The organism is Bacillus sp. SG-1 (assembly GCF_000181495.1).
Taxonomy (GTDB): Bacteria; Bacillota; Bacilli; order Bacillales; family Bacillaceae_B; genus Rossellomorea.
This window is the reverse complement of sequence record NZ_ABCF01000001.1, coordinates 519,044-576,714: the sequence shown is the minus strand read 5'-3', so window position 1 is coordinate 576,714 and position 57,671 is coordinate 519,044. Positions and strand designations below refer to the sequence as shown.

Below are 57,671 nucleotides of genomic sequence, written 5' to 3'. Positions count from 1 at the left end.
GTGCACTTTTAAGACTTGAAGCAGTATAAATACGCATGGCCAGATGAGGTAAACCTAAAGAACCTAATGTCATGGCCGGAATGAGGGCAAAATACCATTTTGCATCAAATTGATAATCAAAAAAGTCTGGAACCGCTTTCAACATTGCCGGCACCATATCCGAGTAAAACAGAGGCGGGAAGAACCAGCCGGAAGAGCCCATGGCCTTCATAATTGCACCAAGCGGTACAACAAACATGAGGGCAATAATAACCATTTGGACTGCGGCATTGTTCGTAGCCCCTCTCATTCCGCCAATAGTTACATATCCAGTAATCAAAAGCCCGCCTACAAATAAACCTGTCATATAAGGGATACCGAAAAGCATCTCAAATGTCTTTGCAATACCGATCATTTGCCCTAATGCATACATAATGGAAATCAAGATCATCCATAGAGCAACGATGACAGCTGCGGATTTCCCATAACGTTCTTTAACAAAGTGTGCTGGTGAAAAAGCACCCATTCTTCTCAAACTCGTACCGTAGATAATTGTGATTAATGGGATTGCCAATATTAATTGAATCCATAAAAATACGAATGGTGCTTTTAAATTAAGGATGAGTCCGGTTACACCCAGGAAAGTCGCCAAGCTCATATATGTAGCAGCCATTGCAAGGCCATTCGTGATAGCCCCCACTCCACCTCCGGCTGCATATAAATCTTCAACCGATTTACTTGTTCTATTTGAAAACCAGCTAATTCCGTAAAATAATACGAAGGTGATCGCTACAACAATAAGTCCAATGATTGGATTCTCTAATTGCCAGTTCTGCTCCATTTACACAGCCTCCTTATCCACATTACCTTTTAGCTGCTGGTTCCGCTTATCCTCAGCTTCAATAGCAGCATCAATTTTATTGCCGAGTCTGCCAGCAACAATTGTTAACAGCACGACTCCAAACCAGCCTACAACCACCGGAACGATATACATTATCGGGAAACCAAACCAATATCCCTCTACAGGAAAAATGGTAAAGATCAGCCCCATGTTCCCAGCAACTAAAAATAGTACAGTCATTCCGATCGTAAACCATACTTCTTTTTTATAAGCTCCCATACTAGTCCTCCTAGCTTTTTAATTTTGTGAGCGAACGCTCAATCGTTTTATGTTAGAAAACAACCTCCTATCCAATTGGTGTGTTATGTATAACAAAGCTGTCTTATGTGACTATTATACAACAAACTTATTAGAAAATTGCAAATTTTTTTATTTTATTAGAGAATCCTGAAGTTTGTATTTTCATTGCCGATAGTTAAATAGAACTCTCTATCCCTTAATTATTATTATTGAAATATAATTATTTAAAGCTCAGCCCATATAAAAAAGCTTATCCAGTCCAGGACAAGCTTTATCAGCACCACTACTTGCTAGTGCGTGTGAATTTTTGAGTGAAATAGAATGCTAAGGTTGCAACGATTAATGACAACAGGAATCCAATAGTTGTAACTTGTCCAAACTCTACTTCCTGTGGTAATCCACTGGTGCTGGCAGGGAAAGTAGGAGCATAAAGTGCTGTCAAAACCCAGCCCGCTAAAACTTGTACAATTACATACATCAAAATAAAACTAATAATAAATATTACATATTTTTTCACCTATTTTCACCTGCCCTTTTCCTATTTACGTACCACTATGTAAAAAGTGTCTTCTGAAAGACTCTTTTCTTAAGCTTTGTTGCTGCTTACTATGAGTCTAATAATGCATCTATAGAAGATCCTGCTAAGAAATACAGCCTTCCCATGAAGTTATAACAAGTTTTCGAATAAAGCTTTTATCATTACCAACCCCATAATAACAGCGGTGCCTATAAGGAAATAACCTTGCCAAACCTGTCTATCCAGTACTTTTCCGATTCCTATCAGGAGAAAAAATACCGATAAAAAAACAGGCATCAAATTGGTGGGGATCTCAAAATCTTTAACAAAGAAGTGAATTAACATTAACCCAATTCCAATGATAATGAAAATATCTATAATTTTTTTAATCATGTTTAAGCTCTCTCCTTTTATTCCAGGAAACCACATTAAAATATATCTTCAGGGCAATGTGTTTCAGCAGAAAGAACTAAGCAATCCAGTATTGAACCACAATTATGAATGCCGTTAATACCAGAAGCATTTCGGCTATCGTTAATATCGCTTGTTTTGGAAATTCACTATATTTCAGCTCGAAAAATGCCCTTACACCATAGTCTAATGTGAATAGTATTATGACTGCGATTAAGTATAGATTGATTAAACCTTTATTGATTATCAGTAATGCCATAACCATTAGGGTAGGTGCAGTTACTATCCTCACCCATTTATCAACTTTACGATGAGAATCATTAATATAATTATAGGAAAATAAATTCTTTTTAACCTTCTCTATTTTGAAAGTTTTTCTTAATAGGAACTTAACAGCTGAGACTATGGCAAACACAATTAGTACAAACAATCCAAATTTTACCCAGAGCACATTTATCCCTCCTGAATTCAACGAGTTAATGTAAGAAAGTATTCTCTAATATCCTCAGGCAGCTCATCAACTCTAAGCACCTTTAATCGTTCAGTTCCCGGGGTAGTCATAATTAGATAAGATTTTTCTTCATATTGGAATAGGGTAAATTGATTTACACTGTTCGCGGACGTATCCTTCATAAACATATAATCCTTTTCTTTAAAATTCTCTCCGTACCCCTCTAACACCAAAGACTGCACATCTTTATAATCATCTGCAGTTGAAATGGTTTGATATAGCTCAAGTGAATCTTTAGGGGTGAAAAAAACTACATAATACAGAGCAATGCCTACAATTACCAATGCTGCCGCTAAGAAAACGGTCCAATCTTTTACTGTTCTTTCCTTGCTGAATTTGATATGTTTATCCCCCTCTATGAGCACCCTTTATTCCTTGGTTAATGTAAATGTTTCAGAAACATCATTCCATTCTACTGTGACTTCAATTTCAGTATCTTCAGGAATCTCCGCATTTCTTGTTCTGGATTCCGTGGTATCTCTGATAGTGCCATTACCCGCCAATGATTCTCCCTCTCTGCCAAAACCACTGCCTATGCTGTCAACGCTATAGGCAATCTCCCCAACAGACTCAACTTCATCGCCTTTATATTTCAGCAAGAAATCCTGACGTTCAAAAGTATCGCTATTTTGGATGAATTCCAATTCAGCCTTCCAGTTATCTGTTTATCCTGAAAAGGTAACTTCTCTAGAATTGCAGGCCGCTAACAATGATAAAGATACAATAAGAATCACCATTCTTCGAAACAATTTAATCCCTCTCCTTTAAAATAATATCACCTTTGAATTAGAAGAAATCAAAGGGTAATTAGTTTCATTTAAACATATTATAATGAATATTCAGGTTTATAATGGTATCATAATATAATTTTTTAACAGTTTTTAAGCAGACCAAAAATGAAGTTCTTCATCAGTAGTTTTAATTGAATTTATAGTAGAGGGATGTGCCCAAACGCTTTACACACTCCCTCCATATTTTTACGTTTTATCTATACGAACTTTAGGGTAAGTAATAGAGTAGTAGAGAATAATTCAATAGGAGGGTTACTGATGAAAAAAATGACTAAGAACGTTATTATTGGATCTGCCGTTTCCGCCGGAGGAGCTGCACTGGCCACTGCGGTTTACAAGAAAAAAAAGAAAGACAAATTCGAAGTAGACGAAGATGTTGACTTGATGAATAACACGAAATATGACGAAATGGAAAGTGTCGATGCCGACAAGTCAGACGCTGAGAAAGGACTGTCTGAACTGGACCATACCTACCGCGAAGAATGGCAGGCAAACGGTTTTCCGCAGACTCATATGGAAATAGAAAAGTTGAAAGAAGAAGAGAATGAAAATAACTGAGGCATTTTTAAACCCCAAAACGGTCAGTGCCGCTGACCGTTTTTTTGTTGTTCCCTGAACGTCCATTCCACCAGAAAAAATATCCATTTCAAACCTTATTCTCAACTTTTATAAGATATTGCAATTCTTCACCACTATCAAGCACAGCCGTCTATATTCCTAAACTTAAACCATGTGTTTGAAATCTTTAACCATCCCTATAAATTTCTCCTTTTCCTCCCTGCATTTTATAGAAGATTCTGTATTTATTTTACCATATATATTCCAGTTTGATGCTCCCTATTCAGCTGAAAAAATCTACCTGGACGAAAATAAAGAATGCCAAAATCATCGGCATTCTTCTTCCGTGTGCTATAACCCTCAGAACACCATTCTAACAATTAACTATTAGTCAAACATCCGAAGCATCATCGTAGTCATAACGAAAACCGTCCTGATTTGCCGATACTTCCATTTCACTGTTGCCTTGGAATTTCTGTAGCACCTTTTGATATTGAAAGACTGCGTGATGGTCCTTCGTATTGGCACATGCTGTTTTTAAGGCCTGCTCGATGATTGCCTGGTCTTCTTTGGTGAAATTCATCCTTTATACCTCCTGCCAATTTTCACTGATATTACCTTTTGTTGTTGTGAAGAAGATTATACCTGACTCCTGGCATTAAATAATGTTTTAGAGGACATTATTTAGGATAACAAAATAATAGAACACCAAAATATTACTAGGAGGAGTTAAGATGAATAACACAAAAAAACTTTCAACTATCGCTCTTACCGCAGGTGTAATGTTCGGTGGAAGTGCAACAGCCAGCGCGGATGAAGTTGTCATTAAAGAAGGTGACACAATCTGGGGAATTGCTTCAGAGTATAACGTCGATGTGAATGATTTGATGGAAGCGAATAATGATTTTGATCCACTCGCCCTTCCTATTGGAGAAATTCTTGATGTTGATACAAGTGAAGATGTTCACGTTGTTGGAAATGGAGACACATTAGAAACCATTGCGGCTGACAACGACACCACTGTTGATGACCTCATTACTATGAACCCTGGCATCGATCCTTATCTTCTTTTACCGGGTGATGGTATTGTCATCGGTAACGGCAATGATGAACTGGTCATTGCTCTCGAGGATGAAAACCAAACGGCGAATAATCCGCAAGATAGCAATGTTGATGTTAATACTTCAGAAGATAATAGTGCGGATCAAGATTCAGTAGAAGAAAATAATTCAAATGAAGATAGCACCAGCGAAAACAACGCTGATGAAACAGAGAATTCCACGAATGAAAATGACGCTATCCAAGAAAATGCTGATGTAAATACTAATGAAGAAAGTAATACTGAAGAGAATATTTCGGATGAAAATCAATCGGAAGAAGCAGAAACTTCTGTAGACCAAAATGATGTTGAAGAAGACGACGACATGATGAACCAATATCAAGGTAAGTAATTCTATTCCTAAGACAGAATGAGCTATGAATACTTTAATTTAAATGAAAGAACAGCAGGAATCGCCCTGCTGTTCTTTTTTATGATTTTTATGATAGGCATACAGGCGTCGCCCCCCATCCTCTAGCCTTCGATACGCTTATCCCTCTTCCTCATCAAAAAATAAGCAGTGATCCAGGCGGTGATTGGAATGGCAAGAGCCACGCCGATTCCGGCCGAACCGATGAAGATCATTTCCGAACTGAATACTTTGGAATTCACGATTTCACCAAGGGAATAAGAAAGATCTTTGAACCATATGAGAAGCGCCATGTACCCTCCGAAGAAGGCAAAGAACAGCGTGTTGGTGCTGGTGCCCAGTATATCTCTCCCCAGCGCTATTCCACTTCTGAATAAATCCTTCCGGCTGATGTCCGGATGGTGAAAGTGTATTTCCTTCATCGGTGATGAAATGGAAATGGATAAATCGATGATAGCGCCGATCGTACTCATCAGAATCATGGAAGCTCCGATTTTCACGAAATCAACTCCGACAAACAGAGAGAATGCACCGATTTCTTCAATCTCTTCCTCACTGAATCCCTGAATCATGGAGATCTCAGTCAGCATTAAAATAAAGAAAAGCAGCACGGCTGTCGTCACAATTGTTGAAATAAAAGCCGTTAAGGTTTTAATATTGTACTCACTGATATAAAACAGCGAAATGCAGCTGATCAGGATACATGCGATGAGCGTGAGAATAATAGGGTTGATATCTGGATCATTCATAAAAAGAAGCACGAACAGGAACACCCCGAAATTCAGAAATAAGGCAATGAATGATCTGGCCCCTTTTTTACCGCCGACAGAGACCATCAGAATCAGTAGGATAATAGCAAGAATCCATTGTACCGTCATATCTTGGCCCTCTTTCGATTAATAAAGAAAATGGAAGTGTAGATGCCGATTGGAATTGTCAGTACGATTCCGATGCCGCCCGTCAACGCCCTTGCCACCTCGAGTGACAAGTTCAAGGAGAGTGTGAACCCAAGCGGCGACGCATTTTTGAAAAACAATATGAGCATAGGGATCGCCCCGCTGATATAAACGAAGAACAAGATGTTCGTCATAGTCCCCATGATGTCTTTGCCTATATCAAAACCTGATTTTTTCAGTGCTTCAATCGAGATGGTATGATTTTTTTCATACAGTCCGAAAATCGACGATGATAATGTGATCGCGACATCCATCACAGCCCCGAGGCATCCAACCAAAATCCCAGCCATGAAAACGACTTTATACGGACGGGTTAGAAATTGCATCTCCTCGTAGTGCAGTCCTTTACCTGCACTCGCTTCCACTACAATATAACTGATGAGCAGCGTCGCGAATGTCACAATGAGGGTAGCCACCACCGCTGCGTATGTTTTTTCATTAAAACCGTTTACAAGTAAAAGGGATATCCCCGTAAATAAAATAACGGCAGCACTGCATACCACTATAAGACTGACATCCCCGGAACTCACGTAAATGTCCAAGGCATAGGATAATATCAACGCGTTGATTGCCAGACTGAAAAGGGAAAATAACCCCTGTTTCTTTCCCACGAACAGTAATAGCAGGATAAAGACCCATGCAATGATCATTAAGTACTGATCGCGCTTTACATCTTGAATCGTCCCGCGCAATTCCTCCCCTGTCTCTAAAGAATCCTTATCAAACGACACAAACAACTCGTTTCCTGTTTGATATTTCTGATCATAGGCTCCGGAAGAAGAAAATTCATTCGTCAACCTTATCTTCTTACCTTCAAACTCCCCATTCTTTATTTCGCCTGCGATTTCCTGTACAAACAAGGCATCTTTATTCCCGTTCATATCCTCTGCTTCCGTCTCCTGAACAATCGTGCTACTGACTACCTCGGCAATCGGTCGGTCATAAAATTCCTGATTGTGAAAGACAAAGAAGATAGATCCTATACAGCAGATGGCCAGAAAAGCAAAAGCCAAGAGCTGTTTAAAAGATAAGTTCTTTTTACTATTAATACTTTCATTCAACTATAATTCCTCCAGCAAAACAGATGGATATTTATGATGAATCTCAGTTCCATCTGCATCTCTACATTATTCCATAAAAGGAAAGGTTAAGCAAAATGAAAAGGGAAGTTCCAAACTCATTTGTTAGAGATATACTCATCCGGAAAAAAACATGCCACCACAAAAGGCAATATAAAACGCTCAGAAATTTGAGCGTTTTTGACCATATATTTTACATAACCTATTGTAAACTCTGGCAAAGCAATCAAATTCATTTCCAGCTATACTATGGGTGTATACATTGTCTATGCCAATAGTAAAAAATATTATGCTTGTACTCTTTCTTTAGCAGAAGGCTTTAGCACTTCATCCAGCCAAAAATGATATCCATAAATAACAATTGAAAGGACGACGAATAAACCAAAACGCCGCCAAGGAGTAATATCAACTAATTGATATATCCCTAATTTTTCTTGAAGCAAATAGTGCAATGGAAAAACAGCGAACATAAAATCCGCTACAATATTAGTTGCCAAGTAAATCCAGAACTTTCCGTATGTAAAGTAAAAAATCCATATGGTTACAACCAAAAAAGCTCCCAGTATACCTGACGCAAATGTAGGCTTTAACAGTGGTATTATTGCTACTTTAATTACCCAGTGATTTTGATTGTGAGCTATTAAGTTGTAAAGAATCATTAAAAAGGAAGCTAATATCCCAACAGGCATAAAGCGCTTAACATCTTCCCTCGTTAATAAAAATAATGTGAACCATGGAGCAATTAGGATTATCCAAAGTACTATTTTACTTATCAAACTAATCCCACCTTGTTTTACTAGGTAGTTTTACATGTGGGAAGTTATTTATACTCTATTTTAGTTCATAAGTACCTGCATGAACAATTTCAGGACCAATTAAAGGTAATCCTGAGATAGATAATGATATAATTGAGTAACTATATATATCGAAGCGAGTGATATCATGATAACATCCTACGAAAAAATTAATTTATCTGGAAACAAAACTGCGGAAGTATTTTTACATCTGACACCTGATAAGCGATTTATTGTTTCCATCCCTGCCATTCATTGGTCTGCGGAATTCAATCAGGAAGATGATCTAAGTATTCAGTTTGATAAACTGCGTGCTTCCCTTAACTTTCATTTATATGAAGGAAATACAGATGAATTGGTAAATGCCATCAAAGAATTAGCTAAAATCCATTTCTAGCTTAAAAATGCGGTTTCCAGTGCTTCTTTGGTTATAGAGAGTGAAATTTTAAAATGCCCTAGCTATTAGCATTCAAGGTGGAGAATCGATTGAAACAATACGCTGGAATGTTATCTATTATGGTTTTGCTGGCTGCCTATTTGTTTTTAGATTCCATCGATGGAAATGTCAGCGGCAACTTGTCTTTCTTGATTATGGGCTTAAGTTATGCACTTGCTGTATATTTCTCATGGAACAGTGTGAATGGTTTTTGGAGAAAGGCATCCGCCACTATTTTAATTTTATTGCCTGTTGGTTATGTAGCTGTAGTCCTGTTATTTATTATTGGCATGGCTAATTTTTAACATAGTAACTCACTTAAGGACTTTCATCAGTAGGATGAAGTCCTTTTTGTGATAGTAGTCATTTTTCCGAGGGACAAACCATAAGGTAAAGTAGAATACGAATGGGAGATGAAACCATTGAAACAATTTATACTATCAACCGCCATCATCATGTCAGTCGGAGCGGTCTTTATTCTTAACGGCTTGGGTGAACAGGTCGAAGAAGTTTCTTCAACTATATCCAGCTCTTCTGCAGAGGAAGCTGCTGATTCTGAGGAGTCACCCCTTTTGGTGCCTGCAGATCTAGGAGAGATGTTTAAGAATAATGACGCCCCTTCATCCAAACAGGCAGAGGTGTTACCAGCGGAGTTGGACTATTTTTTCGATGCAAAATTTGAGGACAATGGGTATATCGTTGAGATCTATCGTGAGTTTGAAATTTATCGGAACGCGAACGGAAATGTCATTAAAGAAGTCCCGACCGCTAATTTTGAGTTTATTAGATATAAAGAATAACGGCCAGGAGAAAAGTTTCCTTTTCCCTGGCCTTCATTCACTAAGCATGTGTATCAAGATCCACATACTAAATTATCTTATATATAACTAAAGAAGTAGCCTACTCCTTTTTTGAAAAGACTTGTCAGCCGCCTTCTACACAAGTTGCCCCAGAACTGCCCACAACAGCATTCAATTCATGCAGGATCTCAGATAAACGTTCACTTCCTACTAATGATTCAAGCTTTTCCTCAGTAATGGGCACACCATATTTAACAAATACAGGTTCTGTATCTTCCCAAGCATCCACAATGGCTGCTGGTGACATATTGGATTGAATAACCATTCTCCCGCCTCCTTTTTGCTTATTAATGATCATATCATATAATTACCAACACCCCTTATCGAGTAAACTAAAGAGGTTAATTTGTATGTGAAAAGGAGAAAATTAAAAACCCACCTGCCAAACACGACTTTTATTTACAGGTTAGTTGCACTCCCTATTCTCGTATAATAAACCCGTCCCCTTGTTCCTTTCCAATCCTCTTTTCCAAGAAGGCATTAAGTTTTTCATAGAACACAACATTGAGTATCATCACAAAAGCATAGAAGCCAATCGAATAAGCTAACTTCCAGCTTTTATAGGTGAATAAGTTGAAGAGGTGGACGGATACAGCTTCAAATACAGTTAACATCCCCACACATAATAGGATAAATAACAATTTACTGTTAAGTACCCTTTTATAAAGATGCATGAAATATAGAATTGTCCCAGGGTAAACGATATTTTGAAGGATGATATCAGCGAGTTCACCGCTATTTCTATCCACAGTGTCATAAAAATCATAAGGCGGCATGGCAAAGAAATAGTCCCCTACTGTTGTCAACTGCATATTTAACAGAGAAATACAGATTATTTGCGACCAGAGAAGCTTTCTGCTTTTGACCGTAATATAGTAAACAGAAGCAATAACAAGGATAGTAATAGCAATAGTAAACCATTCATTCTGATCAAAATGTTTCGGGAGCATGGGCTTGATGGCATCCTCATATATTTCCTTCATCCCGGATCACCTTCTCTTTCTTTAATATTGGAGGTAAAATCTCCATGAAGAAAATACTTGTAACGAGAACAATCATCGACAGGACCAGGTCTATAGAGGGATACCAGCTTTCACTTTTAGAGTCCAGTACACCTATGACTAATAATAATTTCTCTATCAAGACTCCACCTACCACCCATGAGAAACAAGTAAATAGTTTCCTTGATAATGTCATCTTGCCCCGCATGGCATACATCACCCACAATAACAAGACAGGAAAAATGATTCCATATTGCATTCTTGATATCCAAAATGGCAAGTGTTCTTTTACTACAGTTATCCTGTCATATGGGGAGGAAAGCAGATAAAAAAAGTTCTGGCAGTTGTATGAATTAAACATAAACAATATGAAGATTTCAAAAGGATCAAATCTTTTTTTTAAGTATTTCAAACTAAACAGCAGCAGAGTTGACACCATTAAAAACAAAATAAAAATAATTATCATTGTATTGTTATCCTTCTTAAATTGAATGTTCTTATGAGAATAGGTTTTGCTTATTCTGTGAATTTATTACATGTTTGATCTTATATGGGTGCCGCTCGCTCCAATTAAGTATGCGAAACGGAAGCCTTGAAACTGTAACCGTTTCAAATGAACGCACTTTGAATGAGATTCGGTAAATGAAAAATGATCAGCGGTGCTTCACCACTGACCAACACTATTGTTTGCTATATCACTAGGTATTCGAATAGTCAATTGCTTCCTGAGCTTTCTGCATCAATTCTTCTGGTACCAATAACTGATACGTGGCCGCGAAACCGTTTCCCCCACCCTGGCCGCTTCCAGAATCCAGTGTTTTTTTCTTGTACGGGATGCCTGCGCCTTCTAGTCTCCCTTTCATGGTTGTGTATTCAGCAAAGTCTTGTGTGAAATAGACCACCTCCCATTTTGCGAACAACTTTTTAATCAGTTTTATCAGCATGCACTTCCCCCCATTCTATAACTACACTATTCAGTTATATTTAGAGGTAGTCGTGTTACTTCATTTAATATGGGCGAATGCGAAGAATCCCCAGTTGGGCCAGGGGAAAATTTAAAAAAAGAACTAAATTAATAAAAGCGACGGATTACGAAGAATAGTTTACAGTGAGATTTAGAAAAAAAGCTTAGCGAGGAGCTAAGCTTTTAATTAAGTCTGGAGGTAATCCATTATTTTTTGATAGCCAAAAGGTAAAGTCGAAATAACTAGTAAACCTATTATAATAGAAGAAGCAGCAAGTACAATTAATTTGTGCAACGAAATTTCTTTCCTATTAAAGGCGATAATAAATACCTTAATTAGACTAAAGACAGTAATAAATATTAATATAGCTGAAAAAAGCTTGCTAAAATTACATTCATTGTACAGCTCCTTTTTCAAAATCACTGATTAATTTTCCTTGAACTATTCAGCCTCTTTATTGGAACAAATCCGGGAGCTCCTGCTAATTTTAGCGATACCCTGCTTTGAACAAAACAATCTCAATTGCTTACCCTAATCTTCTAAACATTTATCCCAGTTGAAAGGTTTTAACCGAAGCCGTTTCCCTTTCTTTTCCGATCCAGAAGTAACAACCCAAATCTTGCCTTCTTTATGTAATTCCTTTAAAACGTTATTCCCGTCGATCTTCTTATAAAGAAAATAACCCCTCTTTCCTTCTAAACCATTCTCTAAAAACAATCTCCTTGATCCAATACTACTTCCTCTAAATAAGTGCTGTAATGAAATTTTGTCAGAGTGGTCATTAAGATTATCACCGACTTTTAAATTTAAGTCGTCATGTGTATATTCTTGATAGCCCGATAAATCAAGTTTATAACTTTTAAGGATTTCGTTTAAAACTTCATTATTGAAGCTTTCGTATTCCTCCTTTGATTCCTCAATACAAACCATTTTAGAAGGCTTCTCAGCTGTTGAATGGGCAAAAACCGTTAATTCATTCGTTCCGCAAATGATAACAATGAACATAATGAATAAGCACATTAAAGTATTATTCATACAATAGCTCCTATACTACTTTTTAGGAGTATTCTGTCCAGCCCATTATATACTATCCTGTTTCAACTATAGCGCTTTCTGAAGAAGTAAAACGTTAGTAGAAGCAGCTGACCATTGGAGAATATTATTCTATTAACTTCAGCAACTGTTTCGTCGTAAGTATAGTCGCAAATTCCTCGTGCAGCGTAGCCAAAGACACATCATGTATAATATCCGGCTTATAATATTTTCCATTCTGATCTTCCATACCAAAGGCAGCTGTAGCATCAGAAATGAGGTAGGTTTCAAACCCTAGATTCCCGCTCATTCTTGTAGTTGTAGAGACACAATGAGGGGTTGTTAATCCTGTTATTACTACGGTTTCAATTTTGTTGATTTTAAGAAGTTCCTCTAAATTGGTACCAATAAAGCTGCTATTTACTTTCTTAGGAATTTCCACTTCTCCTTCAAGAGGGCTAACCAATTCCTTAATAGCGAAACCTTTGTTATTTGGATGAAACACAGAATCTGGATTATCTGATTTATGTTGAATATGTATGACTTTGCGTCCTTTTCCCCTCCACACTTTTAATATCTTCCTGATATTTTCTTCTGCTTCTAGATTATTTCGTTCACCCCATTTAGGGTCGTCAAATGCTTTTTGAACATCTACTATAATCAATGCGCTTTTTTCTTTCATTAATATTACCTCCTCAATTCGGTCACTAGTGTGTGTGTGCCCAAGAATTAATCACCTAATTTATATAAGTCTTACATACTACTAATAATTTTCAAATAATTAAAAAATAAAGACTCGTCTGGATATCAAGAAATGTTTGCTAGTTCGGCATCTGCAAAGTATCTAGATTTGCTTGGCCGTCGAACTAACTTTATTAGTAAAATACTGGTCACCAGAAGTAATGTAGAGGCAGCAATGATACTGTACCTTACAGGAATAATGTCTCCTGTAAAACCAATCAATAAAATGAAGATAACCTGCAGAAAGCTTTGAAAGATACCGTAAATGCTAGAAATTCTCCCCATCATCGCAACCGGAACGTTATTTTGGTAAAAAGTCATAAAACCAGTACCAGAAAATGAGTTAAAAAACCCTAGTACCAAAAACCCGAATGCTACGGACCAGAATGAAAAAGAGAAAGCATAGATCAAATAGCCAACCGATACCATAGAGTAACCTAGGGATATTAAAGCTCTTATTGACAACTTTTTAGCCACGAATGATACAGTGCTTGCTCCTAGAATTGACCCGACTCCTGTTAAGCTTATAAGCAAACCGAATTCTGTCTCAGATAAGTTTAATACCTTTTGAGTAAAGACAACTTCTTGGGCATCCATTCCAATTGAGACAATCATAAAAAATTGAGCTAAGAAATATACTTTTACAATAAAGAGGTTGCGCTTGCTAAATTTAAAAACTTCATTCCAATCATTCTTTAATATTTCCAAGTTGATCTTTCGCACTGTTAATTCAGAAGCCGTATTCACGTTTGGCAAAAAGTACACCATAATAGCTGAAATAACAAATGAAAGTGCATTTATCCATATCGATATATTAAGAGAGGTAATCAACAGTAACACTCCCGAAATAGCAGGACCGATCAAAAATGCACCTGAAGTAATCAGACTTCTAAAAGAGTTAAATTGTTTTCGCCCTTTCTCAGGAACAAGGTTCGTAATATAAGTCATTGCTGCAGGTTCAAAGAAAGCTTTAGAAATGGAGAGAAAGAATAAACATACATATATGAGCCAAATTGAGCTGAAGAAAGGAATGATTCCTACTATAACCGCTCGGATGATATCTGTTGCAATCATTATTCTTCGTATATTGAAACGGTCAATAAAACTCCCTGACCAAAACTTCGTTAAAATGGAAGCTAAAGGTCCGATAATCCACAAACCCGCTACTGCAGCAGCCGATCCTGTTAGTTGTAAAACTAAAACATTAATAGCCACGAGATAAATAAAGTCCCCTAAGGTTGATATGCCCAATCCAAAGAGTAATAAATATGAATTCTTTTTATTCAACAGAGTTGCTTGATTGATATGAACACCCACTTATTGGATACTAATACCTATTCTTTCGATAACAAGCTTGGAATCACCTTTGGATTTACTTAGTGTTCACAAAACATTCATACTAATAAAGGACCCTAAATTTGAAGGGTCCCCTTACTATTTAAGCAGTAACTCATCATAAACCAAAACGCACAGTAAATTTCATGTTATGGTTACAGTCAATTGCTTTAGTTATATTTGACATTACCTTTTATGTAACCACTCTTATTCTAGGCCGTTATTGTTTTCTTCTACACTATTTTTTAAATCTTTTCGTTTTAGCCCTCTGCGGATACACCTCTTGCATCCTCCCTCGAGCTCAACCAACACTTTATCTTCGGGTTTCAATATTCCATTCGGCTAAATGGCGATATCTTTTAGTGTCGTAGAATAAAAGCCCTGATCTGCCAGTCCATCTTATTAATTAGGACTAAATTTTTTTATTAAGCGAATCACGATCTCTGTGATAACGATTAAAAAAATAAAGACTATTATTACTGACAGCCAAAAGTTGGTCTGAGATGTTATAAATAATGAACAGCAATTCCCTCCATAGTTCCAAGGAAGAGGAGGGTCTATGCGTGGATAACGTAATTCAGCAAAGTTCAATGGAAAACCTGTCTCCATTGGAAAGGCATTTGTCAATTCTTGTTGGTTTTCCACTCTTTCTCCGTTGAACCCAGTTGCAAATACAAAAAGTGTTGAAATAATACAATAACCAACATAGGTTAATATCCTTTTGACCTTAGAATGCATTTTCACACTCCTCTTTGATTTATTAATAGAAAGCTTTCTACCTTTATCCTAACATATGGGGATTTGCCTATATATAACCACTCTATCTGTGACGCCGGTCCCTCGACCATAAGAGTTTATGGGGAAAACTAACTTATAATATCTTAGGATATAAGATTGAAGTATGTTGCTGTTATGTAATAGTATGACCGTTGTTGCTCAAAATTGAATATCCAAACAACCAGGACAGCGCATAAGACATTCAGGATGGATAGCAGGTATACCATAAGTAAAGCCTTCCATCTTGGAATGGAAGGCTTTACTTTCTTTAACGGAACAAGAACCTGTCCCTATTCACCACTATTATCAGTACCTGGGATTACACACCCCTCAGGGCCACAATCAATATCATTCTTTTTTTGTGCTTCTTCAGCTTTTTCTTTTTCTAACTGCTGTTGTTGCCATTCGATATCAATCGTTGGCGAAAACTTTTCAGGATATCTGATATACCAGCGTTGTTTTCTAATTAAAAAGTTATCGGTATCAAGGAGTAACGCTTCATCGAGCTCCTGTAGGGCCTTTTCTTTTTGGCCATTTTTGGCATACTCCATACCTAACTTATATTTCGTTTGGGCAAGCTGCTGTTCCAGTGCATTCGACCCATTTGTTGGAGAATAATAATGGTCATCCAGTTCAACCTTTTCAACTTCTTGGGAAATTAATTTCCGTACTGCCTCTGTATGGTTTTCATTCGTTACCTGAAACCCTTGCTTAATTAGGCGGATGGTCCCTTCTTTATCAACGAAGATCCCGTTGGGGACTATTTTAAAACCAAATAAATTGGCAAGCGTATTATCAGAATCGATTACAGTTGTGAAGCTCTGGTTCTCTGCATAAGGGACAACGACTTTTGCTCCTTGAATGTCGACAGATACAGATAACAGTTCAAAGTCCTCATCTTTATATTGATTATAAAATTCCTGCCATCCAGGCAGTTGCTCTCTGCATCGTCACCAAGAAGCCCACATGAAAATCAGGACGTTTTTACCTCGGTAATCATTTAGTGAAACAGTATTTCCTTTTAAATCAGGAAGTTCTATATCTTGAATTTTTTCTAGTAGCACAGAATCCCCGCCTTTTTAGTATTTTGAATTTCTTCTGTTATTTACAACTCTACTCAATTCATTTTAAACTCTACAGCTATTAGAATAGTAATAAGTCACACTATCTCTCCCACATCTATTTTCTTCGTATTTATACACCTCCATCCCATAATTATTCTAAGGTTATGATAAAAATAACAGTTTTGAATTTTAAAATCAAAGAGAAAACCTTTATGTAATGCAGATTACAATTGAGAAGGTTTTCGGCTTTTTTGAGGATATAAAACCTGCTGCATTACCTAGGCAACGAAAAGCACGTTATCATTCAGCTCCCCTTTCTTGGCTTCTCCTTATAAATGCTCTCTTTTGAATTTAATCGATTCTGAACCACCCCATTAAATGCACGGGAAATTTCCCAGGATGTTTACTCTTCCTATTAATCAAGTGTCTTTATCTGTATCTTTCCACCCAAATCTGCGTTAGTATGGAAGTACCTTAAAAAGAAAGTGGGTGACACATATGCCGAAAACAATTAGAGAAACGTATGAAACGATTGAAGAAGCAGCAGACGATGTTCTGGAACTCATTAGTAAGTTTGTAGATGTGAATACGTTCTTCATTGCAAGAAATGATAAAAAAGACGTTAACATCGTACGTGCCTATAACCGGAATGAGGTCGTTCTTCCATCAGGTTTTGAAACTCTTTACCGGGATTCTTTCTGACAATTCATCGTTAAGGGTGGTCGTGAACCACTCATCATTGAAAACCTGAATACCTCATCCATGACTCAAGACATGGACGTAACCAAAAGCCTAGGGGGCGGGTCACTCATCGGCGTTCCTATTAATTATAAAAATGGGGAGAATTACGGAACCCTCTGCGGGATGGATTTGCGGCCATATCATTTCACAGATAACCATAAAGATTTATTCAAGGCAATGGCCAAATTACTTGGAAACGTATTGGATCTGGAGAAGAAAAGTATACAGGTTCAGATGTTATCTGTTCCTCTCGTTCCGATATTTGATAATGTGGCTGTCCTCCCTGTCATTGGCGAAGTGGATTCAGAGCGAACATCCAGAATCATGGAACATACATTGCAGGAAGCGGCCAAAGGAGACTTGGACTACATTGTCTTTGACCTGTCCGGTTTAGCGAAGATAGACGAAGAAAGTGTAGAGAATTTGATGAGGATTGCAGATGCATTGAAATTGGTAGGTGTCAGTATGATTTTTACAGGCATACGCCCGGAGCTTGCAAAGAAAGCCACTCTATACCGAAGCGACTTCACAAACATCAAGGTGGAAGCCACACTTAAACAGGCGATAAAATCATTACAAATCAACTAAATGTGACTCGTTACTGTTATGCAACATAGAAAAATATACATATTTTTTGAGCCCTTCTTTTTGGGGGCTTTTTTTTATGGTCCACTACTCCCCATCCAAGGAATAAGGAGCCCCATCATAATCTGGAACGGGATAGGATAACCCTCCAATGACTTTCCTCTCATAAAGAAAGACCGTTACATTAACCTTATCAAACCGATTATTAAGAGGATGGCTTTGTACTTCAAAGGTGATTCTTTCTATTTGTTTGCCAATAAACTTATCTGAAGGAACTGGCTGGACCCTCCACTCTTGATCCCCTGGAATGCTATTCACCCACTTTTCCGTTAATTCCCAGCTTGATTCGTTCACGAACGAAACCACCTTATAACCCTTTTCCTCTAAAGCGTCCTTTGCTATTTCAGCACTCCCACTAAGACTATCCTCGGCAGCACATCCACCTATAAAGAAAAGGAGCAGTATTAAAATGGCCCCACATCTATTTACCTTCATCATCCTACGCACCTTTTCATTAGAATTTTACATGCATTTTTTTAGTCTGTATTTTAAAAACCTATAACAGCCTTTTATTCTTTCTTACGATTAATGCCGTTACTAGTCCGTGTGTAAAAGAAACAAGGATCAAGGTCAAATACGGAGAAACAACATCAATTGCATCTACAATATAGTCAATCTCTGAAACAAAAATGATTATTGTGCCGGGTATTAGAACAAACAAAAAATTTTGGAGTGCAAGAGGATAAAGGAGTCTCTTATAAAAACGCTGTGTTCGTATAGATTGTTGCTATCGGAAAATTCCAAAGGGCCGGATTTTTCCCTCAGGTACAAGGGCTTATCAAACTGAACAGGGTGAATTGCTCTTTTCTTTCTTGTTTACCAGAGTAATTCCTGTGAAATATGTTTATATCCTTGAATTTCATAATGAATAGCAACAAAGTTTTAGAAAAGAGCCTATAAAAAACACCCATATTAACAAATACACTTACGTTGATGATATTTACTAAGATTGAAATTCCAGCAGCCAACATGATGGAAGCCCACTTAGTAGTATTACTTAGAATGTTTGTAAAACCAAAAATACTAAAGAGAATAATGATGGAGCTTCCAATGGATATACTAATTTTCTTCATTAGACCACACTCCTTTAGTGTAATTATACACTAAAAGAGATTGATCACCCTTAAATTTATAGAATATTCAGAATGATTAATCCGCAGAATGACTACCTATTTACTGCATTTAGGTCCTATAGCAAAATCAGCGAGATAAATATGATGACCGCACCAGCAATCGTTGCTATATCCTGGTATTTTCGCTCTAATTTATTTTCCTTTTCTGCTTCATATGACTTTCGAAATTTTTCATGCAGATGTTCATCCGGTGGTATTTCAGGACTTTGCACGCCCATTATTCCTTTTCCGCCAAAGTAGATGATCTTATGAAGGGGCAATGCAGAAATCAGCAGCAAAAAACCTGTTACTAATCCCCATGCACCGATATCAGTCCAATTTACAGTTGAGTTAAATAGATAAGATAAAACGGCAAGAATCATATAATTCACAATAATGATCATGCAACTATACAATAATGTTTTTCGCATTTCTCCTCCTTGTTATGTTAAATACTCTTTAAACTAAATCTAATTTTCTCGGAGGCATTAATATTCGCAAACACCTCAGCACATTATTATGGTGATCTATTATTTGTTGAGCGTTCATTTGGTGCCAATCCCAAGTACTGTGAGCATCTGAAATCAATGTAACTTCATACCCCAAACTGAAAGCCCTCCGGCAAGTGGTATCCACACATACTTCTGATTGGATACCAGCAAAGTGTAAGTGTTTAATTCTCTTTTTCTTTAACTCTTTTTCTAAATCGGTTTCCAAAAATGAGTCTGGCGTGGTTTTCTGAATGATCGTGTCTTCGGGTCGAGGTGTAAGGTCCCAGTGAAGTTCCCAACCTTCTGTTCCGTATTCCAATGGCTTGCCTGCTGGAGCATTATGTTGAACGTACTAAATAGGTGTTTTTGTCATCTGGGCTTTAGTCAATTTATGTATAGAATGCATCCGATTTTTAGATCGTAAATTGTCCAATTCAATCTCACAAAAGGACCTGGAACATGAGGGCAGCTAAATTGCAGCCTGCTCAAATGAGTGGGGATTCTAAAATACGCCTCACCTAAACCTTAATTGGGCATGATTAATTTTCATCCGTTGTAAATGTTATAAATCTTGGTGACAGCAAAGAACCGAGAAGCCCTAGAAGAATGCCTACACCTATAGTAAGGTATATATTTTTAAAAGGTGAAAGCAGTTGAACAAAAACCACCATTGGCCCGACTATCAAAAAAACATTGATTAACCGGCCGCTCAAGGTTACATAGTGCTCCTTTCCGCAGTGATTACAGTAGTAAGGGTTGAAAAATGACCCTAATAATAAGTAACGATATACTTTTTTCCATTGAAATCTCGAATTACAGTTCTTACAGTGCTGCATTGATACCACCACCTTGTTTGTCCGCACTTGTCTCTCCTTAGCTCTCATAAAAGATTTTCTTACTCTGTTGGAACATAACCAATCACTGCTTTTTCATCGAGGTCAACAAAAATAGACGGCACCCCATTCATAAGATTTTCTTGAGATTCAAAAGAAACCATTAATACCTCGTCTCTTTCATCTTCTCCTTCAAGCAGGTGTCCATGGCTGGTGTCAGTTACCTCCACTGAAGCATTCCGCCAATCCCCTTCGGCTAACTCATCCCAACCCATTTTCTTAACAAACTCCCAAGCAACCTCTATTTCTGATTGATAATTGGCACTGTCTTCACCTGTCAAAACGATATCAGCAGGTTCGGCAGCATCCTCTTCTTAAGGACTTGTGCAAGCGATCATCCCAAACGATATACCGCATAAAAGCAACCCAGCTACTATGATTTTAATGTGAAAACCTCCTAAAAATTCTTTTATATTGATCATTTCATTTTCTTGGCTTTATAGAAAAACCAAAAACTAATTAGTAAGAAGACGACAAAAACCAGATTGTCACCCAAACTGGTTGAATCTTGGCTTCTTGAGTACATTTCGTCACTTACATTGACCCCTACAAATTCTATGGCACTCCTTAATCTCTCAAGTGTATAAATGACACCAGCCGCAATAATAAAAAGCCATCCTAATAATAGATGAGTTTGATAATTCACGCTGCAACAACCTCTCTCTTCCTTTTATATTAAGCATAACATGAAAATAAAAAAGCCGAGGACTATCCCCAGCTTTTACATTCATGTTGTTATTCAAATGAGGCTGCCGTTTGGATTAATTCTTCTTTCGTAACCTTATGATCAGTTTCTTCTCCATAGTAAGTGAGATTATAGGAAATACCATTTTCTGACCATTTCAGTATCATAACGTCTTCATCGTTTACCGCATATTGGCCAGTGATATCGTCAATTTCCACCTCTTCAAATACCATTTCAGAGCTTTCAACATTCTCGCCATTAACAGCCATTAGACTCAATTGGTTACTGCTTTGATCTGAACTCAAAAAGTCAACCATCAGAGCATTTTCAGAACTCGGTGGTTTTCTGAGATCGGTATCAGTCACTTCAAACGGTACTAGTGTCGGTAATTGAGGCTGAAAGGACATTTCCTCAAGGTCAGATCTTAAATCACTGGCATCAAAACTTTCCAAGCTGCCACTGGCTCCACTGCTGCAGGCCGCCAGCATGAGGGAAAGCGTAAGGAACAAAAACAAAAATCTTTTCATACTAATTCCTCCTTAACATTCCTACGAGTAGTGTCGAGAAGAGTTCTCGTTTTGGATATTCCCTACCAGTCATTTTCTAAACAGTAATGTGGTTTTCCATCAAGCCGCACTTCTTTAAACTTCTTAAAACCTATTCTATTCCAAAACTCAATTCCTTTCTCATTCTCCTGGTGTACAGCCAATCGAATCTTCCCTTGTGTTTCCTGCCTAATTAGGTGTTCAACTTGTTGATAGGCGGAAGCCGAGTTTCCGCCCCCCTTGAAACTGCCTGTGAATGACAAACAAACTTATCCAGGGATTGTGATCTGATCGATTTTTTAAACAAAGGTCTACCAATCCTATGTAATGTTCATCTTGCTTGATTAATAGCCTTGTAGTGTTTAACTCCTTCGACTCTTCATATTCAGCATGTATATCTTCAATAGTAATAGAGCTTTTATTTTTAGACATCATGTTATAGTCAGGATTCGAATTCATAATCTCCAGTTCTACCTTCCACTTACTGATATCGTTTGACTCAAAATAAATCAATGATTGTCGCCTCCAGGTTTGTCATTCATTTGCCTATACTGAAACTGTCAAAATAGTCTTTTTTGGATTAGACGAATAGTTTCTACATTTTGTTTCGGTTTCCTGTAGTTTAGTTTTGCCGGTGCTATTTTATTTGATGTATTGGATGACTAGCAGTAGAGAATCTTACCACTATACAAAGAAAACAACTCTGTAATGGTACGTTTAGTTAAGTATCATACCACTCCAAGCGTGAATCCAGTTTATAATGGCACCTATAACCGATAATCGTACCACTACACAAGGAGAAACATACCTGAAGGGATACGTTCCGCCTATAATCGTGCACCTTCACTTGGCAAAACAGGCCTGAAGGGGTATGTTTAACCGATAATCGTACCCCTTCACCAAGAATCCAAGGTTGTAAGGGAACGTTTAACCCACCACCTTACCACGACCGACTCGACCCTTGTCCGACCAGCCATAATATTTGAGGCGATGAATCCTTACTCTGTTCCTAAAAAAATCCCACTACCAAAGGCAGTAAGATTAAGGTACCTCAATTCATTATACTAATACTCCGCCCTCCCTTATCTTCCAATTTTTTTCGCTTAAACCTCACTAAGTACCTGTGTTAAAATTGTAAATATATTTCCATCCCACATTGTGTCATACCTATTTCAGTAACTTCCACCTAAGTCAAAATCCGTGACAACTGGAAAACTTCCAACTAGAATGAAACGGTGTTATTTATACAGATCTAAGCTAGATTCGTTCATAAATATGCATTATAGTACTGATTGCCTTATTGCTATGCCTAACTATAAAAGACATATTATGAAGTCTGAAAGGTGTTGTAAATGTCTTAATGAAAAAACTAACAGCCATCATCCAAAAGCAGAAAAAGCTATTAAATGAGGGCAAGATTGATGCAATGGAAAAGTCGTTAAAAGATTTTTATGAACTTTCCTTTAAAAATTATCCAGAACCGATATTTATTTTAGATAATACAGGACAAATCATCGTATACAATGATGCTGTCCTTTCTCTTTTTGGGAATGAGGCCATAAAGTACGGAAACAACCTATTAAACAAGTTAAATCCAAAGCAACAAAATGTTGATTGGTCGGAATATTTTTACCCGATTCTAAACGGACGTGAACAATCTTTTACTACCCAATTTATAAATAAAGAGGGAAATACATTTGAATCCCACGTGAAGCTCACCCCTACCAAATTTGGCAAAGGTGATTTTATTATTTCCGGAGTCATCACAGATATTTCAGCATTAGCGATTCAAAAAGAACATGCGGAAAGTTTAGAGATCCGCTTAAATACGGCACAACAATTAGCTGATATAGGGACATGGGAGTATGACATCGCAAATGATGAGTGTTCCCTGTCGTATAAATCATATGAGATGCTAGGTATGCCTTATGGAATAACCCCAACCTTCCAAATGCTGCTGGAAACCGCCCATCCAGAAGATAAGGATATATTCCTTAATGAATTTGTGAGTGCCCTTAATGAAAAAAGGAATTTCCATTGTCAGAACCGAATTATCCGCTCTGATGGTGCCGAACGTATCCTCGCCCATTTTGGTGAAGTCATCCTTGATGATAACCAAAAACCGGTTAAATACATCGGAACTACTTATGACATTACTGAACAAAAGATAATAGAAGATAAATTAGCAGAAACAGAAAGACAAGTTCTGAAAATATCCAACAGCCTTGATGTAGGTATCTGGTCAATGGATGTCAAAAAAAATCAGTATATTTTTGTATCCAAAGGGTTTGAAACAATTTGCGGCTACTCTGCCGAAGATTTTAAACAAGGACTTCTACAATGGGAAGACCTTATTTACTGTGAGGACCTGCATCTTTTTGAACAAAGAAAGGAGGCACTTCACACAGGCAAGGTGCCTAAACAACAATACCGTATCGTTCATAAAAATGGGAATACTAAGTGGGTCCAGGATGAACTCATTACAACCTTCAATACAAAAGGGGATTTAGTAAGGATAGAAGGAATCCTTTCAGACATAACCGAACAAAAAGAAGCAGAAGAAAAAGTGAACTATATCGCACATCATGATTATTTAACGGACCTCCCTAATCGGAGAAAGTTTGAACAGGAACTACAAAAATTCATCGAACAATCAAAGATGGCCAATCAGGAGTTTGGCGTTATGTATATCGATATGGATGGATTCAAGCGCGTAAACGATACCTTAGGTCATGCCATAGGCGACAAATTATTAGTTGAGATCTCAACTAGATTATTAGATTGTGTCCCGCAAAATGATTTTGTGGCGCGCATCGGCGGAGACGAGTTTTCAGTACTCATAGACAAGATGCATTCACTTGAACAGTCAACAACCATTGCAAAAAAAATCGTTGCCGCTTTGGAAGTACCCTATAAAATTCACGGATACGAGTTGTTCGTTACGGCAAGTGTAGGAGTGGCAGCCTATCCACAAGACGGGCATGATGCTCAAACTATATTACAAAAAGCGGATAAAGCTCTATATCGCGCCAAGGAAATGGGTAAGAACAATTATCAAATTTACAACTCTTCTATGAATATCGAAGCCTATAAATTATATAGCTTAGAAAATGACTTACGAAGAGCGGTTAAAAATAAAGAACTTTATTTCCACTACCAGCCGAAAGTGGATGCCCAAACTGAAAAATTGGTAGGTGCTGAGGCCCTGATTCGCTGGGAACATCCGGAATGGGGACAAGTTTCCCCTGCTGAATTTATCCCCCTTGCAGAAGAGAATGATCTAATATTCAAAGTGACAAGTTGGACATTTCAAACCATCTGTACACAAATCAAAAACTGGACGGATCGTAATCTTCCCTTGGTTCCCATATCTATCAATGTATCACCAAAGATATTTATAAAGAACGAATGGCAAGAGGAACTGATTTATATCATCAATAATTCCAATGTTGACCCTAGGCTGATAGAGTTGGAAATTACAGAACAAGCATTAATTAAAAATGAGGAATCCTTTAGTGCAGGAATTGAAAAGCTGAAGCAGCTGGGAGTCAAGATATCATTAGATGACTTTGGTACAGGTTACTCTTCCCTGCTCTATCTTAAGAAGTTTAAATTGGATACAGTTAAAATCGATAAAAGCTTTGTCGATGACATTTTAAAAGGTAAACCTACCATAACAAAAGCCATAATCAATATGGCACATGAATTCGATATGACAGTTATTGCGGAAGGTGTCGAAACGCGAGCACAACAATCTTTCTTACAAAAACAAGATTGTGATCAGATACAAGGATACTTGTACAGTAAGCCAATACTACCTGAAGACCTTGAAGAACTTTTTCGAAACCCTGTTCTTAAACCTCAAGATAACGATGAAAGTCAACCGGTAGCCAATCGTCGTCAAACTTTCCGTGTGGACCTCCCTCTTCCTCTGAGCGGAAATATGACCATTGTCAAAATAAAGGATAGATTCATCAAATTAGGAAAAACCGAGATCTTAATTGAAAATATCGGTCCAGGAGGTCTTCGGTTCATCTCGCACATCAATTTGCCGTTGAACCCGGATATTATTTTAGAATTTGAAACTGAAATCCTGGGTGACAGGAAACCATTCTTTGGACATGTTGTGTGGAAGGAAGAGCTGAAGGAGGGTTTTATTCAATACGGCATTCAATTCAATGCTTCAAAAGCCGAACAATCCCTTATAACAGGCTTAACAAACAAGCTGCAAAAGGCATTACAGATAACATCCCACCTTCCTAATACACGATTCATCAAGGATGATAAGATGAATTATCTTAAAAATACAATCAAAACTCAGCTGTGATTCTTTGAAAAAAGTGGACCATCCCTTAGGATTATGGTCCACTTTTTTTGTTCCGGACGGAGGGACAGGTTCCTTGTCCCGGGATTATTGAACCCTTTTTTTGTTAAACAGCTAATATTCTTAGCAAGAATGATCCAAGATTTCAAATGATTTTGGTAAATACGGACTATTCGTCGAGTTAATAATCCAAAATTTTAACTTGCTATCGAGAATTGGACCTAATCTAATTTTCCTGGCGGTTATGACACAAGACTTCCAGTGAAAAGCATTAAAAAAAAGCACCCACTAATGATTACGAGGATGCTCTTTTTTGAAAATATATGAATTTAAATTGCTCTCTACCTTGACCCCTATTCAACTCACTTCTTTTGCTCACCAAGCTGATGCCGGTCAGGAGCCCCCGGTGGTTCTTCCATCCATTTATTTTGGATCATGATTTTTGCTCCTTCTTTAGCAAATAGGCCAATCTGCGCTGACAGCCGTTCATACATAAGGATTAAGTCTGACCTTTGGCTTAGAGATGCAGCAGTTGCGTAGTTGCCCAAACCAGCAGTGGTCAACAAGCCCATTTGGAACATCATTAACTTTTCTGAAAAGACGGAGGTCGTGCTGTCTGTGATAGCATGATCAGCAGATATCGGTGCCTGGATATCATCTTTCAGCAACACATCAGAGAATTTGTCAAGGTGACTCTTGGAAATCTCATTTCCCTTTTGCATATATTTTTTCACTTCTGTCGATTGAGCTGTCTGCATGAAAGCAGAAGTCAGCATAAAGCCAATTTGATTGGTTTCAATATTCATGCTTAAATGAGTAATTTCTAGAGCATTAAGGATTCGGGGTGATAATAAGGGATTTAAACCGCTCATATAGTTTTTATTATTCACAAACTTTGCTTGTTTCGGATACGGAATGTATGGACTCCTTAAAAATACTCCCATATCTAGAGCTATGTCCGAGGACAACTGGTATAATTCCTCCACCTGTCTCAGGCATTTCCCGAAAAGAAGCCGTACATCTTTTCTGGCTGCAAGAGATAAGGTACCAGAATGTGTGACCATGCCTACCCTTGCCATATGTAGAGTTAACGTCAATTTGAAAGTATCCGTAAATAAATCAGGCGCATTCAGCTCCACATCTTTGTCACTAAAGCCATAAGGAAGCGGAAGGTTTTCCTGGCTATACATCTTTTCGTATTCTATGAGATGGCTGGAAGCAATTTCGTAAGCTTTCTCTATCGCTGGTTTAATCTTTTTATTTTGAACTTTTTCTTTCATAAACCGAATGAACTGAAAAGACATACTATCGTACATATAAGAAGACCATAAAGAACCTATTTCTGCTGCAGTTAGACTAACTTGATTTTTATCCATTCATTACCCCACTCTACAATTAGTAAAGATATATAATTTTATTATTTTGCGAATGGAGGACATTATACGGATAAAGCACAAAAAATATTAGGGGATAGCATGCTTTTCCTACTTTTTTAACATACTAATAATCGAACGAATGCTATGCACCCTTCCGGAAAAAATAAACAAATCATCATAATTCTGTTGAATGAAGTCGTCAATGATGATTATTTTTTCATTCACTTTCTCGGTATTCAACAACGTTTGTCTCTCTTCCCCATCAAACTTCGTCAACCGCTTTAACTCATCCGCTAAGAGTTGCAGCCTGAATTCCTCGACAAGCAGCTTCAGCCGGTACAAAATGTCCTGATTCACCACAATGTTTGACTGTTGATCATGAATTCGGGAAACCAAATCAATAAACCCTTGCAGGTTCACTGTGAGGAGCTTAGCTTTTTGCAAGTTGAAGTTCAATTTGGACTCACCTCTCGTGTAACCTTTTTATTATATATAATGGGCTGCGACGGTATTGATGCTGCTTTAGGTAAATTAAGTTTTTTCATGTGGCTTAACAAGTATCCAAATACCTTATACTGAACAGATAAAAGTGTACATCCGTTTGGACACTACTGAAATAGCACGAGAATATGCCATGTTTTCAATTATAAAGCTTCAAATCTGCACTTTAAGGGGTCATGTTGGAATAGCTTTCTCAAGAAAAAGAACTTACCCTATTCTGGATAAGCCATCATAAATTTAGCGAAACCCTTAAACCCACTCTTTTCCGTGTTGACGAATGAATTCAATTTCTTTTTGGTAGTGTTCATAATGTCCTTCATCTATCATTCTTTGAAAAGCAATGTCTCCTTCACCTGCTTTTCGTTTCATTGTTTTGCATAATCCTTCTAATCGCAGCAATACAATATCCAAATAATCATTTTCCAAGCAGTCCATTCCGTAAGCTTCAAAAAACATCTGAACTCGTTGCTTTTTACGGATGGCATCTTGTGCGGGATCATAATATACCGCTTCACCTGTTTCGGTATGATAGAGCCTGCTTAAAGGGACGCAAGTGTAAAGAGTATAAGCTATATCCCAAAGTCTCGGCCCTGGAGCAGCAAGGTCAAAATCAATTATCCCTACAGGTTTTTCATAATGAAAAATAATATTGTAAATGGCAAAATCATTGTGACAGACAACTTCTCTGCTATTTGGAGTATTGTCGAGTGGTTTCCACTCTTCAGTTATAGGGAAGTCACTCACCGCATCATGGTACTGACGGAGCATCTTCGCTATTTCTTTTAAAGCAACATCCGACCACATGTATTTTTTCAAAGGATAATTACCAGCTTCTCCTTCGATAAATGATAAAACCTCTCTGTCTTTTTCATCCACTCCCATGAACTTCGGTGTACGATCAAAGCCTTTGTTCTCCAATTGTTTCAATAATGTTTGAATTTTAATACTATCAGGCTTTAATTCTCTCCGAACAGTATCACCCGAACGATACACGTTTGAAACATTCCCACCTGTTAGCTTTTCTTCATTTTCGTACGGATTTTTCATGTAAACTCCCCCAATTTAGGGACTCGATGTTGGGCTCAATAGAGATGTAATTTTTCCCCTATAAAAAAAGCAGATATACAAAGGTATCCGCTGGGTAATGGGAATTCGAATGTCCAATCATGTATCCCTTGAATGATTTCAGATTGACAAATATGCGTATCCTTCCAGTTGAAGAACCGCTGTGTGTCTCTATCCTATTAAAGCATCATTTCAAGGTATTCCATGTGAAATATAGATTCCCCTTTCTTTACATCTCTACAACCTACATTAACAAATTTTAGTAAACAAACAAGAAATATCCAATTACTTAAATGGTTTTGCCCAATAACCTTCTGAAGCCAATCGAAGTCTTCAAACTAATATTATTTATTTTTCTTGCCCATGAGTGCAGTAGCGATTGCACTAAAAATATCACCAATTACTGTTAGAATACCTGCCATCTTTTTCACTCCTTCTTTGTGAAAAGTTCATTTCATATGTATTTTCTGATTTAACCTAACTCCAACACTAATGGAATACTGAACTATTGAAAAATGTGGCAAAAGATATGACAGAGCAGCCCAAAAATAGAATGCCCCAGAATCTTTTTCTATCGATTACGAAAGATTCAATACAATAAATTAACATAGTTAGACCGAAAAGCAACTGCAAAAATGGAAGAAGTTCGCTTCGATCAGTTAGCAGCCCGTAGAGTGAAAAGATAATTATGAATACTGCTATAACTTGTCTGCTTATTTTTAACAAATTAACATCCCCTATTATAGTCCGCTTTATTTTAACAAGTGTCAGGAATTTGAACGTTTATCAATACAAATATGTAAAAATGTCATTAATAAACGCTATAGATATAATAATAGCTGCCACAATGTAAAAACACCCGCTTTTGAAGCGCTTGATCTTAAATTGTTCAATTCCCATTAGTGAATACATCAATAATTGAATGAAAAGGATGATGAATAAGGGCATCTGAAGTGAACAAATGCAAGACCTAACCCAATGATAGCAAGGATATAGTTGAATATCTCTAAAAACTTTACCCTTCTCCCTCCTCGCTCCTTAAAACTCGCAACCATCGTATTTTTTAGTAATGTAGCTTTTATCTAAAAAAAAACATAACATTATTTAAAATGTATGCTTGAAATGAAACAAAGAATCCGAACAATGATGCAGCTACATTCATATATCCATATAGTTTTCTTTCATTCTTTAATTCATAGATTCCCATTATCAATAAGAAAACACTTAACAGAAACATATTGTAAGTCATTAGGTGAAAGTCCTTAGTCAATAAGATATAAACTGACAAAACGACTACAACAACTGAGAAGTATATCCGAAGCTTTCTTAAGTATGGTGCTTTTTCTTGCCTCTCTTTAGTCAGTGTCTTACCCTCCAACCCTAGCATGAATTAATTCTACAGCATTATATTAACATAAAATCCCATGAACATTTGTACAATTAACTAAAATCCACTTACATGTTGCTTCGAGAAATACCCATGTTCCAAATACACAAATCTGTGTGCAGATTTTACAAAAAAAAATTTGCTATAAATCGTGCAATGCCACCTCTTAAAAATATTTGCTGAATCGACGGTCATCTAGATCTCTTGCATGTATTGAATCAATTTCTTGGCTTCTTCGTGGTTTGCCCCTCTATCTAAAGCATTCCTAAAAAGATTGTAAGCGGATGGATCGTTCACCTGCAACCACTTGAACGCTTTTTTAGGACCTAGAAACCATAAGCCCTTCATCTCGAAGTAGAGTTCCAGGCAGTCTTTCAGCATCCAATGAAAGCGATAATTCCCTTCAAGATCACCTTTCTCCGACCTTAAATACATCTTCTGAAGCCATGCTTTTAAAAAGTCCTTTTCTTCCTGAGTAAGTTTATCGGGGCCGTCATTATAGACAACCTCAACCTTTGACAAAAACTTCTCAGCGACCCCTTTTTCATTTAATAAAATCCTGCCTCCATGGACTCGTAGAAATTCACCGGGTTGGTTCATTTTGTCGCTGTTATAAACCCAAACATCCAATTGCTTGCCTTGGAACATCTCCACGTCATTCTTCTCTTCTGTGTGATCCCAAAAACAAAGGATATCTATATCGCTTTCTTCTGTATAATCGCCAGAAATATACGATCCATAAAGAATGATCGTATGACAGTTATACTTTTGTATTAAATATTTTTTCACTTGTTGAATCAGACCTTCAATAGTCACCATGAATCCTCCTAAACTCTTAATTACAAATATTCTATACACTCCACATATTACCATAATGAACCAATTCAGTTCCTTACTGAGAATAAAAACTCCTTTGTCCACCCAATCGCTACCTTTAGGAAAGTAAAAAGAAGAGAAGTTTCTTGTTCTCTTCTTCACATGACTATCAAACGCTGTACTTTATATTTCTTCGGGCAATTTCTTTAAGCCTCTCAGTCGGATTGCTTCACACTAAGCACGGTAATCGTAATCAGGATTACAGCCATCCCAACAACTTGAATGCCGGTCAACTGATTTCCCAGTAGCAGAACACCAAACAAGGAAGCTGTCACCGGTTCTACCATGGCGACCATCGAGGCAGTTGCCGCGGAAGTTTTCCGAATGCCGAATACATACAATATAAAGGAAATGCCGGCACCTACCAATCCCAAAAGTAAAAACCACCATATATCACTGGACGTTAACACATCAGCTGCCTCTCCTTTATTCACAAAAAGAAAGAGGATTAGACAAAATGAAAAAAAAGCAATTGTTAACACTGTTTGCGGTTTTCCTATTGAGGAGGCTTTTTTAAAACCGAAAATGAATAAAGCATAAGAAAGTCCTGCCCCAAGCCCGGCTGCCGTCCCTGCAAAGCTTACTGAAATGGATTCTGTGTTATAGGCACCTGTCAGGAGGATAATCCCGAAAAGCACACCTGTAATGCAGCCCCATTTAAACCAGGTAGAGCGTTCAATACGTAATAAAAAGGAGATTAATAGGACGAACACTGGTGCGGTGTACATCAGAGTAGCCGCCACAGCCACACTTGAGGCTTTAATACTCAGAAAATAAAAAGTGAAATTACCGGCAACACCAACGCCCGCTAATAGAGACCATATGTATAAACGATTAGAGAACATCCAATTCTGTCTAAATCGGAAAAGAAACCAGACGAAGAAACATATAAATCCGACAGCCCCCCGGTAAAGTGAAATGACAAGTGGATCCCAGCCCTTGTTCATTAAAATATCGGCAATTCCCCCACTAATCCCCCAGCATATAGCGGCTAGTATAACTAAGCCTATCCCTGCATATTTCATCGTGTCCCTCCTACATTGGCATGAATCTGAAAACACTATCCTTTACGTTCCGAACTCAACACATCAAGGTAGTAACGTAATTCCTTTAATTTCTCATGCCTAAACCTATTTGATGGAGGATCAGGTTCTAGAGTAAGCCGTACATCACCAAAATCCACAAAAAAAGACAGATGAAAAACTTCATCTGCCCTGATTTATTATATTATTATGTATAGAATGTACTGTATGTATTTTGAAGAGTTGATTATTGTCCCAACCTATTCACTCTTCCTCTTCTACTGACAATTAAGTCATCTACTGCTTTTTCACTACTTTTAAACAATTCTTTGACATACGAGGAACGGGATGTGGGTCGAGCCGTCCGGTTTGCATCCTCTGATAGATAAGTTGACTTCGACTGAATTCTTCGTGCCCTTCTTACCCTTTTTTTTCGTCCTGCCATTGTCTCATTAACCAAAATACCATCCTCCTTTACCTTTTCACACCTATATTTTACCAAATCCCAACATATGTATCTACCAGTAATTTACTATATTTCCACTTTCCTGTGCCTCATGTTTAATGAAATTATCCACCACCTAACACCTGCTTTACCTTACTTTATAAACTAGTTTAGTTGCTTGTCACTTTCTGGCCGAGCCATTAAGGCATTTCCACACACAAAAAAGCTGACTCCTCTTATTAATGAAGTCAGCATTCAGTAGAAATCTACTTCTTTTATATATAGGGTTAAATTGTAGGCGAATCTGGCAATTGCACAAGAACCCCCTACAAATTATTCATCTAAACATATCTTCCACAACACTTCTTATACTTTTTCCCGCTGCCGCAAGGACAAGGCTCATTCCGGCCGACCTTCACGACTTCTATTCTTTGAGAAGTTCCTGCAGACCGTACATGCTGTAAATGGTTCTTCTCAACACTGCTTAATTCTACAGATGTATGTCCCTTAAGGAACCATTGCCGCGTATTATTCATGAGTTTGACGACTCGATCCATTACCGATTGAATCGTTTCTAAAGAGTCAAACTCAACGGAATAGGTCAAGAACTGCATAACATCGTTTGGACCGTGTCCGATCCTGGCAGCATACACACATTCTTCTGCGATTTGGTCAGCTTTTTCCTTACCGATATTGAAATTTTTCTCAAGATAATTGACAAACTGACTATAGCTCGCATTTCGTTCAACAAAATCCGGTACACCTGCCGTAAGAAGCTGCTGTTTGGTAAAAGGGTAAAATTCCACATTGATTCTGGACTCATGCTCTTGTAAAACTCTTTTAGGGGAAAATACCCTGCTGTCAGAATAGCCTTCCTCATCTATTTGAATATCCCGCTCGCGATATAAGTTAGCTTCATGGATGACATGGAGGTATGTCTTAAGGCGCAAAGTTTCCCCTAAGTGTTTTTCCAGCATGTCTATTAATGTTGTAAGAGGTAATGTGCCATAATAATACAACAAACCTCTCGTCAATTTAAGCCACTCAGTATTCCTTTTCACAGTCAACTGAACCTCTTTATCGTTTGCCAGTTCTGTGATAGGTTCAATCAGTTCTTCAGGCACCGCCAAAATCTGCTTCCCTGCATAGGTCCCCGAATAAAACAATCCAGTGGCACGAAAATATTCCACTTGCTCCGGCTCAAGCTTGTTTGCAGGAAGATATCCATCGTTTTTAGCGATCTTCGTCAACCAGCCAAAACGTTCGCTGTCCCATAAAAGATATTGATTACCAAGTGAAGGAATCCACTCTTCCAATACACTTAAAAGCTCTGCCTTCTTTAAACTGCTGGCATTCGGGATCTCCATCTTTTTTCTGATAGCATCAAGCTCTGTTTTGGTGTAACTACTTAACCCTTCATGAAGGGTTAAAGGGACGCTTATTTCTCCCCAAAGCCTCTTATGTTGTTTCGCTTCCTCTTCGTCTCTAAAATCGCTTAATCCTGATAAAACATTTTGCATCGCTGAATCCAAACTCTTGTCACTCATCATGTCACCTTCTCTATATCTAATAAAACGAGGGTTGCACTGAAAGGCTCCCCCTCTTTTTCGTCCAAATGTTAAAGGATAATACTCTAAGTATTATCCTAATAGGTATATTTATTTACGTGAACAACCTGAACTAGTGTAACATGAAATTGAGAAAAGTTTATAGGAGTAACAATGAAATTGTGGCGAAAAAAATATCCAACCAATTGAAGTACTGTTGAAAAACCAGAAAAGGTAAATGTCGGCCCCCTCCTGAGATTAGAAACTCACCGAACGGAAGGTAAGAAAAACTGATACTAACACGCCGAATTCATGTGGTATAATGATTCAAAAGGAGGTGTTGAAATTGGAACAAGCATTAAAACAAATTATGCTAGAATTAAAAGAATTAAAGCAAGGACAAGGCTTGTTAGTGGAAATGAATGAACGACTTAAAAAAGTTGAAGGAAATGTAGCACATCTAGAAGGTTCTTTAAATAGAGTAAAAGACAAAGTAGAAAGTGTAGATGGAACTGTTAGAAAAATTGAGAGTACTGTGAACAGAATTGAAGTTTCTCAAACTGAGGATGTAGTTGGGATGTTAAAAATCTCAAAAAAGAATACTGAATTAGAAACTGATTATATTAACAGCAGACTTACTCAAATGGATAAGCGTATTTTTCAATTAGAAAAAAGAGTCGAATACTGAACAAATGCTGCAGTGAATCTCTTATAATCAGCTCCATATCTCATCTTTTATCTTATAAAACTCGTACTCTAGATAAAGCTCATTGGCCAGCTATCAAGCTTATTCTCGTGATTACAAGTATGCCCGCCTAAATTAAAATCAATTATGTTACACATACTCCACCACAAAATTCCTGACAAAGATCCACCCCCTTCCCCACTTTAAATTCTCGTGTTACCCAAACTTCAAAGAACTGAAAAGCGACAAATGCGATCGCTTATCCAGCTCTAATATTGTTTACATAATAATATTATGATTGATATTTTCCTTAGTGACTTCCCGCATTCCCTTAATACTCCACTAACATGCCATACATCTCTAAATTTTAGCGTATGAATAATTACTGCGCGGAAAATCAGTTAGGGACAGGTCCCTTTTACCTATTATAAGTAAGCCAGTCAAAAAACGGGCCAGTTCACCAGTCCCGTACTCCATTATTCAACTTCCTATTATTCAAATGACTCTGCTGTATCAATCAATTCTTCTTTCTTTACTTCCTTTTCTGACTGTTTACCGTAATAGGTGAGGGAATAAGAAATACCATCTTCACTCCATTTCAGTATCATAGCTTCCGCACCGTTTACCGCATATTGCCCAGTAATCTCTCCTATCTCTACTTCTTCAAATTCCAACATTGAGCTTTCAACATTCTTTCCATTAACAGCCACTAGACCCATTGTATTTTTGATTTTTTCATTGTCTCCGTAACTCATAAAATCAATCATCAGCCTAGTGTCCTGGTTTGGTGGATGAATCACTTGTGTATCTGTCACTTTAAACGGAGTATTAGTAGGCAAACGAGGCTGAAATGCCCCTTCTTTAAGTTCTTCTTTTAATTTTGAATTATCAAAGGTTTCGAGATTGCTAGAACCCCCGATTCCCCCACATGCTGCTAATAAAAATACCACGACTAACACGAATAATTTCTTCAAAGAATCCCTCCTAGTTAATTAATTTACGATTTATAAAGATGAAAGTTTCAGTTTTTAGTTAAAAATTTCACCCAATTACCCAATGCAATAATAAAACAAAGTAATCGGGACGGAGGGACAAAATCCCATTAGACATAAGCCAGTCAAAAAACGGAACAGTTCACTTGTCTCTTTGTCCCCCCTCAAAAACAAAAAAACCGGCTATCATTTTTAGACGACAACCAGCTCTTAGAAGAATTCAAGAATTGCCTCTTACTAATGCCAAAAACCTTCCACACTTATCCCGGATCTCACTGTGAAAAGGTTACGCTCCTAAATCTTCGAATAATTAAATTCATATCTGGGATTGGTGTAATACGGAGGTCTAGACTTAATTTGAGGTGCTGGCCACTGATGACCATCATATTGCATTTGCACCTTTTTTGATGATTCTGTTTTTAATAGGTAGTGGGCTCGAGGGCTGAAAAATACCACAATGGTTCCTCCTTCTTAAAAGAAAAGTTTATACAGCATATTCGGTTTACTGGTCGACGTCACTGCCTGACAGAATATTGATTACGTCAGGAACATTCAGCTCATGGGCGAATACTGTATTAACAAATCTTAGTCATTCAACAGGAGGTCTTTATGAACAACTACCATTTCCAACATCACGGCGGGTACCCTCAAATACAGCAGGATGAAGCACATCAGCTGAAGGAGATCCAGCATATGCAGCACCTCTTTCACACCCACCGTGTAAATGATCCCTATCCGCTTTACCCTCGATACGGACAGATAACACAATACCAGGATGTCCCAATCACGGTACCTGAGCAACGTCAATATTACCAACCTGGGCATGAAAGTTTAATGGTTCCAAGGCCAATCATTGAGGATCCGAATTATAAAGGAAGTGGAAAACTCTCAGGAAAAGTGGCGCTTATAACGGGTGGCGATAGTGGGATGGGGGCTGCAGCAGCCATTGCCTTTGCAAAGGAAGGGGCTCATCTGGCCATTGCCTATTTGAATGAACATGACGATGCACAACGTACAAAATCACGAATTGAGCAGATAGGACAACATTGCCTATTGCTGCCAGGAGACTTACGTAATAAAGATCATTGCAGATTCATTGTCGAAGAAACGATTAGGACATTTGGAAGACTTGATATCTTATGTAATCATGTTGGTATTCAATTTCAGCAGCCAAAGTTAACCGATATAACAGACGAACAGTTCGATGACACCTTCAAAGTAAATATTTATTCTCATTTTTACACAACTCGGGCAGCCCTTCCATATTTGAAACCAGGAAGTTCAATTATTGAAACAACATCCATAGTTACCTATACCGGCTACCCTGAAATGATTGATTACACAGCAACAAAAGGAGCTCAGGTTGGGTTTATCCGATCTCTTTCTAAGAATGTGATCAAGGATGGTATCCGTGTGAATGGGATTGCCCCCGGTCCTATCTGGACACCGCTGATTCCGTCCAGTTTTACCGCTGACAGAGTTGCGACTTTCGGTGCATCAAATCCCATGAGCAGGCCCGCACAACCATTTGAGCTCGCACCTACCTTTGTGTATCTTGCCTCAGACGACTCCCGCTATGTCAATGGGCAAGTATTGCACGTCGATGGAGGACAATCAACAAGTTCTTAATGGATTTAATATGGTTATCTGCCTCTTAAGAACCCTTTCTATCTTAAGAGGCTTACTAGTGTTCCAGCGTGATTCTCACCGTAGTTTATCGTTGTAGACTTTATCAAGCACGCTTTATTCACTACTTTCCTTAAAGCCATTTAACATTAATTCAAGTGAAGGTTTACATATTTGCTCCTATGCAGATTCATGTGAAGTAGAATTAACCGAAACCCTATCCTTCTTTCCACTCTGCCAAATAATCAACCAGCACTTTTTTTAGTTCCTGCCCTATTCGTGAGTAGGCTTCATCCTCCAAATTGGCAAGTGACACGCGGATGGACCATGCCGGGGCCAGGAAGCCTTCGCCGCTCATCAGGACGATTGATGACTTTTCGGCCAGGCGGAATAAAATATCCTCCGGGTTATAATTACTTTTCAAGTAGTCCAAGAACCCTTCTTCAAAATGGTGTTTGCACCAAATCTCCAAATCAATCTTAGTATAGTAATCCGCTTCGTTCGGTAAATGTTTCTTCGGCAGCCCCAGACCTTCGTATAAAAGATTCATTCTTCGGTGTAGGATGTCATTCGTTTTTTGTTTGTACTCATTCTTGGTATCGAGCATGGCAAAAATTGAAAAGATCGCCATTTGGATCTGCTGCGGCGTTGATAATCCAGCTGTATGGTTCAACGCTACATCCCTGCTGTCAGCTACCATACGGTCAATGATCTTCAGCTCTTCAGGATTCTGTGTGAGTGAAGCATACCTTTTGTTGAGGACTTCCCGCTTTTCCTCCGGCAGCTCTCTTATCAGCTTATCAAACACATTGTTCTCGTTGATGGCGATGGTCCCTAAGCGCCAGCCCGTCACACCAAAATACTTGGAATAGGAATACACACCGATTGTATTGAAAGGCAGATCAACCATCAGAGAGCGGAACCCATCCACAAAAGTACCGTATACATCGTCGGAGATTATCATGAGATTTGGGTTATCTTGTTTTACTATATCGATAATTCTATCAACGGATTCTTTATTCAAAGCCACGGACGGCGGGTTGCTCGGATTCACAATGAACAGTGCCTTGATGTCCTTATCTTTTAACTTATCTAATTCCTCAGCCGGGTATTGCCATGTATGATGGCCTTCCTCATCAATTTCCGTTGCCTTTATTTTCACCAGCTCATAGTTATTGTCAGGCAGTTCGGGAATCTCTATGTATGGCGGAAAAATGGGGACCATCAGGGCTATTTTTGATCCTCTCGGGAGCAAGTGATTTTTATATAACGTCTCGAATATATAACACATCGCAGCCGTTGCCCCTTCAACCGCAAACAAATCAAACGGGCCGCAGGTAGAATCGTCCCCACACATCTCCTTCAATAAAAAATCGTGTACAACTTGTTCCGTCCTGACAAGCATACGATCGGGATTGGGATAGTTGTCCCCGATGATTCCATCGACTAATTCATAGAGCCAGGCATCCGGCTCGAAGTGTTTCTTTTGAATGCCGTAATCAACAACTTTCTTCAACAAAGGGATGCCTGGCTGCTGGTTGTCTTGTACATATTGATTGAACCGGTCGGCCATCCCTGTTCGACTTGGCATTCCAGTCAAATCACCTTCATCCCATACCCTCCTGGATTCAGTAATCGCAAATTGGCCGAGAGCAAAAAATGCTTCACGAGGTGTTGCCGCAATCCAGTTTGGATTCCCACGGCCGGCGTCCAGCATCGAGCGGGTCATCCTCTTTTTCCCAGTGGCCAGATCAATAAGTTTGTCTTTTAATTCGAACGGGCTGATTTTATGTATTTCTTGGCTTTCTTTCTTTGGATCATTCATAAAAGTCCTCCTAAGGGCACAGTTATTTCTTTCCAAAAGTATTCCACAACTCAGATTGGAATATGAAAGAAAAAATTAGGCTGTGAAAACAGGAGTGGCAAGTAAATCTACTCTATATGCGGAACACGATTCATATAGTAAGTTGGCACTAGGTGAAATTCAACACACTTCCCTTACCAGCAGAGTGAGCACGAATGGATAAGACTACCTTACAACTTATATTTTTGTAAAAATTACATCATCACCATCCTAGGAAGAGGAAAACTTTCACCTCCCGAAAATTACCATTTTGATAGGTTGGCACTTCTAAAAAGACCTTGTGTTATTATAAAGTGTATATACAAGTTAATATATTTCCCGTGATGAAGGAGTACTCATTATTCTTTACTGATTACAATCACTTCTATATAAATATTCACATCGGGAGCAAGGAGGAAAATGATTGTCAATTAAGTCACTTGATAATTTATATTTTATGCCGGCGGCAGAAGACATCCTTCACCACCTTAGTTCATTAATAGATGCGAACACTTTTTTTCTTGCTTGCAACGATTTAAAAACAAACACTATTATTAAAGCGTTAAACAAAGCAGAAATTCTTGTTCGGGAAGGGAATATCCCTTTTCCGGAATCCTATTGCTCACTAGTAGTGGATAATTGTACGTATCCAACGGTCATTCAAAATACGGTGTTAGATGAAGACACTAAGGATATGTCAGTTACTAAAGCACAAGGCAGCAGCAGTTTCGTTGGATTCCCAATAAAATTACGTAATGGAGAATTGTTTGGGACTTTGTGTGCTATGGATAGGAATTACACTTTTAGTGATAAAGACCTTAAATTAATAGTTTCAATCTCTCATTTTCTTGGATATCTCATTGATCTGGAACGAGATGTGTATTATGACTCATTAACAGGACTTTATACACGACAGTATTTAAATATGTTTTTTGAAGCTTTTGAAGTCAGCAATGACCGCTATCCTTCTATATTTTTAATCAATCTAAACCGGTTTAGAAACGTAAACGCTTCTGTGGATTTAGGAGATTTTTTAATTACAGAAATAGCTGATCGATTGAAAACGTGTGCAGGAGAAGACGGATTGGCAGTACGCCTGCACGGAGATGAATTTGTAGTCATTACCTTTGATTTAAAGACCGATGAGCAGCGCGGCCAATATGCGGAACAGTTGCTTAACGAAATAGCCGCACCCATTGTTACAAAGTTTCAAACCTTTCATCTGACTGCAAGTATCGGTATAAGCGTGTATGATTTAGATCAGTGTTGCAATATTGACACACTAATTAAGTTAGCAGGTTTCGCAAAAGATTCAGTAAATGGAACAGGGTCAAAACGCTACACCTTCTGTACCCCTGAGATCATCCTAAAAAAAGAGCGGAGTGTTTGGATAGAGTCCCATTTATTGCAGGAGCTAAGTGAAAATAAATTTGAGATGTACTACCAACCTCAATATCATATCAGTACAAGAAGGCTTACAGGTTTTGAAGCGCTTATTCGATGGAAAAGTGAAAAATTCGGTTTCATTTCTCCAGCAGAATTTATACCTATGGCAGAAACAACTGGACAGATTATCCCCCTTGGCAATTGGATATTTGAAACGGTGTGCAAGCAGATATCGGTTTGGAACAAAAAATATGGAACTGGATTCTCTGTAGCAATTAATATTTCTCCTGCTCAATTTCTTCATTACGGCCATGATGTTGATAACTTAGATCACATTCTGATAAAGTATGGGATTTTGCCAAGCCAAATTCACTTTGAGATAACAGAAACGTCCTTGATTCCATTGACTGAGACACTTGTCCCTATTCTAGCTAAAGTTAGAAGTAAAGGAATTAAGATTGCACTCGATGACTTTGGAACCGGATATTCATCTGTTCTTTATTTAAGAAACCTCCCCATCGATATTATTAAAATAGATCAAGTGTTTGTGAGGAATTTAACCGTTAACTCAAAAGATAATAAAATTATCCAAGCCATAATTGACTTGGCAAACGCCCTTGATATTGAGGTAGTTGCAGAAGGAATCGAAAGTGAAGAGATACTGCTGCTCCTTGACTCTATTGGTTGTGGCACTGCTCAAGGTTACCTTCTCGGCAAACCGATGGAATTGGATCATGCTTCCGAACTTCTTCAAGAAAAAAGTTTGTCATTCACTCGAAATTAGTGATATGAAGGAAGCCAGTAAAAAAACGGGGCAGTTCACCTGTCCCGTTTTCCTATTATGATTATTCGATTATCCATAACTGCTCTATCAACTAGATTGTTCACCTCGACAAAACCAGCTTGTTGCCAATTTTCGCAAACCTTAATAAAACAAAAAACCCGCCAAAGCATTGACGGGTTTCTTCCTATTTCCCTCCACCCGCACTGACCGTACTTTCCAACACCTTATCAGCCGCCCACTTCCTGGCGAATAAACCAGTATAGATAAGTGTCGTACCAAGCATGACAATGAATCCGATATAGACGGACATCATCGTTGGCATGAGGAAGGCACCGATGATGATGCTGGAACGTGCAATAAGGTCCGCCCCACTGAATGACAGGCCGGAAAAGGCAGAGTAAGAACCTCTCTGATCGTCAGGGATCATGTTGGCCTGCTCTGCATTCCGAATCGGAGAGTATATCAACTCACCCATCGTGGCAATCAGATTGAAGGCAATCAGTACATACCATGTGTTAGCGGATGTCACGGTCACATAACCGATTCCATAGAGGATCAGACCGAACAGAAGTGCATGTTTTTTGTTGAGCCGGTCGGTGAAACGGTTGACGATAAATGTGAAACATACCACTAGAAGCATGTTCTCGATATTCAGGATACTCAACATCCTAACCCCTGCAATTTCAAAGCTCCCGATGCTAACCGATTCAAACGTTTCAGCCAAGCGGATTCCGATATAGCTGTTCAATGAGAACTCTGCCGCGAAAATGAACGTCGATCCCGCGACGACTTTGGTGAACGCTGAGTCTTTCAATGCCACCCGGTAATTATTGATGAGATCGATGAAGACATTTTGGTGCTTTTTCTGCAGCTGGTCCTTAAAATGATCCTCCAGCCAAATTCCATACGCAATAGGAATGGTTATGGAGGTGAACGTCAACATCATAAACAGTTCGGTCTGATGGTTAAGGTATAACAAGCCCCCAAGCGCGGCACCGATTGCCATTGAAAGATTGATGAGCCAGTAATCAAGTGCATAGACGGCTTTTCTATTTTCCGGAGTAGTAGAATCGATAATAATGGCATGCATTGCCGGACGGCCGAGACTGCTGGTGATAATGAATCCTATGTAGGCACCTGCGAACAGAACAATCAGCTTATCCTGCGGAAACAGACTGATGGTCATGATTAAGAAAAACAAGGCATTGAGCCAAGAGGTCGTTAATAGTACTTTTTTTCTTGGAAATCGGTCAGAGATATACCCGCCAACCAGATTGATCACGAATCCAATCACCACCGTCATGATCAGGAACGCCCCTGCCCAAACCTTATTCATTTCCTGTGCAAAGAATAAGGCCATAAACGGCATGACAGCTGATGAAACAGCTCGATTAAAGAATGACGTGATCATCCTTACTTTAATATTTCTCGGTAATTCCTTCCACTTCATATTGTCCACTCCCTTTGTATACTGTATATTAAACTAGACGTACATATATAAAAATAGACATCTCAAAAAAAGGTGTCCCCTTTTGGAGGTAATACCATTGGATAACAAACTGCTCACGCTCTGGAGGTATTATCCTTCTGGAAGCATCCGGGTTGAAGAAATAGCAGAAACCCTTCAGTTAAGTCATAAACAGACCACCCGCTACTTGAAGAAATGGGATGAACAGGACTGGATTGCTTTTAAACCAGGAAAAGGGCGCGGAAATGTCTCCGCCTTGACTTGGAAAAAAGAAGTGGAAGCACTATTTGAAAAAGAAGCTCTACAAAGAATCGATCAGGAGCCGGTTGAACGGAGCAGCAAATATTTGATGTTCAATTGGTCCACAGACAGCAAAATGAGATTGATGAATAAATTTCAATCGAAGCTTGGTTTCATTCAAGAGTCCAAAGACAAACTGATTGTCCCGAAACGATATCCATTCTTCTCGATTCACCCTCTAGAAGCAGCCGATGTCTTCAGTGCACATTTGGTGGCGAATGTCTTTAATCGTCTCGTCTCCATCACCGAAGAAGGTAAAATCATCCCGGAACTTGCACATAGCTGGGATACCTCTCCTGCAAAAACACGTCTGTATCTTAGGAAGGATGTTAAATTTCATGACGGCTCCATCCTGACAGCTCAACACGTGGCAGAATGTCTGGAAAAACTTCGGCGGCACAAGCATTATGCAGAACTCTGGGCACCGATTGTATCCATTGAAGTAAAGTCTTCTCTTATCATCGATATTCATCACCCGGAAGGCTGCAGCTATACACTGCCTATGCTCACGATGATGTGCGGGAGCATTTATAGGGAAACGAAAGAACGGATTTTGGGTACAGGCTGCTTTTCACTCCAGGAAAACAGTGACCAGAAAACAACGCTATCTGCATTCTCCGATCACTTTCTGGAAAGACCGTTGCTTGATGCAGTGGAGTTCGTCCAGGTACCGATGGATTTCCAAGGAATCTACCATTCTCAAGTTCAGCAAAAACGTTCTGCATCAGTGGAAGTGCAAAGTGATTCCGGCTTCGGTATTGTCGTGATGAATCCTTGCCGTGACTCCGCCATCCAACGTAAAGAAGTTCGTGATTATCTGCATTGGATCATTGCCAAGAACAGACATTCTATTGGGGAGTGCAGTCCTCGGCTGATACCGAACAAAAAGAGTGTCATGGTTGGCCAAGATCAATCTTTCAATATTCAAGAAGTTGACCGGCCCCCTTTCAATGAGCCGATTGTGATTCGAGGAGCGAGCCATACAGAAAAGCCAACGCGATGGCTTGCTGACATATTTGAAAAAGAAAAAATTCCTTACGTCATCAAGTGGTTCTCCTTTTCTGACACACTGACGAAACAACCGGAGACACTCGATGTTGACCTCTTCATTCACGGGGAGATTTTCGAGTCAAACCAAGATTTCTCATTTTATCATTTCTTACAAAATGGGTTCTCCCCTCTTTATCATATTTTCAAAGAAAACGAGGGAATGAAGCAGCTTGCAGAAGAGTACCTTCAGACACCATTTGAAAATTGGTCAGATCTTAATTTAAAAGTGGAAAAGAAGCTAATCGAAGACTCGATCATGATCCCCCTTTATTATGAGAAACGATTTATCCCATTCTCATCAGACATCATGAACATTAAGTTCAAGCATTTTGGGTATGTCGATTTTTCAAAATTGTGGGTGCGGCCTGAGGTGTAGGTGGGAAGAATGAGGGAACTTTTACTGTTCTGAGGAATTATGATAAAAAATATATTTCAGGCCGAATTTAAAAATGCTCCATACATATAGAGCATTGAACTAGCTAATATTATTTAGAATGCTTCTCAAGCAATTCGATAATTCTATCTAATTTCTTGTTGATATCATCAGAGGTGTTACTAGTCACCTTAGTATTAATAAGCAGTCTGCGAATAAAAAGGGTAAACGAAATAGCTCCCAGAAGTAGTAAAGAGATGATAACAGCTAAATATAGAAAATCACCAATGTACATAATTATCCCCTATCATTTTTGGATAATTATAACATGAATTAAACTATAGTGGTGTTGCTGTATGAGGTAAATATTTAATCATTAAACGGTTTTCCTTTACTGAATTATAAAATGCATTGAAGTAACTATTAAAAAGAGTTATAAGTTATCGGACAATTTATATTAAATTATTGATGCTTTAATCCAAGAAAGGCCTGTAAGTTCCCTATCTGAGCTACAATTTATTTTATTGGCACGGTATTCATTCATTGCGGGGTGACGTCTTTTGAATAAGAATATTGTATACGGAGATTTAATTTTTTATTTGATTTTCCCAATTGTCATTTGGAATATAGGGAGAGATTATATAGGGGATTACTATGCGATGTTAGCATCTTCGGTACCTGGGATTATATATAGTATGATTAGGTTTGCTCTCTTAAAGAAGATTAATCTCTTTGGTGTATTTATAGTTAGTAACCTACTAATTGGGACCTTAATTGATGTCCTTTCTGGTTCAGCAATTAATTTACTTTGGAATAATGTCTTTTATTCGTATTTTATAGGTTTACTCTTTGTTTCTACCATATTTATTAATAAGCCAATTGCTCTATACTTTGCTTTAGATTTCGTGGAATTGCAAGGTCAAAATCGAATAAAAATGAGGGAAGTATTTTATCAACCAAGAGTATTAACCATTTTTAAACTCATTACTTTTGGATTTGCTTTTAGAGATATATTATTAGCATCCATAAAAGTATGGCTAATCGTTACATATGGAATTGAATCTTTTGACAAAGGGTTGATACTAAGGCAAGTATTAAGCTGGATCCTTACTGGATTATCCATATACGGCTTTATATATATTTCTAAGTTAATCAATGACAATTCTAAGTCCACTAATAAAGCTCTATAAGTTAAGCGAAGGTTCCGGTAAATGACAGTTTAGTTTAAGCAGGTCAGGGTTCTGTAGTAAAATTATACAAGAACATTACAGAGGAGATAGTAAATGATGAAAGGAATATATGAATTTATAAGTGAAACACAGTTAAAAAAGTATGCAGAACTTTCTGTACGAGCTGGTGTAAATTTGCAAAAAAATCAATTATTGATTATTCATAGTGATGTACAAAATGCTGCGTTTGCACGTTTAATCCAAACGGCAGCTTATGAGTCAGGAGCTTCAAATGTTTTCATAAATTGGACAGATGAACAGTCTGCTAAAGAATTTTACCTACATGCAGCAGATAGTGCCATCGATCACTTTCCTGATTGGCAGGCTGCCCGTTTTAAGGAGTGGGACGATGAAGGTGCTGCTTACATCCATATTATTTCTGAGAATTTAGACCTCTTTAAGGAAGTTTCTGCAGAAAGGATAAGTCGTTTTCAAAAAGCTTCGCGTACCAAATTGAGTGATTATCATGCGAAAATAAGATCTCACGAAGTACGCTGGTGTCTGCTGACTGTCCCGTACGTTGCATGGGCAGCCAAAGTATTTCCCCATCTAAGTAAAGAAGAAGCTGTGCGAACATTATGGAAAATGATTTTAAAAGGGGCTCGGGCAGATGGGAAAGATCCTATAAACGATTGGGAGAGTCACAATCGAGCCTTGAAGTCGCGAAAGAAATTCCTAAACAAGAGCCAATTTCAAGCCCTGCATTTTACAAATAGCCGTGGAACTGATTTAACGATTGGTCTGCCTGATAATCATCTCTATATCGGCGGGGGCGTCAAGGATAAAAACGGAATCTCTTTCTTTCCGAACATTCCTACGGAAGAAATATTTACTGCTCCCCATAAAAATAAGGTGAACGGCAAATTGGTTGGTACAAAACCTCTTATCTATGGAGGAAGTGTCATCGATGATTTCTATCTGATTTTTAAAGATGGACGGATTACCGACTATTATGCCGGGAAGGGACAAGAAGTGCTGCAAAATCCCATCGAAACAGACGAAGGTTCCCATTATCTGGGTGAAATTGCCTTGGTCTCAAATAAGTCACCTCTTGCTCAGACAGAGACTCTTTTTTACAATACCTTGTTCGATGAAAATACGGCCTGCCATATTGGTATCGGAAATGCCTCTCCCTCCAATATTCATAATGGCACTGACCTAACGGAGGAAGAGTTGAAGGCAACTGGGCTGAATAGTTCACTCTTATTAGTCAATGTAACCTTTGGTACTGAAGATATGAAAGTAGTGGGCATTAAAGAAGGTGGAACTGAAGTAGTGCTAATGAAGGATGGCGATTTTCAATTCTAAAGAGCTTATATGCAGGAACCACCAATTCCGAGTATATCAGCTGCAAGTCCCTTCCCCTTAGACAATGAGATCATAGAATAAGGGAAAAAATTTCCCTTAGGGAAGAAATGTCGAGTAAAATAGGGCAAATAAGGGAAAAATCTTCCGCTATTAACTTAAAAAACACAAAAATTGTATGAATGAGCAGACTTAACGGTAAATTTTTCCCTTATTTCTCTCTCTTCAGCTTAATTCTGCAGTTTAACGGAAAAAATTACCCTTATTTTAAGTCCCCTATCTCTTTCCCTTGGTGAAATGGATATATTATGTGCTTTTTATTTCGAATTCATAGTAAAAAGCTGCCCCTTCCCCTTAGACAAGGCAAAAGACCCGTCAATCGACGAGTCTTTTTTAAATCTCAAAGCTTTTTGAAGCTGAAACACTGTTCAACTCCCCGTCTCATTAAATTCTTTACACCGTCATCTTCCAACTCGACACTGCAAGCCAGTTTTCTTTCTCTTTATAGTCTGGCACGATTTTTCCTACAAGACGCCAGAAGGACCGGTCATGATTGAGATGGACCATGTGACACATTTCGTGAATGACTACATAATCGATAACTTCCGGGGGAGCCATGGCAAGCTTCCAATTGAAGGTCATCTTCCTTTTCGCATCACAGGTTCCCCATGTTTTTTTGCTGTCAGTTACTTTGATGGAAGTCGGTTTGGTTTTAAAGTGATGTTGGTGTTTGGAAATACTCTTCTCTACCATCGCTTTACACCGTTGGTAGTAAAAACGTTTCAAAGCCTGTTTGATTCGTTCTTCTTCCATCTGTTGGACAAAGACATGCATTGTTTTATCATCAAACTTGATATGATCTTGCTTGATGGTTGGATCCTGATGGACTTCTATAGGATACGTCTTTCCTAAGTACAGAAAAGGTTCACCCTGAACATAGACCTTTTCCTGGTCTCCCTTCAGGCGCTCTTTCCTTTCCTTCGAGTTTTCCAAAATCGCTTCCCAGTTATCCTCTACTAACTTAAGGATAGACTCATCAGGCGTGCCTCTGGGAGCTTGCACCTCAACATGTCCATAACTATCAAGATAAATACCGATGGATTTCCGGTTCTTATAATTAATGTCAAAATGGATCGTTTCACCTAAAAAAGTATGATTCATGACTTATCCTCTGTATCTGATTGTTAATCCTTTTAAGAAATTCCTGGCATAGCGATCACCGCAAATTTGATAATTTTTATGGCCTTCTCTTCGTAAGATGGCGCCCATTTCCCCTTTGGTGACCGTCACACCTGCATCCTGCAAGATATCGATCATATCTTCACTAGTTAAAGAGAGAGCAATTTTCACTTTTTTTAGCAGAAGGTTATTCACGTGTTCATAGCTTAACGCCGGACGGTCGGGATCAACTGGCTTAGGTCCTCTTTTAAATGTAATGAAACCATTTAAGAAAGACTCGAACATTTCATCATCACATGGTATATGATTGTCCGACGGAACCTCATCGTCCTCTGATTTGGTAAGGACCTTCATCACTTCTTCTTTGGACAAATCGATGCCGCCAAGCTTGAAAATCTCCACCATCTCTGTATTTTTAATATCAAGTGCATATCGTAAGCGGATTAATATATCGTTATTATCTATATTCATTGGTAAACCTCCTGTAATTTTGCACGTGTCATTCTCTAAGAAAAATTATAAGGAATGACACTGAATCTTTAGCTTACCACTTTAAGGAGCTTGTACATAGTATGAAGTGAATGTTATACGAAACATACATGCTTATTTCTTTGGAACTGAATTAGTGCTTTGATTAGAGGGCCTAAAGATGTCCTTGCGCTTGTAAAAGATATACAAACATTAGAACTTGAATTATTTGCCCCTCTTTATTGTAACTATTCCGTAACTCCCCATATGTACAATTCGAAGTATCAAATCAAAGGGGTTGATTTTTTTCTATGACAGGTAGACGGTTATGGCTTATGACGGTGGCTTTGATCATGGTCCTTGCATGTTTAGTGTTTCCAGGTTCGTATTCTGCAGCAGGACAGTTTCTTAATGGTTCATATGGCGGTAAACCTTATAAGCTTTATGTTCCCAATGGGTACGATTCCAATAAAACTTACCCTTTATATGTCATGCTTCACGGATGCACACAGGATGCCAGTCAGTTTGCGACTGGAACAAAGATGAATACGCTGGCTGATGAGAAAAGTTTCTTGGTTTTGTATCCGGAGCAAACGAGCAGTGGGAACTCTAATAAGTGCTGGAACTGGTTCGAGACAGCACATCAGTCAAGGGGAAGTGGAGAGCCTGCGATTATTGCGGGCATGGTAAATACCGTAAAGAATAACTATTCAATTCAGGATGAACACGTATATGCAGCTGGTCTTTCAGCTGGAGCTGCCATGAGTGTGATCATGGGGGCAACTTATCCTGATCTCTTTTCGGGAATTGGAGTCGGAGCAGGACTCGAATACAAAGCAGCAACAAGTATGTCGGGTGCTTTCACAGCGATGTCCAGCGGAGGTCCCGATCCTACGCAGCAAGGCATTTCGGCCTATGGAGCAATGGGCAGCCGAGCTAAGATGCTGCCCGTCATTGTCTTTCATGGAACCTCCGACTATACAGTCTATCCGGTTAATGCTGACCAGGTCACTACACAATGGGCTGTCACCAATGATTTGGCACAAAACGGAGCAGATGATGACTGGATTGATGACCGGGCCGAACGTACGGAAAACTTCACTGTGCCAGGTGGGAGAAGTTATAGTGTAAGTGATTACGAGGCGGGAGACGGAAAGGTCTGGATGAAAAAGGTGATGGTCCACAGTATGGGGCATGCCTGGTCAGGCGGCAGCTCACAAGGAAGCTATACCGATCCGAATGGACCAGATGCCAGCCGGATGATGTGGGAGTTCTTTGATTCTTTCAAAGATGGTAGTGACGGAGAAACGGACACCACCGCTCCGGTTACGACAGCCGATCCACAAGGAGGAACGTACAATCAGTCCGTTCAGGTAGCACTGCAGGCAAATGAGGAAGCTACTACTTATTACACAGTAGACGGTTCAGCTCCAACGGTGAATTCTACTTTGTATACAGAACCCATTCTGATTACGGAGAACACTACGATTAAATTTTTCAGCGTTGACTCTTCAGGAAACAAAGAAACAACTAAACAGGAAATCTATGTTATTGATGAATCCGCTCCTCCAGTAGAAGGCTTAACCATTCCTTCCCTATCAGCAGAAGATGGATTTGTCGGCCAATTCACCGCGGATGGAAAAGGGACCGGCGACATCAAGGTTGGAGATAAAGGAATGTACAACACAGACACCTATAGAGGGATTCTATCATTTGATACAAGCACCCTTGGTCAAACAACAATAGAATCGGCCGTTATCCGCCTTTACACAAAATCTCTAAAAGGAACGGTTTCAGCGGTTGGAGCCGATATAAAGAATGGAACCTTTGGTACCGCAGCGATTGAGCAAAGCGATTATTCCGCAGTTGCCAGCTTAAGTAACGTTGCGAGCGTCCAATCACCTTCTGCCACTGGATACATTGACTTAGTTCTACCTGCCAGCGCATTAACGCAAATCAATAAAGGTGGCAAAACCCAATTCAGACTAAAAGCCACAACCACCGCAGGATACAATCAAAATCAGATAGAGTTTTATGGAGGCGGTAATGACGCACAGTCCCCTGTTTTAATTATTAATGGGGGAACAGAGTGAACATATAATTGATTCAGGAAACGATTAGCGGGAATCTCGCTGGTCGTTTTTTTTTGCTGATGATGACGATGTACGTGGTAAAAAACTACATTACATGCTTTTTCACACCTAGGTACAAAGTTCTTTATCACCTCTTTATCATTTTAAGATCAATGTGATTTTGATACTGAACGCCCAAAGAAACTTTAATGTTTTCTGAATAATAAGCTCGAGATAAGTGGTCAGAGTGGTTAGCGAACAGATATCTGGTATTTCTCCCAAAGAATCAGTGAAATTTGAAAAATAAAGTAAAGAATAAACTTCGTAGAATCTCAGAAGCTGGAAATGAGGATTTCCATGTAAAAAAAATATCTTATGACGGACCGCTAGATGTAATAAGAAAGACACTCCAACATTGATAGATAAGCAATAATAGGTTAAAAAGCCCGAGTTAAAAAATAACGTATTTGCAAATAAAAATGGTCAGTGGCTGATGTGCCTCTGACCGGTTTTTTATAGTCGTTTATCATTAAAGCACCCGTTAATTTAAGTAGATTGATTCACAAACTTAATTCATCAATTACGATTTTTGAAATTAAATTTGGAAGAGAAATAATATATAAATGAAATTATAATTGCAATAATAAAAGGGTAACCAATTAACACAAATGGGTTCGTGTGTTCAACTAAACTAAACTCACCCCATTCAAGCAACAAACGCCATCCCATTCCTAAAGCACTAAGAATTAAACTTACTATAAATATTAGTGATAGTCGGTCTTTAAATAACCCTACAAATATATTCGCAACTACAAAGTAAAACAATAGTGCAATAAATAAGAAGAACCATTCAAAACCTTTTAATGTAGTTATTACAAAGGTAAACGTGATACCTGCATTAAAAACAATTGCTATTACACTTATAATCAAAAAATTAAATCGTTTCTTTTCTACCTGATTATAAAAATTTTCACCTAACATTGCTTACCCCCCTTAAACATTTAAATCATATTTGCCATTTAATCTAATTCAAGTATTCTGCCACTTTACTTGAACAGAGCTTGTTTAACAAATTCCCCTTGAATAAACTTTTCACTTTAAATTTTTATTTATTACTCCTATTAAATGCACCAGTAATGAAGTTATAAAGGAAAGAAGAATAATAATCAAAGTACCAAATATATAAACTAGCCCCTCATTACCTGTTCCGCCCGAGAACAAACCAACCCCAAGCAAAAAATATAGAATAACCATAATTAACATAATAAGAATAAAACCACTAAAAATCTTCATCACTTGGTATCAATCCTTTTCTTTCACTTTTCTTAATAAACCTTATTCAATAATCCTCCCATTTAGCTGAAGATGCTGACCAAAGAGAAGCTTGGTGACTATGTATTTAGCAAACACCCTCGATTGTTGAGTATATTATTTTAAAAACCTGACAATCCGAATATAAATAAAGCTAAAATGATTAAGTAGCCCACAGGTAAAGCAATTAAAATAGTCGCTGATGCCTTCCTCCAAAAACCGCTTTTACTATACCAGGAAGCTAAAGCTGAAGCTACAAATCCAATGACGATTATCACAACCCACCAGTGTCCAATGTATTTTCCAACAAGAGATTGTAGCAAGGTATATGTAGCTATTAGGATTAAGATGGAGACCATTCCTAAGTAATTTTTCAATATAATCCCCCTTTTTTTCTTCAAGCAAATCAAGATAAACTGTTGTTGATGGTTTTTGGATGATTTATCTTTAATAATTTGACGAATACCCAATTCTGGAAGTTTCATAATATTCCATTAAACTGCTGCCCTTTACTTGGGCAGCTGCTTGTTCAGCAAACGCACCATACTGCGGAAGTTCATTTGTTATTCCTCAAGCTTCTCCCGTATTTACTAGAACCAAATTACCGTTATCCCTTTTAAAGAGACTAAAAATTTTCTTTTCGTTAACTTCAAGTTGATAACTTACAAGAATACTGTCCTTTCTTAATTCTTCAACGGATTGAATTGAGATATCTTCAGTGTCATATGTCTCTTCAAGTTTTTCAGAAACTGTTTTTTCCAGCATTTTATCTTCTATAAAGGCGGGCCTTACGAGGCACCAGCACCTGAAACTTCCCTTCCCTTTCTTTAAAAATAAAAAACTGGCTATCCTTTTCAGATAACCAGTTTTTATATTACTCTACTTCTTATTCAACATCTCAGCTACTTGCTCAACATCCTTGTCCCCTCTTCCAGATAGGTTAACAATGATGATATCGTCTTTCGATAAGGTTTTGGCCAGTTTTACAGCATGTGCCACTGCATGGGAACTCTCCAAAGCAGGGATGATCCCTTCTACCTTTGATAACTCTTGGAATGCTTCTAATGCTTCCTGTCCTGTTACTGTGACATACTCCGCTCTTCCAATCGTTTTCAGATGACTGTGTTCAGGTCCAACGCCTGGGTAATCAAGCCCTGCAGCGATGGAATACGTCGGCTGCGGGTTTCCTTCTTCATCTAACAGTGTCAGACACTTAAAGCCGTGAATAACGGCAGGAACACCTTTTGTTAAGGTAGGTGCTTCTGCTGGTTCGACTCCGACTAACCGGACATCTTCTTCATCAATGTAGTGAGCAAATGCACCTATCGCGTTGCTTCCCCCGCCTGCACAAGCGACAACGGCTGTTGGGAGTTTCCCTTCTTTTTCAAGGATCTGTCTCTTGGATTCTTCACTGATGACGGCCTGAAAATGCTTGACCATCGTCGGGAATGGATGCGGCCCGACAGCAGATCCTAATAGATAGAAGGTATTCTCAAAGTTTTCAACTAAATCATTCAATGCCTCGTCTACAGCATCTTTTAATCTGCCTTGTCCTTTATCCACTGGTACGACCTTTGCTCCCAAAAGCTCCATCCGGAATACATTAAGAGATTGGCGGACGGTATCCAGTTTCCCCATGTATATGATACATTCCATACCGAACATCGCACAGGCAGTTGCGGTTGCCACGCCGTGTTGGCCAGCGCCTGTTTCAGCGATGATTCTGGTTGCGCCCATGCGTTTAGCCAGCAGGATCTGGCCGATTACATTATTGATTTTATGAGCGCCTGTATGATTGAGGTCCTCCCGTTTCAAATAAATCTTTGCTCCACCTGTCTTTTCAGTGAGGTTTTTAGCAAAGGTCAATGGGTTTTCCCGGCCTACAAATTCTTTTAGATAAAATTTGAACTCTTCATTGAATTCCTCATCATCCTTGTACTTATTAAACTGTTCTGCAAGGATTGATAACACATTCTGCAAGTCCGGCGGAAGGTAGCTCCCTCCGAATTCTCCAAATAACCCATTCTCAACTAAACTGTTTTGACTCATCTCTAAACTCAGCTCCTCTAAAAAACTTGAATACTCATAGTCTATATTTTCATGATTTTGAAAGGAAATCAAGGATTTTGTCTTATTATTCAGTTTATTCTTTTGGCGTCAAGAATTAAAGGACCCCCGTATGGCAAGACAGTCTAGGCTGGGACAGTCTCAGAAAATATATGTCACCAAGAGCCAGATCACGAAATGGTTTCTTAGAGTTTTCATTCCATTATGCACTTTGTTAAAGTAGTGATGAAGAAAGAAATTAAAGAGGATGATACGATGAATATACTATGGGACTTCGATGGTACGTTATTTGATACATACCCCGCTTACACCAAAGTCTTCTCGCAGGTCTTGGGAGGTACACAGGATGAGCAGGAAATTTACGATAAGTTAAAAGTGACATACCCGCACGCACTGGATCACTACAATGTTTCTTCTGATCAACAAGAGAAAATGAAAACACTAAGAAGCGAACTGATGCCGCAAGATATGCCGCCATTCCAACATGTAGAAGATGTTCTTAAGTCAGCTGACAAAAATGTCATTATGACCCACAAGGACAGAGCCGGCGTTATGCTGATCTTAAAGCACTATGGATGGGAAAAGTACTTTGATGATATCGTGACGATTGACGACGGTTTCCCCCGCAAACCGCACTCTGCGTCATATCAATACCTGCATGACAAACATAATATTGATTTAGCCATCGGTGACAGAGAGCTCGACTTAATGCCGGCAAAGGAATTAGGAATAGAGACCTGTATCTTTCAAAGTGATTGTGAAATAGCCGACTATCGTTTAGATAACTACTCCGAGTTCTTTAATATATTCCCTATTAAAAAATAAGGGATAGACTTATTCTCTAATAAAAATAGTCAGCGGCTCGGAGCCGCTGACCAGTTTTATTAATCTCCCTCAGAAGGGTATGAGATTAATACCTCTCCAAAACCGCCAGTCTATCAATAAATTCATCAAGCAAATTCAACACTTCTTCCCTGTCAGCTTTATCCTCTACAGAAAACTCCCGGATATCCATAAGAGAATATAATTCTCTTCGAGAATCAGAAAGAGCCTGGATAGCGATGTGTTTTTCAGTCTCCGTATACTGGAAACCTTTCAACCCTTTCAGTACCTTTTCAATTCTGGAAAAATAATTCTCATTAATCATGAGGAAGTCTGTAAACTCATTCAGGTGTTGGATGGTATTGCCGAGGTGATGAAGGCGCTGGATGTCGTTATCAAGGGCATCTTGATAATAAATTCTTTTCTCATCCTCAATCGGAAATTCATATGTATTCAGTGTTTCTTCTATGCTGTAAAAAACAGACTGCAGTTCCCTCAGTTGGTTATCTATTTGAGATTCCTGCCGTAGTTCATAAACTTCAATTTTTGTTCTGGCCTCATCCCATTGATGGTAGAGAAACAATCCTCCCACCACTATAAGGATAGGTAAGTATTTCTCAAAGTATTGCTTTTTCGTTTTTTCGTTTTTCAAAGTTCCACTCCCTACTCTATATACCTCTTTTTCTACTTAAACTCTCCTTATAGTAATAGACGATTCAACTACTTATAAGTTTCGGATATATAATCTTAAAGTTCAACCGGAATAAGGCTAACTCCCCCATTTAAATCAATCAAAATTGGAGGCGGCAATTTTCTGTCTCCAAGGTAGGCAGCCTCATTATCATTGACTTAAACAAGAAAAAGGGCTGCCGAAGCACCCCTTAAGACTAGAAAAAAAAGTTCCGCCCGTAAATAGAACAGTAATAAAAAGAGTAAAAGCTAAAGAGAACTTCTATCTAATCAACAAATCATCAGGAAGTAAATGTACAGGAATCGGCTTACTAAAATAATAACCCTGCCCTGCGTCACACTTCTCTCTCTTCAAAAATATTAGCTCTGTTTCACCTTCAATACCTTCTGCAACGACATTCATATTTAAGCTGTGTGCCAGAGAGATTATTGCAGAGGTAATCCTTTTCCCATGTAAATCACGGCTAATGTCATCAATAAAGCTTTTATCGATTTTTACTGTGTCAAAAGGATATTGACGGAGATAACTTAAAGAAGTATAGCCTGTACCAAAATCGTCTATGGAAATCGATACGCCAATTCCTCTCAGTCTTGTTAAACTTTCTTTAATTTCTTCCACATCATCGAGTAAAATACTCTCAGTTACTTCAAGTTCAAGCCATTTAGCCTCCAGCCCTGATTTCGCCAATACTTTCTTTACGCTGTCAACAAAGTCATATTGCTGGAGTTGTTTAGTAGAAACATTGACCGCCACTTTAAATGGAGGCTTTCCGGAATCCTGCCACTTCTTATTTTGTATGCAGGCTGTTTCCAAAACCCAGTTCCCAATCGGGATAATTTGCCCGCACTCCTCTGCCACACGGATAAAATCATTCGGGGCAACCATTCCAAGCTCAGGGTGGTGCCAACGTATCAGTGCTTCCATCGCAATCACTTTTTCACTTTCCAAGTTCATAATTGGCTGATAATACAATTCCAACTCATTGTTAATAACTGCAAGGGGTAAATCCCTTTCAATTATTAAGTTATATGAAGTGTCCACTTCCATTTCATCGGAATATATCGTATATTGACTTCGCCTGAATTTCTTAGTTTGGTACATTGCAGTATCTGCGCGATGGATAATTTCTGAAACTCCAACATTTTTTCCCGTGCTGAATGCAATTCCAATACTTGCTGAAACACTTAACCAATGGCCAGACACCTGAAAGGGTTCAGCTAAACTTTGGTTGATTCGTTCCGCTATACTAATGACGTCTTCCTCAGTAATATCAGGCAGTAAAATGGTGAATTCATCCCCGGCTAACCGGCTTAACGTATCTGTACTCCTAATGGATTGTTTCAGTCTGTCGGCCACCAACTTTAAAAATTCATCTCCGATATGATGACCCATCGAATCATTTATAAACTTAAACCGATCCAAATCAAGGAAAATAACAGAAAATAATTTCTCTTCAATTTTTGCAAGCTTAATGATTTGCCCTAACCGATCTTCAAATAACTTACGGTTTGGCAATCTAGTCAGCGGGTCATAAAAAGCGAGTTCCCTCATTTTCTCATCATATAACTTCTTTTTCGTAATATCCCTGGCTGTTCCATAAGTACCCACAATTTCTCCATTTACCTTCATAGGATAATGCGTGGCCTCTACATGAATCTTTTGACTATCCTTTCGAATAAGTACCAACTCTGCACTGCTCGGTTCTCCAACCTTAGCACTTTCAAAATGTTTAATAGCTTCAGGTAAATCTTCTGATGCAACAAGGGGCATGAAAGGCATTCCCTTCATTTCCTTGGTTGAATACCCTATAAGCTGTTCACCCGCCGGATTAACATCAATTAAGATCCCATTTTCATCCATAGAATACATGGCATCTGGGCTGCTTTCAAAGAGGGATTTATATTTTTCATTGCTCTCTTCCAGCATTTGTTGAGCTTCGATTTGTTCT

At 38.5% G+C, this 57,671-nt stretch carries 62 protein-coding genes and 1 pseudogene (2 of these 63 running past the window's edge); 17 read left to right on the top strand and 46 right to left on the bottom strand.

Going from position 1 to position 57,671, the window contains the following annotated elements:
* The 7 genes from BSG1_RS03075 to BSG1_RS03045 all read right to left on the bottom strand — a co-directional run.
* Positions 1-820, bottom strand: the beginning of a protein-coding gene (locus BSG1_RS03075; RefSeq protein ID WP_006835360.1) for a sodium:solute symporter family transporter. The gene continues 827 nt to the left of window position 1, outside the view; only the first 820 of its 1,647 coding nucleotides appear in the window; its start codon is at positions 818-820; its stop codon lies beyond the left edge, outside the window.
* Complete coding sequence (locus BSG1_RS03070; RefSeq protein ID WP_006835359.1) at positions 821-1,099, bottom strand: hypothetical protein; 279 nt, start codon at positions 1,097-1,099, stop codon at positions 821-823.
* A 304-nt stretch (positions 1,100-1,403) separates the two neighbouring features.
* Positions 1,404-1,637, bottom strand: a complete 234-nt coding sequence (locus BSG1_RS03065; protein WP_006835358.1) for a hypothetical protein — start codon at positions 1,635-1,637, stop codon at positions 1,404-1,406.
* Positions 1,638-1,787: 150 nt separating this feature from the next.
* Positions 1,788-2,030: a hypothetical protein gene (locus tag BSG1_RS03060; RefSeq protein ID WP_044022257.1), complete on the bottom strand. Its 243-nt coding sequence runs from the start codon at positions 2,028-2,030 to the stop codon at positions 1,788-1,790.
* Between the two features lie 76 nt (positions 2,031-2,106).
* Positions 2,107-2,499, bottom strand: a complete 393-nt coding sequence (locus BSG1_RS03055; protein ID WP_044022256.1) for a DUF4181 domain-containing protein — start codon at positions 2,497-2,499, stop codon at positions 2,107-2,109.
* Between the two features lie 17 nt (positions 2,500-2,516).
* On the bottom strand, positions 2,517-2,924 hold the full coding sequence (locus tag BSG1_RS03050) for a hypothetical protein (protein ID WP_006835355.1): 408 nt from the start codon (positions 2,922-2,924) through the stop codon (positions 2,517-2,519).
* A gap of 3 nt (positions 2,925-2,927) precedes the next feature.
* A complete protein-coding gene (locus BSG1_RS03045; RefSeq protein ID WP_006835354.1) occupies positions 2,928-3,203 on the bottom strand; it encodes a hypothetical protein in 276 nt (91 codons plus the stop codon).
* Positions 3,204-3,608: 405 nt separating this feature from the next.
* On the opposite strand from BSG1_RS03045, the gene BSG1_RS03040 reads away from it, so the two are divergent.
* Positions 3,609-3,908, top strand: coding sequence for a hypothetical protein (locus BSG1_RS03040; RefSeq protein ID WP_006835353.1), 300 nt, complete (start codon positions 3,609-3,611; stop codon positions 3,906-3,908).
* A 391-nt stretch (positions 3,909-4,299) separates the two neighbouring features.
* Here BSG1_RS03040 and BSG1_RS03035 read toward each other — a convergent pair whose 3' ends face one another.
* Positions 4,300-4,491, bottom strand: a complete 192-nt coding sequence (locus BSG1_RS03035; RefSeq protein ID WP_006835352.1) for a hypothetical protein — start codon at positions 4,489-4,491, stop codon at positions 4,300-4,302.
* A 151-nt stretch (positions 4,492-4,642) separates the two neighbouring features.
* Here BSG1_RS03035 and BSG1_RS19685 point away from each other — a divergent pair, with 151 nt between their 5' ends.
* Positions 4,643-5,359, top strand: coding sequence for a LysM peptidoglycan-binding domain-containing protein (locus BSG1_RS19685; RefSeq protein WP_006835351.1), 717 nt, complete (start codon positions 4,643-4,645; stop codon positions 5,357-5,359).
* Between the two features lie 122 nt (positions 5,360-5,481).
* On the opposite strand, the gene BSG1_RS03025 is transcribed toward BSG1_RS19685, so the two are convergent.
* The 3 genes from BSG1_RS03025 to BSG1_RS03015 form a co-directional block, all read right to left on the bottom strand.
* Positions 5,482-6,255 (bottom strand): YibE/F family protein, encoded by a 774-nt coding sequence (locus BSG1_RS03025; protein WP_006835350.1) that lies wholly within the window; start codon positions 6,253-6,255, stop codon positions 5,482-5,484.
* Complete coding sequence (locus tag BSG1_RS03020; RefSeq protein WP_006835349.1) at positions 6,252-7,394, bottom strand: YibE/F family protein; 1,143 nt, start codon at positions 7,392-7,394, stop codon at positions 6,252-6,254. The genes BSG1_RS03025 and BSG1_RS03020 overlap by 4 nt, the downstream gene beginning before the upstream one ends.
* Positions 7,395-7,699: 305 nt before the next feature.
* Positions 7,700-8,188, bottom strand: coding sequence for a hypothetical protein (locus BSG1_RS03015; RefSeq protein WP_006835348.1), 489 nt, complete (start codon positions 8,186-8,188; stop codon positions 7,700-7,702).
* Positions 8,189-8,354: 166 nt separating this feature from the next.
* On the opposite strand from BSG1_RS03015, the gene BSG1_RS03010 reads away from it, so the two are divergent.
* From BSG1_RS03010 to BSG1_RS03000, 3 genes are all read left to right on the top strand, one after another.
* Positions 8,355-8,603, top strand: coding sequence for a YueH family protein (locus tag BSG1_RS03010; protein ID WP_006835347.1), 249 nt, complete (start codon positions 8,355-8,357; stop codon positions 8,601-8,603).
* Positions 8,604-8,692: 89 nt separating this feature from the next.
* Positions 8,693-8,947: a hypothetical protein gene (locus BSG1_RS03005; protein WP_044022254.1), complete on the top strand. Its 255-nt coding sequence runs from the start codon at positions 8,693-8,695 to the stop codon at positions 8,945-8,947.
* A gap of 117 nt (positions 8,948-9,064) precedes the next feature.
* The gene (locus BSG1_RS03000) at positions 9,065-9,442 is read left to right on the top strand and encodes a hypothetical protein (RefSeq protein WP_044022252.1); all 378 of its coding nucleotides are present in this window, start codon (positions 9,065-9,067) and stop codon (positions 9,440-9,442) included.
* Between the two features lie 124 nt (positions 9,443-9,566).
* On the opposite strand, the gene BSG1_RS02995 is transcribed toward BSG1_RS03000, so the two are convergent.
* Both BSG1_RS02995 and BSG1_RS02990 read right to left on the bottom strand, forming a co-directional pair.
* A complete protein-coding gene (locus tag BSG1_RS02995; RefSeq protein ID WP_044022250.1) occupies positions 9,567-9,767 on the bottom strand; it encodes a hypothetical protein in 201 nt (66 codons plus the stop codon).
* A 154-nt stretch (positions 9,768-9,921) separates the two neighbouring features.
* Positions 9,922-10,485, bottom strand: coding sequence for a hypothetical protein (locus tag BSG1_RS02990; RefSeq protein ID WP_006835343.1), 564 nt, complete (start codon positions 10,483-10,485; stop codon positions 9,922-9,924).
* A 44-nt stretch (positions 10,486-10,529) separates the two neighbouring features.
* Here BSG1_RS02990 and BSG1_RS20700 point away from each other — a divergent pair, with 44 nt between their 5' ends.
* Complete coding sequence (locus tag BSG1_RS20700) at positions 10,530-10,832, top strand: hypothetical protein (RefSeq protein ID WP_156791355.1); 303 nt, start codon at positions 10,530-10,532, stop codon at positions 10,830-10,832.
* A gap of 369 nt (positions 10,833-11,201) precedes the next feature.
* Here BSG1_RS20700 and BSG1_RS02980 read toward each other — a convergent pair whose 3' ends face one another.
* The 6 genes and pseudogenes from BSG1_RS02980 to BSG1_RS21270 all read right to left on the bottom strand — a co-directional run.
* Positions 11,202-11,447 carry a hypothetical protein gene (locus tag BSG1_RS02980; protein ID WP_006835341.1) on the bottom strand — a complete coding sequence of 82 codons (246 nt, stop codon included), beginning with the start codon at positions 11,445-11,447 and terminating at the stop codon, positions 11,202-11,204.
* 552 nt (positions 11,448-11,999) lie between these two features.
* Positions 12,000-12,503, bottom strand: a complete 504-nt coding sequence (locus BSG1_RS02970; RefSeq protein ID WP_156791354.1) for a hypothetical protein — start codon at positions 12,501-12,503, stop codon at positions 12,000-12,002.
* Positions 12,504-12,627: 124 nt separating this feature from the next.
* Entirely contained in the window at positions 12,628-13,182 is a 555-nt protein-coding gene (locus BSG1_RS02965) for a cysteine hydrolase family protein (RefSeq protein WP_006835338.1), read from the bottom strand.
* A 125-nt stretch (positions 13,183-13,307) separates the two neighbouring features.
* Positions 13,308-14,558: an MFS transporter gene (locus tag BSG1_RS02960; protein ID WP_006835337.1), complete on the bottom strand. Its 1,251-nt coding sequence runs from the start codon at positions 14,556-14,558 to the stop codon at positions 13,308-13,310.
* A 1,085-nt stretch (positions 14,559-15,643) separates the two neighbouring features.
* Positions 15,644-15,904, bottom strand: coding sequence for a hypothetical protein (locus BSG1_RS21275; protein ID WP_006835335.1), 261 nt, complete (start codon positions 15,902-15,904; stop codon positions 15,644-15,646).
* Between the two features lie 177 nt (positions 15,905-16,081).
* A pseudogene (locus tag BSG1_RS21270) lies at positions 16,082-16,417 on the bottom strand (redoxin domain-containing protein); the annotation flags it as partial.
* A 498-nt stretch (positions 16,418-16,915) separates the two neighbouring features.
* Here BSG1_RS21270 and BSG1_RS02945 point away from each other — a divergent pair.
* The gene (locus BSG1_RS02945; protein WP_006835334.1) at positions 16,916-17,119 is read left to right on the top strand and encodes a hypothetical protein; all 204 of its coding nucleotides are present in this window, start codon (positions 16,916-16,918) and stop codon (positions 17,117-17,119) included.
* Between the two features lie 6 nt (positions 17,120-17,125).
* A complete protein-coding gene (locus BSG1_RS02940; RefSeq protein WP_332248294.1) occupies positions 17,126-17,746 on the top strand; it encodes an STAS domain-containing protein in 621 nt (206 codons plus the stop codon).
* Positions 17,747-17,830: 84 nt separating this feature from the next.
* Here the strand turns inward: BSG1_RS02940 and BSG1_RS02935 are convergent, their stop codons facing one another.
* From BSG1_RS02935 to BSG1_RS02900, 8 genes are all read right to left on the bottom strand, one after another.
* A complete protein-coding gene (locus tag BSG1_RS02935; protein WP_232214174.1) occupies positions 17,831-18,097 on the bottom strand; it encodes a hypothetical protein in 267 nt (88 codons plus the stop codon).
* A gap of 467 nt (positions 18,098-18,564) precedes the next feature.
* Positions 18,565-18,876, bottom strand: coding sequence for a hypothetical protein (locus BSG1_RS02930; RefSeq protein ID WP_006835331.1), 312 nt, complete (start codon positions 18,874-18,876; stop codon positions 18,565-18,567).
* Between the two features lie 116 nt (positions 18,877-18,992).
* The gene (locus BSG1_RS02925) at positions 18,993-19,346 is read right to left on the bottom strand and encodes a hypothetical protein (protein ID WP_156791352.1); all 354 of its coding nucleotides are present in this window, start codon (positions 19,344-19,346) and stop codon (positions 18,993-18,995) included.
* Positions 19,347-19,374: 28 nt separating this feature from the next.
* Positions 19,375-19,725, bottom strand: a complete 351-nt coding sequence (locus tag BSG1_RS02920) for an isochorismatase family protein (protein WP_006835329.1) — start codon at positions 19,723-19,725, stop codon at positions 19,375-19,377.
* A 220-nt stretch (positions 19,726-19,945) separates the two neighbouring features.
* A complete protein-coding gene (locus BSG1_RS21700) occupies positions 19,946-20,242 on the bottom strand; it encodes a TIGR04104 family putative zinc finger protein (RefSeq protein WP_198008168.1) in 297 nt (98 codons plus the stop codon).
* Between the two features lie 59 nt (positions 20,243-20,301).
* A complete protein-coding gene (locus tag BSG1_RS02915) occupies positions 20,302-20,580 on the bottom strand; it encodes a hypothetical protein (protein ID WP_006835328.1) in 279 nt (92 codons plus the stop codon).
* 454 nt (positions 20,581-21,034) lie between these two features.
* Positions 21,035-21,511 carry a hypothetical protein gene (locus BSG1_RS02905; RefSeq protein ID WP_006835326.1) on the bottom strand — a complete coding sequence of 159 codons (477 nt, stop codon included), beginning with the start codon at positions 21,509-21,511 and terminating at the stop codon, positions 21,035-21,037.
* A 219-nt stretch (positions 21,512-21,730) separates the two neighbouring features.
* The gene (locus BSG1_RS02900) at positions 21,731-22,042 is read right to left on the bottom strand and encodes a GNAT family N-acetyltransferase (protein ID WP_044022247.1); all 312 of its coding nucleotides are present in this window, start codon (positions 22,040-22,042) and stop codon (positions 21,731-21,733) included.
* 847 nt (positions 22,043-22,889) lie between these two features.
* Between BSG1_RS02900 and BSG1_RS02895 the strand changes: the two genes are divergently transcribed.
* The gene (locus tag BSG1_RS02895) at positions 22,890-25,856 is read left to right on the top strand and encodes an EAL domain-containing protein (RefSeq protein ID WP_006835324.1); all 2,967 of its coding nucleotides are present in this window, start codon (positions 22,890-22,892) and stop codon (positions 25,854-25,856) included.
* A gap of 359 nt (positions 25,857-26,215) precedes the next feature.
* Here BSG1_RS02895 and BSG1_RS02890 read toward each other — a convergent pair whose 3' ends face one another.
* The 7 genes from BSG1_RS02890 to BSG1_RS02855 form a co-directional block, all read right to left on the bottom strand.
* A complete protein-coding gene (locus BSG1_RS02890; protein ID WP_044022246.1) occupies positions 26,216-27,229 on the bottom strand; it encodes a DUF3231 family protein in 1,014 nt (337 codons plus the stop codon).
* Positions 27,230-27,337: 108 nt separating this feature from the next.
* Positions 27,338-27,685, bottom strand: a complete 348-nt coding sequence (locus BSG1_RS02885) for a hypothetical protein (protein WP_006835322.1) — start codon at positions 27,683-27,685, stop codon at positions 27,338-27,340.
* Positions 27,686-27,979: 294 nt separating this feature from the next.
* A complete protein-coding gene (locus tag BSG1_RS02880) occupies positions 27,980-28,777 on the bottom strand; it encodes a phosphotransferase (RefSeq protein ID WP_006835321.1) in 798 nt (265 codons plus the stop codon).
* A gap of 1,096 nt (positions 28,778-29,873) precedes the next feature.
* Positions 29,874-30,032 (bottom strand): DUF3953 domain-containing protein, encoded by a 159-nt coding sequence (locus tag BSG1_RS21695; protein ID WP_442852151.1) that lies wholly within the window; start codon positions 30,030-30,032, stop codon positions 29,874-29,876.
* 345 nt (positions 30,033-30,377) lie between these two features.
* Positions 30,378-30,998: a nucleotidyltransferase domain-containing protein gene (locus BSG1_RS02870; RefSeq protein WP_044022339.1), complete on the bottom strand. Its 621-nt coding sequence runs from the start codon at positions 30,996-30,998 to the stop codon at positions 30,378-30,380.
* Positions 30,999-31,213: 215 nt separating this feature from the next.
* Positions 31,214-32,083 carry a DMT family transporter gene (locus BSG1_RS02865; RefSeq protein WP_044022245.1) on the bottom strand — a complete coding sequence of 290 codons (870 nt, stop codon included), beginning with the start codon at positions 32,081-32,083 and terminating at the stop codon, positions 31,214-31,216.
* Between the two features lie 783 nt (positions 32,084-32,866).
* Positions 32,867-34,072, bottom strand: coding sequence for a Rho termination factor N-terminal domain-containing protein (locus tag BSG1_RS02855; protein WP_232214173.1), 1,206 nt, complete (start codon positions 34,070-34,072; stop codon positions 32,867-32,869).
* A 346-nt stretch (positions 34,073-34,418) separates the two neighbouring features.
* On the opposite strand from BSG1_RS02855, the gene BSG1_RS02850 reads away from it, so the two are divergent.
* Complete coding sequence (locus BSG1_RS02850) at positions 34,419-34,760, top strand: hypothetical protein (RefSeq protein WP_044022243.1); 342 nt, start codon at positions 34,419-34,421, stop codon at positions 34,758-34,760.
* A gap of 488 nt (positions 34,761-35,248) precedes the next feature.
* Here BSG1_RS02850 and BSG1_RS02845 read toward each other — a convergent pair whose 3' ends face one another.
* On the bottom strand, positions 35,249-35,731 hold the full coding sequence (locus BSG1_RS02845; protein ID WP_006835314.1) for a DUF4367 domain-containing protein: 483 nt from the start codon (positions 35,729-35,731) through the stop codon (positions 35,249-35,251).
* A 627-nt stretch (positions 35,732-36,358) separates the two neighbouring features.
* Between BSG1_RS02845 and BSG1_RS02840 the strand changes: the two genes are divergently transcribed.
* Entirely contained in the window at positions 36,359-37,378 is a 1,020-nt protein-coding gene (locus BSG1_RS02840; protein WP_006835313.1) for an SDR family oxidoreductase, read from the top strand.
* A gap of 214 nt (positions 37,379-37,592) precedes the next feature.
* Here the strand turns inward: BSG1_RS02840 and aspD are convergent, their stop codons facing one another.
* Entirely contained in the window at positions 37,593-39,200 is a 1,608-nt protein-coding gene (aspD, locus tag BSG1_RS02835; RefSeq protein WP_006835312.1) for an aspartate 4-decarboxylase, read from the bottom strand.
* Positions 39,201-39,642: 442 nt separating this feature from the next.
* Between aspD and BSG1_RS02830 the strand changes: the two genes are divergently transcribed.
* On the top strand, positions 39,643-41,388 hold the full coding sequence (locus BSG1_RS02830; RefSeq protein WP_052302345.1) for a sensor domain-containing phosphodiesterase: 1,746 nt from the start codon (positions 39,643-39,645) through the stop codon (positions 41,386-41,388).
* A gap of 184 nt (positions 41,389-41,572) precedes the next feature.
* Here the strand turns inward: BSG1_RS02830 and BSG1_RS02825 are convergent, their stop codons facing one another.
* Positions 41,573-42,838 (bottom strand): MDR family MFS transporter, encoded by a 1,266-nt coding sequence (locus tag BSG1_RS02825; RefSeq protein WP_006835310.1) that lies wholly within the window; start codon positions 42,836-42,838, stop codon positions 41,573-41,575.
* Positions 42,839-42,935: 97 nt separating this feature from the next.
* Here BSG1_RS02825 and BSG1_RS02820 point away from each other — a divergent pair, with 97 nt between their 5' ends.
* Positions 42,936-44,582 carry an ABC transporter substrate-binding protein gene (locus tag BSG1_RS02820; protein ID WP_006835309.1) on the top strand — a complete coding sequence of 549 codons (1,647 nt, stop codon included), beginning with the start codon at positions 42,936-42,938 and terminating at the stop codon, positions 44,580-44,582.
* Between the two features lie 109 nt (positions 44,583-44,691).
* Here the strand turns inward: BSG1_RS02820 and BSG1_RS02815 are convergent, their stop codons facing one another.
* Positions 44,692-44,874, bottom strand: a complete 183-nt coding sequence (locus BSG1_RS02815; protein WP_006835308.1) for a DUF4083 domain-containing protein — start codon at positions 44,872-44,874, stop codon at positions 44,692-44,694.
* 265 nt (positions 44,875-45,139) lie between these two features.
* Between BSG1_RS02815 and BSG1_RS02810 the strand changes: the two genes are divergently transcribed.
* Entirely contained in the window at positions 45,140-45,769 is a 630-nt protein-coding gene (locus BSG1_RS02810) for a VC0807 family protein (RefSeq protein ID WP_006835307.1), read from the top strand.
* Between the two features lie 93 nt (positions 45,770-45,862).
* Complete coding sequence (locus tag BSG1_RS02805; protein ID WP_006835306.1) at positions 45,863-47,116, top strand: aminopeptidase; 1,254 nt, start codon at positions 45,863-45,865, stop codon at positions 47,114-47,116.
* Between the two features lie 450 nt (positions 47,117-47,566).
* Here BSG1_RS02805 and BSG1_RS02800 read toward each other — a convergent pair whose 3' ends face one another.
* Together BSG1_RS02800 and BSG1_RS02795 are read right to left on the bottom strand one after the other, a co-directional pair.
* Positions 47,567-48,274 (bottom strand): M48 family metallopeptidase, encoded by a 708-nt coding sequence (locus BSG1_RS02800; RefSeq protein WP_006835305.1) that lies wholly within the window; start codon positions 48,272-48,274, stop codon positions 47,567-47,569.
* A 3-nt stretch (positions 48,275-48,277) separates the two neighbouring features.
* A complete protein-coding gene (locus BSG1_RS02795; RefSeq protein ID WP_006835304.1) occupies positions 48,278-48,763 on the bottom strand; it encodes a DUF1456 family protein in 486 nt (161 codons plus the stop codon).
* A gap of 308 nt (positions 48,764-49,071) precedes the next feature.
* Here BSG1_RS02795 and BSG1_RS02790 point away from each other — a divergent pair, with 308 nt between their 5' ends.
* Complete coding sequence (locus BSG1_RS02790) at positions 49,072-50,853, top strand: extracellular catalytic domain type 1 short-chain-length polyhydroxyalkanoate depolymerase (RefSeq protein ID WP_156791349.1); 1,782 nt, start codon at positions 49,072-49,074, stop codon at positions 50,851-50,853.
* A 555-nt stretch (positions 50,854-51,408) separates the two neighbouring features.
* Here BSG1_RS02790 and BSG1_RS02785 read toward each other — a convergent pair.
* The 4 genes from BSG1_RS02785 to trpB form a co-directional block, all read right to left on the bottom strand.
* Positions 51,409-51,813, bottom strand: a complete 405-nt coding sequence (locus BSG1_RS02785) for a hypothetical protein (protein ID WP_006835302.1) — start codon at positions 51,811-51,813, stop codon at positions 51,409-51,411.
* Positions 51,814-52,265: 452 nt separating this feature from the next.
* The gene (locus tag BSG1_RS02775) at positions 52,266-52,628 is read right to left on the bottom strand and encodes a hypothetical protein (RefSeq protein ID WP_006835300.1); all 363 of its coding nucleotides are present in this window, start codon (positions 52,626-52,628) and stop codon (positions 52,266-52,268) included.
* A gap of 85 nt (positions 52,629-52,713) precedes the next feature.
* Positions 52,714-52,908 (bottom strand): hypothetical protein, encoded by a 195-nt coding sequence (locus BSG1_RS02770; protein ID WP_006835299.1) that lies wholly within the window; start codon positions 52,906-52,908, stop codon positions 52,714-52,716.
* Positions 52,909-53,022: 114 nt separating this feature from the next.
* A complete protein-coding gene (trpB, locus tag BSG1_RS02765) occupies positions 53,023-54,192 on the bottom strand; it encodes a tryptophan synthase subunit beta (RefSeq protein WP_044022240.1) in 1,170 nt (389 codons plus the stop codon).
* Positions 54,193-54,465: 273 nt separating this feature from the next.
* On the opposite strand from trpB, the gene BSG1_RS02760 reads away from it, so the two are divergent.
* Positions 54,466-55,035, top strand: coding sequence for an HAD-IA family hydrolase (locus tag BSG1_RS02760; RefSeq protein ID WP_044022336.1), 570 nt, complete (start codon positions 54,466-54,468; stop codon positions 55,033-55,035).
* Positions 55,036-55,120: 85 nt separating this feature from the next.
* Here the strand turns inward: BSG1_RS02760 and BSG1_RS02755 are convergent, their stop codons facing one another.
* Together BSG1_RS02755 and BSG1_RS02750 are read right to left on the bottom strand one after the other, a co-directional pair.
* Positions 55,121-55,684, bottom strand: a complete 564-nt coding sequence (locus BSG1_RS02755; protein WP_006835296.1) for a hypothetical protein — start codon at positions 55,682-55,684, stop codon at positions 55,121-55,123.
* Positions 55,685-55,984: 300 nt separating this feature from the next.
* Positions 55,985-57,671: the 3' portion of a sensor domain-containing protein gene (locus tag BSG1_RS02750; protein WP_006835295.1), read on the bottom strand. Its footprint extends 434 nt past the window's final position; the window shows 1,687 of its 2,121 coding nt (coding positions 435-2,121); its start codon lies beyond the right edge, outside the window — the gene reads right to left on this strand; its stop codon occupies positions 55,985-55,987.

Bases quoted from the DNA above. Each gene is read 5' to 3' on its own strand.
- BSG1_RS03070 (WP_006835359.1), bottom strand. From the start codon at position 1,099: ATGGGAGCTTATAAAAAAGAAGTATGGTTTACGATCGGAATGACTGTA.
- BSG1_RS03060 (WP_044022257.1), bottom strand. From the start codon at position 2,030: ATGATTAAAAAAATTATAGATATTTTCATTATCATTGGAATTGGGTTA.
- BSG1_RS03040 (WP_006835353.1), top strand. From the start codon at position 3,609: ATGAAAAAAATGACTAAGAACGTTATTATTGGATCTGCCGTTTCCGCC.
- BSG1_RS03035 (WP_006835352.1), bottom strand. From the start codon at position 4,491: ATGAATTTCACCAAAGAAGACCAGGCAATCATCGAGCAGGCCTTAAAA.
- BSG1_RS19685 (WP_006835351.1), top strand. From the start codon at position 4,643: ATGAATAACACAAAAAAACTTTCAACTATCGCTCTTACCGCAGGTGTA.
- BSG1_RS03025 (WP_006835350.1), bottom strand. From the start codon at position 6,255: ATGACGGTACAATGGATTCTTGCTATTATCCTACTGATTCTGATGGTC.
- BSG1_RS03010 (WP_006835347.1), top strand. From the start codon at position 8,355: ATGATAACATCCTACGAAAAAATTAATTTATCTGGAAACAAAACTGCG.
- BSG1_RS02995 (WP_044022250.1), bottom strand. From the start codon at position 9,767: ATGGTTATTCAATCCAATATGTCACCAGCAGCCATTGTGGATGCTTGG.
- BSG1_RS02990 (WP_006835343.1), bottom strand. From the start codon at position 10,485: ATGAAGGAAATATATGAGGATGCCATCAAGCCCATGCTCCCGAAACAT.
- BSG1_RS20700 (WP_156791355.1), top strand. From the start codon at position 10,530: ATGAAGAAAATACTTGTAACGAGAACAATCATCGACAGGACCAGGTCT.
- BSG1_RS02980 (WP_006835341.1), bottom strand. From the start codon at position 11,447: ATGCTGATAAAACTGATTAAAAAGTTGTTCGCAAAATGGGAGGTGGTC.
- BSG1_RS02970 (WP_156791354.1), bottom strand. From the start codon at position 12,503: ATGAATAATACTTTAATGTGCTTATTCATTATGTTCATTGTTATCATT.
- BSG1_RS02965 (WP_006835338.1), bottom strand. From the start codon at position 13,182: ATGAAAGAAAAAAGCGCATTGATTATAGTAGATGTTCAAAAAGCATTT.
- BSG1_RS21275 (WP_006835335.1), bottom strand. From the start codon at position 15,904: ATGGAGTATGCCAAAAATGGCCAAAAAGAAAAGGCCCTACAGGAGCTC.
- BSG1_RS02945 (WP_006835334.1), top strand. From the start codon at position 16,916: ATGCCGAAAACAATTAGAGAAACGTATGAAACGATTGAAGAAGCAGCA.
- BSG1_RS02930 (WP_006835331.1), bottom strand. From the start codon at position 18,876: ATGAAGAAAATTAGTATATCCATTGGAAGCTCCATCATTATTCTCTTT.
- BSG1_RS02925 (WP_156791352.1), bottom strand. From the start codon at position 19,346: ATGCGAAAAACATTATTGTATAGTTGCATGATCATTATTGTGAATTAT.
- BSG1_RS21700 (WP_198008168.1), bottom strand. From the start codon at position 20,242: ATGCAGCACTGTAAGAACTGTAATTCGAGATTTCAATGGAAAAAAGTA.
- BSG1_RS02905 (WP_006835326.1), bottom strand. From the start codon at position 21,511: ATGAAAAGATTTTTGTTTTTGTTCCTTACGCTTTCCCTCATGCTGGCG.
- BSG1_RS02895 (WP_006835324.1), top strand. From the start codon at position 22,890: ATGAAAAAACTAACAGCCATCATCCAAAAGCAGAAAAAGCTATTAAAT.
- BSG1_RS02890 (WP_044022246.1), bottom strand. From the start codon at position 27,229: ATGGATAAAAATCAAGTTAGTCTAACTGCAGCAGAAATAGGTTCTTTA.
- BSG1_RS02880 (WP_006835321.1), bottom strand. From the start codon at position 28,777: ATGAAAAATCCGTACGAAAATGAAGAAAAGCTAACAGGTGGGAATGTT.
- BSG1_RS21695 (WP_442852151.1), bottom strand. From the start codon at position 30,032: ATGTTTCTGTTAAGTGTTTTCTTATTGATAATGGGAATCTATGAATTA.
- BSG1_RS02865 (WP_044022245.1), bottom strand. From the start codon at position 32,083: ATGAAATATGCAGGGATAGGCTTAGTTATACTAGCCGCTATATGCTGG.
- BSG1_RS02855 (WP_232214173.1), bottom strand. From the start codon at position 34,072: ATGAGTGACAAGAGTTTGGATTCAGCGATGCAAAATGTTTTATCAGGA.
- BSG1_RS02840 (WP_006835313.1), top strand. From the start codon at position 36,359: ATGAACAACTACCATTTCCAACATCACGGCGGGTACCCTCAAATACAG.
- aspD (WP_006835312.1), bottom strand. From the start codon at position 39,200: ATGAATGATCCAAAGAAAGAAAGCCAAGAAATACATAAAATCAGCCCG.
- BSG1_RS02825 (WP_006835310.1), bottom strand. From the start codon at position 42,838: ATGAAGTGGAAGGAATTACCGAGAAATATTAAAGTAAGGATGATCACG.
- BSG1_RS02815 (WP_006835308.1), bottom strand. From the start codon at position 44,874: ATGTACATTGGTGATTTTCTATATTTAGCTGTTATCATCTCTTTACTA.
- BSG1_RS02805 (WP_006835306.1), top strand. From the start codon at position 45,863: ATGATGAAAGGAATATATGAATTTATAAGTGAAACACAGTTAAAAAAG.
- BSG1_RS02800 (WP_006835305.1), bottom strand. From the start codon at position 48,274: ATGAATCATACTTTTTTAGGTGAAACGATCCATTTTGACATTAATTAT.
- BSG1_RS02795 (WP_006835304.1), bottom strand. From the start codon at position 48,763: ATGAATATAGATAATAACGATATATTAATCCGCTTACGATATGCACTT.
- BSG1_RS02790 (WP_156791349.1), top strand. From the start codon at position 49,072: ATGACAGGTAGACGGTTATGGCTTATGACGGTGGCTTTGATCATGGTC.
- BSG1_RS02785 (WP_006835302.1), bottom strand. From the start codon at position 51,813: ATGTTAGGTGAAAATTTTTATAATCAGGTAGAAAAGAAACGATTTAAT.
- BSG1_RS02775 (WP_006835300.1), bottom strand. From the start codon at position 52,628: ATGAAACTTCCAGAATTGGGTATTCGTCAAATTATTAAAGATAAATCA.
- BSG1_RS02770 (WP_006835299.1), bottom strand. From the start codon at position 52,908: ATGCTGGAAAAAACAGTTTCTGAAAAACTTGAAGAGACATATGACACT.
- trpB (WP_044022240.1), bottom strand. From the start codon at position 54,192: ATGAGTCAAAACAGTTTAGTTGAGAATGGGTTATTTGGAGAATTCGGA.
- BSG1_RS02760 (WP_044022336.1), top strand. From the start codon at position 54,466: ATGAATATACTATGGGACTTCGATGGTACGTTATTTGATACATACCCC.